At 65.3% G+C, this 56,321-nt stretch carries 65 protein-coding genes (1 of these 65 running past the window's edge); 46 read left to right on the top strand and 19 right to left on the bottom strand.

Annotated elements, in window-relative coordinates:
• The 32 genes from ABQE89_RS14670 to ABQE89_RS14515 all read left to right on the top strand — a co-directional run.
• On the top strand, positions 1-3 hold the 3' portion of the coding sequence (locus tag ABQE89_RS14670) for a terminase large subunit (RefSeq protein WP_448417734.1). It extends 1,782 nt beyond the left edge of the window; 3 of the gene's 1,785 nt are visible here — the last part of the coding sequence; its start codon lies beyond the left edge, outside the window; it ends in the stop codon at positions 1-3.
• Positions 4-9: 6 nt separating this feature from the next.
• Positions 10-222 carry a hypothetical protein gene (locus tag ABQE89_RS14665; protein WP_448417732.1) on the top strand — a complete coding sequence of 71 codons (213 nt, stop codon included), beginning with the start codon at positions 10-12 and terminating at the stop codon, positions 220-222.
• A gap of 11 nt (positions 223-233) precedes the next feature.
• The gene (locus tag ABQE89_RS14660; protein WP_448417730.1) at positions 234-1,517 is read left to right on the top strand and encodes a phage portal protein; all 1,284 of its coding nucleotides are present in this window, start codon (positions 234-236) and stop codon (positions 1,515-1,517) included.
• Positions 1,517-2,281, top strand: a complete 765-nt coding sequence (locus ABQE89_RS14655) for an HK97 family phage prohead protease (protein WP_448417728.1) — start codon at positions 1,517-1,519, stop codon at positions 2,279-2,281. The genes ABQE89_RS14660 and ABQE89_RS14655 overlap by 1 nt, the downstream gene beginning before the upstream one ends.
• A 21-nt stretch (positions 2,282-2,302) precedes the next feature.
• On the top strand, positions 2,303-3,628 hold the full coding sequence (locus tag ABQE89_RS14650; protein WP_448417726.1) for a phage major capsid protein: 1,326 nt from the start codon (positions 2,303-2,305) through the stop codon (positions 3,626-3,628).
• A gap of 76 nt (positions 3,629-3,704) precedes the next feature.
• Positions 3,705-3,911, top strand: a complete 207-nt coding sequence (locus ABQE89_RS14645; RefSeq protein WP_448417724.1) for a hypothetical protein — start codon at positions 3,705-3,707, stop codon at positions 3,909-3,911.
• A gap of 3 nt (positions 3,912-3,914) precedes the next feature.
• Entirely contained in the window at positions 3,915-4,457 is a 543-nt protein-coding gene (locus tag ABQE89_RS14640) for a hypothetical protein (protein ID WP_448417722.1), read from the top strand.
• Positions 4,454-4,627 (top strand): hypothetical protein, encoded by a 174-nt coding sequence (locus ABQE89_RS14635; protein ID WP_448417720.1) that lies wholly within the window; start codon positions 4,454-4,456, stop codon positions 4,625-4,627. Before ABQE89_RS14640 ends, ABQE89_RS14635 begins: the two co-directional genes overlap by 4 nt.
• Positions 4,620-4,970, top strand: a complete 351-nt coding sequence (locus ABQE89_RS14630) for a hypothetical protein (protein ID WP_448417718.1) — start codon at positions 4,620-4,622, stop codon at positions 4,968-4,970. Before ABQE89_RS14635 ends, ABQE89_RS14630 begins: the two co-directional genes overlap by 8 nt.
• Positions 4,970-5,227 (top strand): hypothetical protein, encoded by a 258-nt coding sequence (locus ABQE89_RS14625; RefSeq protein ID WP_448417716.1) that lies wholly within the window; start codon positions 4,970-4,972, stop codon positions 5,225-5,227. Before ABQE89_RS14630 ends, ABQE89_RS14625 begins: the two co-directional genes overlap by 1 nt.
• Positions 5,224-5,625: a hypothetical protein gene (locus tag ABQE89_RS14620; protein ID WP_448417714.1), complete on the top strand. Its 402-nt coding sequence runs from the start codon at positions 5,224-5,226 to the stop codon at positions 5,623-5,625. The genes ABQE89_RS14625 and ABQE89_RS14620 overlap by 4 nt, the downstream gene beginning before the upstream one ends.
• A 22-nt stretch (positions 5,626-5,647) precedes the next feature.
• Entirely contained in the window at positions 5,648-6,169 is a 522-nt protein-coding gene (locus ABQE89_RS14615) for a hypothetical protein (RefSeq protein ID WP_448417712.1), read from the top strand.
• Entirely contained in the window at positions 6,166-6,402 is a 237-nt protein-coding gene (locus ABQE89_RS14610) for a hypothetical protein (RefSeq protein WP_448417710.1), read from the top strand. The genes ABQE89_RS14615 and ABQE89_RS14610 overlap by 4 nt, the downstream gene beginning before the upstream one ends.
• The gene (locus ABQE89_RS14605) at positions 6,392-7,144 is read left to right on the top strand and encodes a hypothetical protein (protein WP_448417708.1); all 753 of its coding nucleotides are present in this window, start codon (positions 6,392-6,394) and stop codon (positions 7,142-7,144) included. The genes ABQE89_RS14610 and ABQE89_RS14605 overlap by 11 nt, the downstream gene beginning before the upstream one ends.
• Positions 7,137-7,436 carry a hypothetical protein gene (locus ABQE89_RS14600; protein WP_448417706.1) on the top strand — a complete coding sequence of 100 codons (300 nt, stop codon included), beginning with the start codon at positions 7,137-7,139 and terminating at the stop codon, positions 7,434-7,436. Before ABQE89_RS14605 ends, ABQE89_RS14600 begins: the two co-directional genes overlap by 8 nt.
• 9 nt (positions 7,437-7,445) lie before the next feature.
• Complete coding sequence (locus ABQE89_RS14595) at positions 7,446-10,691, top strand: VldE C-terminal domain-containing protein (protein ID WP_448417704.1); 3,246 nt, start codon at positions 7,446-7,448, stop codon at positions 10,689-10,691.
• Positions 10,688-11,722 (top strand): hypothetical protein, encoded by a 1,035-nt coding sequence (locus ABQE89_RS14590; protein WP_448417702.1) that lies wholly within the window; start codon positions 10,688-10,690, stop codon positions 11,720-11,722. Before ABQE89_RS14595 ends, ABQE89_RS14590 begins: the two co-directional genes overlap by 4 nt.
• Before the next feature lie 58 nt (positions 11,723-11,780).
• Positions 11,781-13,466 carry a Gp37-like protein gene (locus ABQE89_RS14585; RefSeq protein WP_448417700.1) on the top strand — a complete coding sequence of 562 codons (1,686 nt, stop codon included), beginning with the start codon at positions 11,781-11,783 and terminating at the stop codon, positions 13,464-13,466.
• Positions 13,467-13,477: 11 nt separating this feature from the next.
• A complete protein-coding gene (locus ABQE89_RS14580; RefSeq protein ID WP_448417698.1) occupies positions 13,478-13,954 on the top strand; it encodes a phage gene 29 protein family protein in 477 nt (158 codons plus the stop codon).
• 4 nt (positions 13,955-13,958) lie between these two features.
• Positions 13,959-15,074, top strand: coding sequence for a phage tail protein (locus ABQE89_RS14575; RefSeq protein ID WP_448417696.1), 1,116 nt, complete (start codon positions 13,959-13,961; stop codon positions 15,072-15,074).
• Positions 15,074-16,204 carry a DUF7257 domain-containing protein gene (locus ABQE89_RS14570; protein ID WP_448417694.1) on the top strand — a complete coding sequence of 377 codons (1,131 nt, stop codon included), beginning with the start codon at positions 15,074-15,076 and terminating at the stop codon, positions 16,202-16,204. Before ABQE89_RS14575 ends, ABQE89_RS14570 begins: the two co-directional genes overlap by 1 nt.
• 11 nt (positions 16,205-16,215) lie before the next feature.
• Complete coding sequence (locus ABQE89_RS14565; RefSeq protein WP_448417692.1) at positions 16,216-16,482, top strand: hypothetical protein; 267 nt, start codon at positions 16,216-16,218, stop codon at positions 16,480-16,482.
• A complete protein-coding gene (locus tag ABQE89_RS14560) occupies positions 16,479-18,482 on the top strand; it encodes a hypothetical protein (RefSeq protein ID WP_448417690.1) in 2,004 nt (667 codons plus the stop codon). The genes ABQE89_RS14565 and ABQE89_RS14560 overlap by 4 nt, the downstream gene beginning before the upstream one ends.
• Positions 18,479-19,894, top strand: a complete 1,416-nt coding sequence (locus ABQE89_RS14555) for a hypothetical protein (RefSeq protein ID WP_448417688.1) — start codon at positions 18,479-18,481, stop codon at positions 19,892-19,894. Before ABQE89_RS14560 ends, ABQE89_RS14555 begins: the two co-directional genes overlap by 4 nt.
• A complete protein-coding gene (locus ABQE89_RS14550; RefSeq protein WP_448417686.1) occupies positions 19,894-20,034 on the top strand; it encodes a hypothetical protein in 141 nt (46 codons plus the stop codon). Before ABQE89_RS14555 ends, ABQE89_RS14550 begins: the two co-directional genes overlap by 1 nt.
• A complete protein-coding gene (locus tag ABQE89_RS14545) occupies positions 20,031-20,933 on the top strand; it encodes a peptidoglycan-binding domain-containing protein (RefSeq protein ID WP_448417684.1) in 903 nt (300 codons plus the stop codon). The genes ABQE89_RS14550 and ABQE89_RS14545 overlap by 4 nt, the downstream gene beginning before the upstream one ends.
• Positions 20,930-22,117, top strand: coding sequence for a peptidoglycan-binding domain-containing protein (locus tag ABQE89_RS14540; RefSeq protein WP_448417682.1), 1,188 nt, complete (start codon positions 20,930-20,932; stop codon positions 22,115-22,117). Before ABQE89_RS14545 ends, ABQE89_RS14540 begins: the two co-directional genes overlap by 4 nt.
• Positions 22,118-22,137: 20 nt before the next feature.
• Positions 22,138-22,347, top strand: coding sequence for a phage holin (locus ABQE89_RS14535; protein ID WP_448417680.1), 210 nt, complete (start codon positions 22,138-22,140; stop codon positions 22,345-22,347).
• Between the two features lie 3 nt (positions 22,348-22,350).
• The gene (locus tag ABQE89_RS14530; RefSeq protein ID WP_448417678.1) at positions 22,351-22,581 is read left to right on the top strand and encodes a hypothetical protein; all 231 of its coding nucleotides are present in this window, start codon (positions 22,351-22,353) and stop codon (positions 22,579-22,581) included.
• On the top strand, positions 22,574-23,062 hold the full coding sequence (locus ABQE89_RS14525) for a hypothetical protein (RefSeq protein WP_448417676.1): 489 nt from the start codon (positions 22,574-22,576) through the stop codon (positions 23,060-23,062). The genes ABQE89_RS14530 and ABQE89_RS14525 overlap by 8 nt, the downstream gene beginning before the upstream one ends.
• 73 nt (positions 23,063-23,135) lie before the next feature.
• A complete protein-coding gene (locus tag ABQE89_RS14520; RefSeq protein ID WP_448417674.1) occupies positions 23,136-23,288 on the top strand; it encodes a hypothetical protein in 153 nt (50 codons plus the stop codon).
• A 50-nt stretch (positions 23,289-23,338) separates the two neighbouring features.
• Positions 23,339-23,590 carry a DUF7427 family protein gene (locus ABQE89_RS14515; protein ID WP_448417672.1) on the top strand — a complete coding sequence of 84 codons (252 nt, stop codon included), beginning with the start codon at positions 23,339-23,341 and terminating at the stop codon, positions 23,588-23,590.
• Here the strand turns inward: ABQE89_RS14515 and ABQE89_RS14510 are convergent.
• The 6 genes from ABQE89_RS14510 to ABQE89_RS14485 all read right to left on the bottom strand — a co-directional run bounded on the left by ABQE89_RS14510 (position 23,569) and on the right by ABQE89_RS14485 (position 28,023).
• Positions 23,569-23,664, bottom strand: coding sequence for an LPXTG cell wall anchor domain-containing protein (locus ABQE89_RS14510; protein WP_448417670.1), 96 nt, complete (start codon positions 23,662-23,664; stop codon positions 23,569-23,571). The genes ABQE89_RS14515 and ABQE89_RS14510 overlap by 22 nt on opposite strands.
• Before the next feature lie 96 nt (positions 23,665-23,760).
• On the bottom strand, positions 23,761-24,111 hold the full coding sequence (locus ABQE89_RS14505) for a hypothetical protein (RefSeq protein WP_448417668.1): 351 nt from the start codon (positions 24,109-24,111) through the stop codon (positions 23,761-23,763).
• 24 nt (positions 24,112-24,135) lie between these two features.
• Positions 24,136-25,053 carry a tyrosine-type recombinase/integrase gene (locus ABQE89_RS14500; protein ID WP_448417666.1) on the bottom strand — a complete coding sequence of 306 codons (918 nt, stop codon included), beginning with the start codon at positions 25,051-25,053 and terminating at the stop codon, positions 24,136-24,138.
• Between the two features lie 173 nt (positions 25,054-25,226).
• Positions 25,227-26,198 (bottom strand): class 1b ribonucleoside-diphosphate reductase subunit beta, encoded by a 972-nt coding sequence (nrdF, locus tag ABQE89_RS14495; protein ID WP_448418014.1) that lies wholly within the window; start codon positions 26,196-26,198, stop codon positions 25,227-25,229.
• A 201-nt stretch (positions 26,199-26,399) separates the two neighbouring features.
• Positions 26,400-26,885, bottom strand: a complete 486-nt coding sequence (locus tag ABQE89_RS14490) for a hypothetical protein (RefSeq protein ID WP_448417664.1) — start codon at positions 26,883-26,885, stop codon at positions 26,400-26,402.
• Between the two features lie 145 nt (positions 26,886-27,030).
• Positions 27,031-28,023 carry an oxygenase MpaB family protein gene (locus ABQE89_RS14485; RefSeq protein ID WP_448417662.1) on the bottom strand — a complete coding sequence of 331 codons (993 nt, stop codon included), beginning with the start codon at positions 28,021-28,023 and terminating at the stop codon, positions 27,031-27,033.
• A 57-nt stretch (positions 28,024-28,080) separates the two neighbouring features.
• Between ABQE89_RS14485 and ABQE89_RS14480 the strand changes: the two genes are divergently transcribed.
• Positions 28,081-28,665 (top strand): TetR/AcrR family transcriptional regulator, encoded by a 585-nt coding sequence (locus ABQE89_RS14480; RefSeq protein ID WP_448417660.1) that lies wholly within the window; start codon positions 28,081-28,083, stop codon positions 28,663-28,665.
• A gap of 3 nt (positions 28,666-28,668) precedes the next feature.
• On the opposite strand, the gene ABQE89_RS14475 is transcribed toward ABQE89_RS14480, so the two are convergent.
• Positions 28,669-29,094, bottom strand: coding sequence for a hypothetical protein (locus tag ABQE89_RS14475; RefSeq protein ID WP_448417658.1), 426 nt, complete (start codon positions 29,092-29,094; stop codon positions 28,669-28,671).
• Between the two features lie 219 nt (positions 29,095-29,313).
• Here ABQE89_RS14475 and ABQE89_RS14470 point away from each other — a divergent pair, with 219 nt between their 5' ends.
• The 4 genes from ABQE89_RS14470 (at position 29,314) to phoU (ending at position 34,469) form a co-directional block, all read left to right on the top strand.
• The gene (locus tag ABQE89_RS14470; RefSeq protein ID WP_448417656.1) at positions 29,314-30,306 is read left to right on the top strand and encodes an acyl-ACP desaturase; all 993 of its coding nucleotides are present in this window, start codon (positions 29,314-29,316) and stop codon (positions 30,304-30,306) included.
• Between the two features lie 14 nt (positions 30,307-30,320).
• Positions 30,321-31,454 (top strand): tRNA dihydrouridine synthase DusB, encoded by a 1,134-nt coding sequence (gene dusB / locus ABQE89_RS14465; protein ID WP_448418012.1) that lies wholly within the window; start codon positions 30,321-30,323, stop codon positions 31,452-31,454.
• A 208-nt stretch (positions 31,455-31,662) separates the two neighbouring features.
• A complete protein-coding gene (locus ABQE89_RS14460) occupies positions 31,663-33,708 on the top strand; it encodes an LCP family protein (RefSeq protein ID WP_448418010.1) in 2,046 nt (681 codons plus the stop codon).
• 92 nt (positions 33,709-33,800) lie between these two features.
• Positions 33,801-34,469 (top strand): phosphate signaling complex protein PhoU, encoded by a 669-nt coding sequence (phoU, locus tag ABQE89_RS14455; protein WP_448417654.1) that lies wholly within the window; start codon positions 33,801-33,803, stop codon positions 34,467-34,469.
• A gap of 99 nt (positions 34,470-34,568) precedes the next feature.
• On the opposite strand, the gene pstB is transcribed toward phoU, so the two are convergent.
• The 6 genes from pstB to ABQE89_RS14425 form a co-directional block, all read right to left on the bottom strand.
• Positions 34,569-35,345: a phosphate ABC transporter ATP-binding protein PstB gene (gene pstB, locus ABQE89_RS14450; RefSeq protein WP_448417652.1), complete on the bottom strand. Its 777-nt coding sequence runs from the start codon at positions 35,343-35,345 to the stop codon at positions 34,569-34,571.
• Positions 35,346-35,356: 11 nt separating this feature from the next.
• Entirely contained in the window at positions 35,357-36,271 is a 915-nt protein-coding gene (gene pstA, locus ABQE89_RS14445) for a phosphate ABC transporter permease PstA (protein WP_448417650.1), read from the bottom strand.
• Entirely contained in the window at positions 36,268-37,326 is a 1,059-nt protein-coding gene (pstC, locus tag ABQE89_RS14440) for a phosphate ABC transporter permease subunit PstC (RefSeq protein ID WP_448417648.1), read from the bottom strand. The genes pstA and pstC overlap by 4 nt, the downstream gene beginning before the upstream one ends.
• Positions 37,327-37,359: 33 nt before the next feature.
• A complete protein-coding gene (gene pstS, locus ABQE89_RS14435) occupies positions 37,360-38,490 on the bottom strand; it encodes a phosphate ABC transporter substrate-binding protein PstS (RefSeq protein WP_448417646.1) in 1,131 nt (376 codons plus the stop codon).
• Positions 38,491-38,604: 114 nt separating this feature from the next.
• Positions 38,605-39,486, bottom strand: a complete 882-nt coding sequence (gene mshD, locus ABQE89_RS14430) for a mycothiol synthase (RefSeq protein ID WP_448417644.1) — start codon at positions 39,484-39,486, stop codon at positions 38,605-38,607.
• Positions 39,483-40,262: a winged helix-turn-helix transcriptional regulator gene (locus tag ABQE89_RS14425; protein WP_448417642.1), complete on the bottom strand. Its 780-nt coding sequence runs from the start codon at positions 40,260-40,262 to the stop codon at positions 39,483-39,485. The genes mshD and ABQE89_RS14425 overlap by 4 nt, the downstream gene beginning before the upstream one ends.
• 143 nt (positions 40,263-40,405) lie before the next feature.
• Between ABQE89_RS14425 and lmeA the strand changes: the two genes are divergently transcribed.
• From lmeA to ABQE89_RS14380, 9 genes are all read left to right on the top strand, one after another.
• Entirely contained in the window at positions 40,406-41,203 is a 798-nt protein-coding gene (lmeA, locus tag ABQE89_RS14420) for a mannan chain length control protein LmeA (protein ID WP_448417640.1), read from the top strand.
• Positions 41,200-41,622: a thioredoxin family protein gene (locus tag ABQE89_RS14415; protein WP_448417638.1), complete on the top strand. Its 423-nt coding sequence runs from the start codon at positions 41,200-41,202 to the stop codon at positions 41,620-41,622. Before lmeA ends, ABQE89_RS14415 begins: the two co-directional genes overlap by 4 nt.
• A gap of 5 nt (positions 41,623-41,627) precedes the next feature.
• Positions 41,628-41,744, top strand: a complete 117-nt coding sequence (locus ABQE89_RS14410) for an Ms5788A family Cys-rich leader peptide (RefSeq protein WP_448417636.1) — start codon at positions 41,628-41,630, stop codon at positions 41,742-41,744.
• A gap of 97 nt (positions 41,745-41,841) precedes the next feature.
• The gene (locus ABQE89_RS14405; RefSeq protein WP_448417634.1) at positions 41,842-42,324 is read left to right on the top strand and encodes a DUF4395 domain-containing protein; all 483 of its coding nucleotides are present in this window, start codon (positions 41,842-41,844) and stop codon (positions 42,322-42,324) included.
• Between the two features lie 36 nt (positions 42,325-42,360).
• Positions 42,361-43,194, top strand: a complete 834-nt coding sequence (locus ABQE89_RS14400) for a sulfurtransferase (protein WP_448417632.1) — start codon at positions 42,361-42,363, stop codon at positions 43,192-43,194.
• Between the two features lies 1 nt (position 43,195).
• Positions 43,196-43,498 (top strand): DUF1416 domain-containing protein, encoded by a 303-nt coding sequence (locus ABQE89_RS14395; protein WP_448417630.1) that lies wholly within the window; start codon positions 43,196-43,198, stop codon positions 43,496-43,498.
• A 196-nt stretch (positions 43,499-43,694) separates the two neighbouring features.
• Positions 43,695-44,324 carry a heme-binding beta-barrel domain-containing protein gene (locus tag ABQE89_RS14390; RefSeq protein ID WP_448417628.1) on the top strand — a complete coding sequence of 210 codons (630 nt, stop codon included), beginning with the start codon at positions 43,695-43,697 and terminating at the stop codon, positions 44,322-44,324.
• Positions 44,324-44,584, top strand: a complete 261-nt coding sequence (locus ABQE89_RS14385) for a hypothetical protein (RefSeq protein WP_448417626.1) — start codon at positions 44,324-44,326, stop codon at positions 44,582-44,584. Before ABQE89_RS14390 ends, ABQE89_RS14385 begins: the two co-directional genes overlap by 1 nt.
• 426 nt (positions 44,585-45,010) lie before the next feature.
• Entirely contained in the window at positions 45,011-45,517 is a 507-nt protein-coding gene (locus ABQE89_RS14380; RefSeq protein ID WP_448417624.1) for a nuclear transport factor 2 family protein, read from the top strand.
• A gap of 369 nt (positions 45,518-45,886) precedes the next feature.
• Here ABQE89_RS14380 and ABQE89_RS14375 read toward each other — a convergent pair whose 3' ends face one another.
• The 6 genes from ABQE89_RS14375 to ABQE89_RS14350 form a co-directional block, all read right to left on the bottom strand.
• Positions 45,887-46,741 carry an acyl-CoA thioesterase gene (locus ABQE89_RS14375; protein ID WP_448417622.1) on the bottom strand — a complete coding sequence of 285 codons (855 nt, stop codon included), beginning with the start codon at positions 46,739-46,741 and terminating at the stop codon, positions 45,887-45,889.
• 69 nt (positions 46,742-46,810) lie between these two features.
• The gene (locus ABQE89_RS14370; RefSeq protein ID WP_448417620.1) at positions 46,811-47,770 is read right to left on the bottom strand and encodes an acyl-CoA dehydrogenase family protein; all 960 of its coding nucleotides are present in this window, start codon (positions 47,768-47,770) and stop codon (positions 46,811-46,813) included.
• Complete coding sequence (locus ABQE89_RS14365) at positions 47,767-48,918, bottom strand: acyl-CoA dehydrogenase family protein (protein ID WP_448417618.1); 1,152 nt, start codon at positions 48,916-48,918, stop codon at positions 47,767-47,769. Before ABQE89_RS14365 ends, ABQE89_RS14370 begins: the two co-directional genes overlap by 4 nt.
• A 738-nt stretch (positions 48,919-49,656) precedes the next feature.
• Complete coding sequence (locus ABQE89_RS14360) at positions 49,657-50,757, bottom strand: Rieske 2Fe-2S domain-containing protein (protein ID WP_448417616.1); 1,101 nt, start codon at positions 50,755-50,757, stop codon at positions 49,657-49,659.
• A 162-nt stretch (positions 50,758-50,919) separates the two neighbouring features.
• The gene (locus ABQE89_RS14355) at positions 50,920-52,467 is read right to left on the bottom strand and encodes an aldehyde dehydrogenase family protein (protein ID WP_448417614.1); all 1,548 of its coding nucleotides are present in this window, start codon (positions 52,465-52,467) and stop codon (positions 50,920-50,922) included.
• 1,710 nt (positions 52,468-54,177) lie between these two features.
• Positions 54,178-55,854 (bottom strand): AMP-binding protein, encoded by a 1,677-nt coding sequence (locus ABQE89_RS14350; protein WP_448417612.1) that lies wholly within the window; start codon positions 55,852-55,854, stop codon positions 54,178-54,180.
• Positions 55,855-56,321: the final 467 nt, after the last annotated feature.

The raw sequence follows: 56,321 nt of genomic DNA, 5'->3' as shown, positions 1-56,321 counted from the left end.
TGAGGTGCGTTGCGTAAGCATCCGGGCCTGAACCGCAAGGTGCTGGTGTCGCTGCAATCTGGCAACGCGGTATCTGGCGTTCTGGTGAAGACACCGGGACCGCTGATGATCCTGCAGGGTTGCATGATCCATGAGCCCGATACGGAGCACCCGGCGCCGGCCGATGGTGAGGTCGTCATCGACCAGGCCAACGTCGACTACATCCAGATCGTGGGCGGCTGACAGTGGCTTTCGTGCAGTCGGCCGGCTCGGTGCGGAGTCTGTCGCGGCCGTCGTATCGGACGCCGCAGCGGATCTTTTTGTCGTCGACGTATGCGGCCGACTATCTGACGATCTGGCAGAAGCAGAGCTCGGTGCGGACTGTGGTGTCGTTCCTGGCACGCAATATCGCCCAGCTGGCGCTGCCGCTGTACAAACGCAAGGGCGACACCGATCGTGAACGGCTGCAGGACCATCCGCTCGCGGTGATGCTGCGTCGGCCGAACCCGTGGACTACCCGGTATCGAATGATCAACGGTCTGATTCATGACCTGGCGATCTACGACAACGCGTACTGGATGAAGATGAAGGTCGACGGGTCGACGTCGGGTCTGGTGCGGTTGCCGCCGTCGCTGGTGATGCCGGGGGGCGACAACTGGCTGACGCCTGACTATTTCGAGTTCAGCGGCAGCAAGGGCAGAAAGGAACTTCCCGCCGATCAGGTGGTGTATTTCCGCGGCTACTCAGGCATCGAGGATGCCGGGATCTCGCCGCTGGAGGCGCTGCGGCAGACGCTGCGTGAGGAGTGGACCGGCTCTGAGATGCGTGAGCAGATCATGCGTAACGGGGCGCGGGTTTCCGGCTACATCAAGCGGCCGCCGAAGTCGGAGTCGGGCGATTGGTCGAAGGAAGCCAGGACTCGGTTCAAGGATTCGTGGCAGGCGCAGTACGGCGAGGGCGGGGCCCAGGCGGGCGGCACGCCGATCCTCGAGGACGGCATGGAATTTCAGCCGGCGTCGCAGACGGCGAAGGAATTGCAGTATGTCGAGGGCCGGAAGCTGACGCGCGAGGAGGTGGCGGCGGCGTATTTCATTCCGCCGCCGATGGTCGGAATTTTGGACCATGCGACCTTCTCGAACATCACGGAGCAGCGGAAGATGCTCTACACGGATGCGTTGGGTCCGTGGTTGGCGATGATTCAGGAAGAGGTTGCGCTGCAGCTGATTCCTGATTTCGAGTCGAAACCGGACGAGTTCTACGCCGAATTCAATCTGCGCGAGAAGTTGTCCGGAGACTTCGTGTCGAGGCAGGACGCGATCACCAAGGCGGTGGGTGGGCCGACGCTCACGGTGAACGAGGCGCGCGCGATGGACAACCGGCCGCCGATCGAGGGCGGCAATGAGCTGATTCGGCCGCTGAATGTCACCCAGAACGGTGATCAAGACCCGATCCCTGCCGACGACGAGAACGGCGGCGGCATGGAGCGCACCACTACCGAATCTGCAGGAGACGAAGACGAGGACGAGCAGGAGGACTGATGCTCACCAAGAACGCGACCATCACGGTTAAAGCAGGGCCCGACGACGGACTGAAGGAAGGCCAGTTCGTCGCCTACGCCTCGGTGTTCGGAAACAAGGACTCGTACGGAGACGTGGTGATGCCCGGCGCGTTCGCCAAGACGCTCGCTGAGTGGCAGAAGTCGGGCGACGTGATCCCGCTGCTGTTCGGGCACAACATGTCTGATCCGGACTACAACCTCGGCGGTGTCGTCGAGGCCGAAGAGGACAACGTCGGGCTGAAGATCACCGGGGAATTCGACCTGGACAATCCGAAGTCGGTGCAGAGCTACCGCCTGCTCAAGGGCCGCCGTATCCGCCAGATGTCTTTCGCCTACGACGAGATCGATTCGGGCCCGGCGGTCCATGACGGCGAGCAGGTCTGGGAGCTGCGTGAGCTGAAGCTGTACGAGGTGTCGATCGTCACGGTCGGCGCCAACCAGGAGACCGAAATCCTCGCTGTGAAGCAGGTTCCCGCGGTAGCCGAGCGCGCCATGCGGGATCTCAAGGCTGGTCGCGTGCTGTCGGCCAAGAACGAGGGTGAACTACGGGAGGCGCATGAGGCCATTGGCCGCGTCCTCTCGGCTCTCGACAGCACATCTGACGAGGAGAAGGCCAGCGGTGATGGTCCGTCTCGCCAAGCGCCGGAGGCATCCGACGCTCGTGAGGCCAGCCAGGCGCCGTCCGTCGATACCTCGGCACTGGAACTGCTCGAGCAGGAAATCGAACTTGCTCCGAGCGCGTAACTCTCACGAAGGAGAAACACCATGCCGATGACGGCAACCAAGCTGGCCGACCTTCAGAAGGCCGCGCTTGTTCACACCCAGAAGGCCCGCGAGATCATCGAGGCCAACGCGGACAAGGATCCGCACGACTGGTCCGAGGATGACCGCAAGGACTACGACGAGGCGCTGGCCAAGGGCCGCGAGAAGCTCGAGGAGATCAAGACCGCCAAGGCGGATCTGGAGATCCTCGACAGCGCCAAGTCGTTGGCCGATGAGATCGGTCAGCCGGCCAAGGATGACCTCGACGCCCAGGGCCAGCAGCCCATCCGTCAGCGGGTGAAGTCGCTTGGCCTGCAGGTGGTCGAGTCGCCTGAGTTCAAGTCGATGCTGCAGCCGTTCACTCACAACGGTGAGATCAGCATCCCGAAGGGCACCCACATCACCTCGGCGCCCATCGGCATCAAGGGCCTGTTCGTGGGTGGCACCGACACCAGCGCCGGCGCGTTCGTCGTCAACGAACAGACCGGCATCGTCGAGATGCTCGGCCGCAAGGAACTGACGGTGCGCGACCTGATCTCGGTACGGCGTACCGGATCTGACACTGTCGAGTACGTCGAGCAGACCTCGCACACCAACGCCGCGGCGGTGGTTGCGGAGGCGACGAGCTCGGCGGCGCCGACTGCGCCCGCAGAGGGCGGCGGCGCGCTCCTCCTCGACGAGGACGGTGGCTACAAGCCCGAGGGCGCGTGGACGTTCGTGCGTCGCACCGCGGTCGTGAAGACGATCGCGGAGTGGGTGCCGGCCACCAAGCGGGCTCTGGCCGACGTGGCTCAGCTCGAGGGGCTCATCAATGATGAGCTGCGGGCCGACATCGCGGAGGCTGAAGAGGGCCAGGTCCTTGCCGGTGACGGCACCGGTGAGAACTTCACCGGCATCCTGAACTGGTCGGGCATCCAGACGCAGACGTTCGCGACTGACGTCTTCCAGACCGCGCGTAAGGCAATCACCAAGGCCCGCACGGTGGGCCGGGTGAATCCGAACGCGATCCTGGTGTCTCCGGCGACCGCCGAACTGATCGACCTGGCGCAGGACGCGAACGACCGCTACTACTTCGGCGGCCCGCAGGCCATCGGCCCGCGCACGCTGTGGGGTCGGCCGGTCGTGGAGTCGGAGACGATGCCTGACACTCACATCCTCGTCGGCGACTTCGCCAAGGCGGTGTTGTGGGATCGGGAGCAGACCACGGTGACGATGACCGACAGCCATGCGGACTTCTTCACCCGCAACCTGGTCGCGATCCTGGCCGAGGAACGGTGCGCATTCGCTGTGACTCGTCCCAAGGCCTTCGTCAAGGCCGCGCTGTCCTAACGGGATGGCTCTGATCAGTTCGGGCTCGGCCGGGGCAACCCCCCGGCCGAGCCCGGCTTCACGGGAAGGGAAGACGATGGGTCTCAAGGAGTACGACGTGGTCGACCCGCACACCGGGCGTGAGACCACGCTGCAGCTGTCCGACGAGGACGCGCAACGCATGGGTCTGACCGGCAAGGACGCCGAGGCGCAGTCGAAGGCGAAGACGCCGGCGAACAAGTCCCGCACCGCGGCGACGAAACGGGCAGAAGCCGAGTCGCAGGCGTTCGGAGCCAAGAAGTAGCCGATGCCTGAACTTGAAGCCACAGACGTTGAGCAGTACACCGGCGGCCGTCTCGACCGGGACGACAACGAGACCGCCGCGTTACTCGCGCGCGGCGTCGCTGCTGCTCGGCGCTTCTGTGGCTGGCACGTCACCCCCCAGAGAGTCGGTGACGTGCAAACTCTCGACGGGCGCGGAGGGCCGCTGCTGATCCTGCCGACCCTCGCGCTCGCCGAACTCACCGAGGTGACCGAAGACGGCACAGCCGTCGATGTGACCGACCTGCACGTGTCGGCGCGCGGTTTGGTGAGCAAGAAGTCCGGCGCTCACTGGTCGTGCAACCTCGGCGCGATCACGGTCAAGATGACCCACGGCTTCGACGCGGCACCTGACTTTCAGGCCGCGGTGCTGTCGTGGATCGACCGGATGTCGTTGGCGCCGACCGGCGGCCGCGCGCGGGTGATCGGCCCGTTCCAATACTCCGACGAGGCGATGGCGGCCGGGACGACGTTCTCGGCGTCGGAGCGGGCCCTGCTCGACCTGTATCGGCTGGAGCCGAGGCCGTGACCGAGCATGAGCACTTCTGGACGTTGGACAGCATCAATCCGGCTGAGCCGGCCGCGGGCGGTGTGTCGCGGATGGTGAAGCTGGTCTGCGCATGCGGCGCGACGATGGACAAGCTGACGTTGCGCAGCGACGCGGAGATCGCCGCCGAGCTGGAGGCGCAGCGTGGCTGAGACGGTGACGATCACCCCGGCCGGCGGCCGCGACAGCGACGGCGATCCGGTCGCTGACGGTGCTCCGTTCGATGTGCGGGCGTGGGAGGTGGCGCCGGGCAACACGATGGAACGGTACGGCATCGGCGGTGATCTCGATGTTGTGGACTTCACGGTGTTCCTACCGTTGCGGATCCGCGACACCGACGCTGGCGGCTATGTGAGCACCGTGTCGAAGCTGACCGAGGAATTCTGGATCACGGTGCGCGAACGGCAGTGCCGCGGCCGCGCCCAGGAGTGGGAGTCGGGTGGCCGCGGTGGCGTGGTCGTGTTGGCGCACTCCGCGACGGGGAAGGCGGCCTGATGGCCAGGAAAGCTGGGTTCCGGTTGAACCGCAAGACGATCGCGAAGATCCTGCACAACGATCCCGGTGTACGCCGCGCGGTCGACGCGGCCGCGGAGAAGGTGCTCGCGAAGACGGGCGACGAGGAAGCGTTCCTGACCGAGCCGTACCACACCGACCGCTACGTGCGCGGTGTCATGGTTCCGGCCGATAAGCAGGCCAAGAACGGCACCGGGACGCGGGCGGCGGCCCAGGCGGGGCTTCGCCGAGGGCGATGAGCGTCCCCGACTACGCCAAGGCGATCAAGAACGCTGTGGCGGCGGATTGGGCTGTCTCGCATGAGACGTGGACGGCGACCCTCGAGGTCGACGACGACTACCAGCCGACACCGGGGAACCCGACGCTGCTGGTCGCTGATGACACCGGGCCCGCGATGTTCGGGGGCGCGTGGATGGCGAAGGTGTCGCCGCGCCGCCCGGTGCTGCGACTGACCGCCTTCGCGGCCGGCCGCAGCGAAGCGATCGACGTAGTCACCGCGGGTGCACAGTTCGTCGTCACACACAAGCCCGGCGTCAGCCGGGTCGAAGACTTCCCGGCCCCCCTCGTGACGAGGGACCGGGAAACCGGCGCTTATCTGGCGTCGATCACGATGCCGGTCATCGTGAGAACCCTGTAGGAATCGAACAAGGAGAACACCAATGGCCGGTGATCCGACCAAGATTCGCATTTGGGAGCAGGGCGATGTGTTCGTCTTTGATCCCGACGTGGCGTTCGTCGAGGCGACGCACATTCCGGCGACGATCGATGATCCGCTGCATGAGGCGTGGCTGCCCAGCGGGCTGATGCTCGGTGATCCCGGCGTGGAATTCCCGCGCGACATCGAGAAGACCGAGATCAACGCGTGGCAGCTCAAGCGGGTCCGGACGAAGTACAAGAACGGCAAGGTCGACGCCAACTTCTCCCTGATGGAGGACAACGACGTCACCCGCGACCTGATCGACCCGGAGGGCGTGCCCGGTGCCAAGAAGCGGTACCTGGCGTTCGTGTTCGTCGACTCCGACACTGGTCATGTCGAGCGCCGGTTCACCAACCTGAAGTCCGACGTGTGGGTCACCAACGACAACCATCCCGAAGATCCCGACGCACGGCCGTGCGAGTGCAGCCTGTATCCGGACTCCAGCGGGAAGATCTTCACGATCCAGGAAGGCATCCCGGCATGAGCAAGCGCGTCACGGTCGAATACACCAAGGACGTGGATGCCTATCCGCGTCACAAGGACGACACCGACAAGGTGGTGGTGTCGAAGGGCACGCGCCGCCAGGTCGATCCGCGGTCGGCGAAGAAACTCGTCGACAGCGGGCGGGCCAAGGTGGTCGGCGCGGCCGACGAGCGTGCTGACGCTCGGGAGGCGATGAAGGCCACCGAGCAGCCCGCCGGCGGCGGTGCCGGTTAACCCGGCCGAAGCTGAGGCAAGCGGTCAGAAGTCCATTCCCGTCGAGTACGGCGGGCAGCTGTGGTCGATCCCGCTGGACGTGGACTTCTGGCCGCTTGACCAGATCCTCAACTGCGTGATCGTGGTGAAGGATCAGTTCAGGCCGAACGACCTCGCTGTGCTGCCCGCGCTGCGGACGCTGCTCGGCGATCAGTGGGGCGCGTTCACCCGAGTGGCGCCCAAGAGGCGGCATCTGGTGGCGGCGTCACAGACATTCGCCGCCGCGGTGGGGTTCCCGCGCCGCGAGTGGCATCCGCTCGACATCGTGTTCGGCGCGATCCCGCCGCTGCTGTTCGACCTGAAGAACTGGCAGGACGCGGTCGAAGCCACCCTCGGCGATCTGGGGGTGGACTACCGGGACCGGTGGCGGTTCGACGAGAACGGTCAGCGCCGGTTGACGTTGCGCCAGATCCACGTTCGCCTCACGTACGCGCCGTTTGACTGTGCGCTGCGGGTGGCGAAGAACAACGGACGGCCACCGTTTTCCGGTACGGAGCTGCTGCTGATGGACGTGTGGGAGCGGCTGGCCGGCCAGGCGCATCCGTCGCGGCCGTTGCCGCCGGCCGAACGTGATAAGCGGGCGAAGAGCAAGAAGAAGTACGAGGAGTACCGGGAGCGGCAGAAGCGCCGCCAATCCAGTCGGGACGACGCAGTTGCCACTGCGCGAGCCAATGCCCATCGAGAGAGAAGAGCCCATGCCTAAACCCAAGTCCAAGCCTGACGCCGACGCCGACGATTCCCCGGAGGACCAGGTTGAATTTGTCAAGATCCCGTTCAAGGGCGTCACATTCGTCATTCCCCGCAGCCGCGACGACTGGTCGATCGAGGCGTTGGCCTGGCTGTCGGAGGGGAAGAACAACCTGTTCGTGAAGTACACGCTGGAGATCGCGCGGCCGGGCCAGTGGGAGGCCCTGGTGGCGCTGTGCCCGCGGCGGCGGGACTTCGGCAAGTTCTACGCGGCGTTCGCCAAGGCCACTCAGGATTGCGTCGACTAGGGCTGATCCATGGCTGGTGAAGAGCTCGGCGAGTATTACACCATTCCGGTCATCCTTTCGATGGCCGGTGTGGAGAAGCAGGCGAACAACCTGACCACCAAGGCGCTCGGGAACGCGGGCGCCAAGGGCGGCAAGGAGTTCACCGCCGGGTTCATCGACGCTGCGCGCAAGTCGGAGTCTCAGGTCAAGCGGCTGTCGCAGAACTACGAGAAGCTCTACGACAAGGCCGCTGACGCCGCGGACAAGCTGAAGGTCGCTCAGACCGGTGTGCAGGAGCTCACCGAGAAGGGCATCACCTCGGGTCAGCGGTATGAGCGGGCGGTGGCGGCGCAGAATAAGGCGCAGCGTGATCACACCCGCGCGCTGAAGGTGTCCGAGGACGCGCTGAAGGACTACGAGAAGGCCGCCAAGGGCGCCGCGAAGGCGGGCGACAAGATCGCAGATTCGGCGTCGTCGGGGCTGCGCGGTGTATCTGGGCAGGCCGTTGACGCGGGCGAGGACGCGGCCGGCGGGTTCTATCAGGGCTTCGCGGGCGCGACTGTGCTGACCCGGTTGGGTTCCGCCGGCGGCCCGGTCGGTCTGGCACTGGCTGGTCTGGGCGCGGTTGGTGTCGGCGTGGGCAAGATACTCGGCGACAACATCGCGATCGGTATGCAGCAGGTCGCGACGCTGGATCTGTTCCAGGCCCGCCTCGGCGTCGACGAGCCGTCGATGGCGCGGTACGGCAAGGCCGCCGCCGACGCCTACACCAACGCGTTCGGCGAGTCGATCGAGGGCAACCTGACCACGCTGCAATTCGCGGTGCAGGGCGGCATCATCGACGCGGACGCGACCGAGCGCGAAGCGGCGCGCGTCATCGAGCAGATCGAGACGATCCGCGCTGTCTCCGAGGCTGATGCGCGTGAGATCACGCGGGCCATGAATCAGCTGGTGCGTACGGGCCTGGCCGATAGCACCACCGAGGCCGCCGACATTCTGGTCACCGGTTTCCAACAGGGCCTCGACGTCTCAGACGACTTCCTCGACTCAATCACTGAATACTCCACGCAGTTCCGCGAGCTCGGCCTGTCCGCGACGGACGTCCTCGGCTTGCTCAAGCAGGGCCTGGAGGGTGGCGCGCGTGACACTGACAAGGTCGCTGATGCGCTGAAGGAGTTCGCGATCCGCGCCCAGGACGGCAGCGAGACCACCGCGAACGCGTTCAAGTCGTTGGGGCTCGATGCGAAGAAGACGATGGCGACCTTCGCCGAGGGCGGGGCGCCGGCGCGCGAGGCGTTCGATGAGGTTCTCGACCGCGTCCGCGAGATCCCCGACGCCTACGACCGCGGCTTGGTCGCCGCGGCTCTGTTCGGCACGCAGTGGGAAGATCTGCAGGACGCGTTCAACAACTTCGACCTCGACCGCGCGAAAGACACGATCGGCGATTTCACCGGGTCGTCTGATAAGGCGATGGAAACTGCCGCCGATAACGCCGCCACGGAGTGGGAGAAGGCCGGCCGACATATCGAGGACGTGTTCCGCGATCTGAGAATGAAGATAGCGGACTGGTTTTCGTGGGTTCCGGGGTATTTCAACAGCTTGTTCGAACCGTCTGGAATCTTGAGTGACGATCCGCCGCCGATCAATGATCCGGCGACGACGGGCCCGGTGATTCTGCCGCCGACGACCGGGCCGTCCGGCCCGCCGACTTCTGTGCCGGAGTTGGCGCCCGGCCTGTCGATTCCCGGTGTGACGATCGACGGTCAGGATGCGCCGTTCACGATCGGCGGGCCGTCTGGCGGTGTCGGTGGTGTCGGGCCAGGTGGTCGTCCGACGCCGGGTAGCAACAAACTGTCGGACCTTCTTTTGCCGCCGCTGAACACTGGCTCGGGCGGTTCCGGTGGGAGTTCCGCCGTTGCTCCGCGGAAGGTGGGCAGCGACTCGGGTCTTCTACCTCAGACGGTCTCTGTGAAGGACAGTATCTCGACCGCGTTCGCCGACATCAACGACATCGGCGGTTTCCGTCAGGATCCCGGCTTCCCGAATGAGCATCCGTCCGGCAAGGCGATCGATGTGATGATCCCGAATTGGAGCACGCCGCAGGGCAAGGCGTACGGCGACAAGATCGCTGCTTACGCGCTGCAACAGTCCGGCGTCGACTACGTGCTGTGGCAACAGCGGCAGTGGAACAGGGACGGATCGTCCTCGCCGATGCCTAATCGCGGTGATCCGACGCAGAATCACATGGATCACGTCCATGTTCATGTCGAGCCGGGCAGCGGGTCAGGTCAACATCCGCAGGGCTCGAAGCCCGTCGTGAAAACTGACGGAACTACCACGCTTCCTCTGAGCATGGGCCGCGGCCCGGTCAGCCCGGATGTGCACAACGCGTTCGGTACCGGCTACGAACCCGGCATCGGCACACCCGGATACAACGAATACGGCGAGCCCGGCTACTACGAGACCGACCCGCGCCGCATCCGCCAGGCCGAGCGCAGCGCCGAAGACTCACAACGCCGCATCGGCGAAGCCGACGAAGCCATCAGCGACATCGAAGCCCAGATCGCCGAGGCCCAGGCCGAACGTGACCGCATCGCCGGCATGTCCGAAGTCGAACGCACCATGAACAAGGTCAGCGTGGAGAAGGCCGACGCCGACCTCGAGCGGCTCCGCGACCAGAGGGACAAGGCGGTGCTGGCCGCCGAACGCGCCCGCGAAGATGCGCAATGGGCACAAGAAGACCTCGCCGAAACCCGCAAAGGCACTTTCTCCCCCGCCCGCGAAGCCCGCAAAGACAAGCGCAAGGAACGCGACCGCGACTCACGCCTGGGCGAGCTCGGCAAGATCGGCGGCAGCTTCCTGAAAGAAACCCTCGGCATCGGCGACTGGCTGCCCGACCTCGCCGAACTGTGGCCGGTGCAGGCCTTCGACGCGATCATGTCGGCCGGCGTCCCGATGCTCGAAGCCTTCGCCAACGGTGAATGGAAACCCGGCGGCCTTCTCGGCAACGCGATGGGTATCCCACCCGAGCAGCAGGGCGTGCAGGACGGCACCGCCACGTCGAACGCCCCGTTCGGCATGCCCAACATCGCGGCCCCGCCGATGCCGCCGCCCGGCGTGCACGAAGGCAGCGGAACACCCGGCCCGCCGCCTGGCACGAACATCACCATCGACCAGTCCGTGCACGGCAACGTCGGCTCCAGCCCCGAAGAGCTGTTCAAGAACCGCGACGAAGGCCTCTCCCGCGCCATCCCCAGAATCCCGGTCGGCTCATGACCAATCCACTGATCACCCGCTGGCGCGACCTGCGCAACCTCGACGCCAACCGCTGCGCCTCCGGCATCAACATCAAATGGATCGGCGCCGACGACCGCGTCTGGCACATCGCAGGGTTCAACGCCGGCGCCGAAGGAGCCATCATCACCGGCCCGGTCCGCGGCATGGTTCACGTCCCGTTCAAAGGTGTCTGGCACGAACCCGCCTACGGGCCACCGCGCTTCGAGCGCACCGTCGACGAGCGCAAAGAGATCGCGTTCCCCATCACCCTGATATCCGACCACGAGTACGGCTGGTTCAACACCGAGGCCTGCTGGTGGGACGGCATGCGCAAAGACGCGTTCGGCTGGTTCTGCGTGTTCAGTCGGTGGGGCGGCGAGTACTACATCCCGATGCAGCTGCTGGACTCCATCGACGATGAGCTCGAGGTCGATCCCACCGCCGGCGACAACAACGCCCAGGAGTGGTGGGTCAAGATCGCCGCCGATGGTGAGCCGCGGTGGCGGCGGCCGGATATGCGGCCGCCGGAGTGGGTGGTCAAGGCGACCGATCCGGTCACCACCATCAAGCGCGACGACAACACGTTCGCGCCGAACATCCCTGTCCGCGTCGGCAAGCTGCGCGTCGCGAACCAGGGCACAGAGCCGTCGTGGCCGATCTTCCACGTGTCCGCGCCGGGCCGCTGCTGGCTGCCTGACGGCGCGTCCGGGCGGATGATCCGCGTTCCGCAACTGTTTCCCGGCGAGCACGTCCTGATCGACACCAACCCGGCGCACCGCATCGCGATCAGCGCGAAGGATCCGGTCGACAACTGGGTGCTCAACATCATCTCCAACATCGAACTGTTGGAGTGGCTGGGCATCGACCTCGGCCAGGAACGCACCGAGACCGTGCTGGAGCGGTTCGCCGGGCAGGGCTTCAACTACCCGATCGCGCCGGGCACCACCGCGACGCTGCCGGTGTTCCACAGCACCATCGGCGCGCGGGTCAGTGTGCGGTTGCCGCAGCGGTTCGAAAGGGCCATCAGCTAGCCATGCGCGTCATCGTTACCCGCCGCGGCCACGGCGGGCGATACCGGCTGGGCGGATCATGCTGACCGCCAGCGAGTTCGCCGCCATCGAACAGCAGCTGATGGAGCGCCGCTACGGCTACCTGACGAAGAAGGTGCCGCAGCCGCTGATCCGGTTGTGGGACAAAGAGCACAAGCTGATCGCGCGGATCACGATCCCCGAATCGTGGGACTGCGAGGAGATCGCCCACGACGACGGCTCGGCGCACATCGAACTGGTCGGCAAGGACAACGACTGGCTCCGCGAGATCATCTGCTTCAAGACGCGGCCGGCTGAAGACCTGCACATCACGATCGACCCCGATCCAGAGCGGCCGCACGACTACAAGAACCGGTGGGGCGGCAAGGTCGAGACGATCGAGGACGACGAGGTTAAGGGCCGTCCGACCGTCACGAAGCTCAATTGTGTAAGCAACAGAAGGCATTTCCAGCACATCTACCTGGCTGCGACGCCGCTGCTGCCCCATGCTGTGCAGCCGATCAAGATGTTCCTCTGGGGCGGCCCCTGCGTGACTGCGTGCGCCACGGCGACGATGATCAACCTGGCGCGGATCTACACCCTCAACGGGTGGTGGCCGATCCCGCGGAACATCTTCGCGCCGCAGACCTGGCTGGAGAATCTGGTTCCGCTGAACTGGCCGGTGCAGGTGATGCCGGTCAACCCGGTGTTCGACCAGTCCCGCTGGGTCACGTTCGGCGCCCGGTGGAAAGACGCGAAGACCGTGCTGACGCCGGTGATGAAGGACGCCGGGGTCATCTTGAAGGCCTACACCTGGCTGCCGGGTGATCCGGCCCCGTACACCATGTTCGGGCCGGAGCTGGCTGAGGTGCTCAAGCCGACGCGGGCGTGCGTCATTCTGTCGTTCGAGGATGAGTCCGGTGTGGGCGGCCCGACCGGCACCGCGTGGGATGGTCTGCTGAACCTGTTCGCCGCGACGGCCGACGATCTGATCACTGAGTCGCTGATCGCGGTCGACGGTGACGGTGACGGCGAGACCGATCCGTTCATCCGCAAGATCCTCGGTGTTGCGCCGAAGCGGCCCCCGTTCGTGTACCGCGATGTCGGTTACGGCGGCGCGGAGTCGCGGAAGATGGTGATCCACAAGAGCAAAGCGATCACCATCATCACTGGCGGCAAGAGCCCTCAATGGGTGAACCAGGCGATCACCTTCGCGATCAGATACGGGATCAGCCAGCTCGCCCAGGTCGTCCTCGGCGTCGAAGCGCCCGGCGTCGAGGGCCTCGACAACCTCTACCAGGGTCAGCTCGACGACACGCTGCTCGCGTTCATGTCGTTTGTCGACCCGCGAAGATCCAGAGACGTTGGCCCGTACGCCTTTAACGAGTACTTCGAAACCGGGTCTGGGTCCGCGTTCACGATCAACAGTGTCCAGACCATCCGTGAGGGCTGGTGGAAAACCAGGCCGTACACGTCGTTCAAATTCGACGTGGGTGACGGGTCACCGTTCGACTTTGGGCGTGAGATTCGGCTGGGGTCAAGGGTTTCCGCCGAGCGGAAGGGCATTTTCTACACCGACCAGATCATGGCCTACAAGCGGTCCGGTGACCGCCGTAAGTCGGGTCGGCCGGTGTTGTCGTTCGGTGATGACTCGCGAGAAGAGGATCCGGTGGCGCGTGGTTTCGCCGCGATCGGGAACGTCGCGAACTTCGCAGCCCTGCTAGCCGGAAGTGGAGACATGTTCTGATGCCGTATGGAATGACCGCCCCCACGATCAACCCGAACACCTTCCCCTACCTCAAGAAATTCACCACCGAGGAACGCGAAGACCTGTTCGAACGCATCGACCAGTTCCGCCACGCCATGACCGACATGGTCGGCCCCTCCGGCGTCGTCATGTACATCGACGCCGGAACCATCGCGAACATCGCGTTCCACCTCGCCATGGCCGGCGGCCGCATCGTCGACGACGAACACGCCTACATCTGGGCCGACGTCCAAGAGGACCAGGACGGCATCTTCGAAGGCTTCATCGACTGGAAGCTCAAGAAGGAACACGAACCCCCCGCGCCGAAACCGGCCGAGGGCAACCACGAAGACGTCGAACGCAAAGCCGCGCTGGCCCGCGAGCAGATCCGCAAACAGCTCGCCCCCGAAGTCGAACAAGAACTGATCAAGCAACTGCGCATCGAGTTCGAGCGCGACACCACCGACCCTGACCCCTCGGAGGAATGAAGCGATGTCCACTCCTGTGCTGCTGGGCGAACCCTTCAAGATCGGCGACCGCGATGTGCGGCTGGGCTTCTGGGGCATGCCCCGCAACCCCGACGACCCGCGCCGCGTCAACGGCACCTTCACCCTCATTGACGGCGAAGGTGACGTCGTCCTCGACGTGTTCATCGGCCCGAAAGGCGACCCTGGCGAACCGATGCCGCCGTGGCGGATCGAATGGGACTCCACCGTCGACAACATCGGCGACCTGCCCGCGGTGGAAACGCTCGATGAGAGCGACAACGGCCGCGCCTGGGTGATCGGCACAACCCTGTACGTGTACGTGCACGACCTCGGCGCGTACCGCACGCTGGAGGCCGGCATCCAGGGCCCGCGCGGGCTGACACCGAACATCTCGATGAGCGCCGAGCTCGTCGAGGCCGCCGACCCCGACAACCCGTACGGCGAAGCCGAGGTCGTCGAGTCAGGCACCAGCGATAGCCCACACTTCCACCTACTCGTGCCCGGTCTGCGCGGTCCGGAAGGGCCGTCGACGAACATCCGCGGCGCACCCGACTACGACGACACCGACCCGCCGCTGGACGGCCAGGGCGTCGTGTGGGACGAAACGCTGGAGAAGTTCCGGCCCGGCGACCTCTCACCGTTCGCGGCGAAGATGTACACGATCCCGCACGCCAACTTCATCGACTACTCCGGAACCGCCGGCCGCCAACTAATCGCGTCGCTAGACATCGAAGCCCAGGACGTCGCCTGGTACCCGGACGTGATGGGCCACGTCAGGATTCAGCGGAACTTCCTGTCGTCGGCTCAGGTCGAGGTCGAGATCCGCATCGGTGACACCGGTGTCGGCACCGGTGAGACCGCGCCGCTGTGCGGGCTCGGCCCATACGATCCGTCGTGGGCGCTGCTGGACTCGTTCAACATCGCCCACATCAAGCCGCACTTCTCCGATGTGGGTAACCCGGTGCGCGCGATCGCCCCCGACTCGGCCGATGGTCGAGTGCCGGCCGGGCAGGCGAAGACGATCTACGTGTTCCTGCACAAGCTCGGCGGCACCGGCACGTACACGTTCGCCGCGAATGAAGCCAACCAGTTGCGAGTGAATCTGCTGCCGGTGTCCTGATGCCCAGAGCCCATGATCGTCGCCGCCAGTCGGTCAGTGACCATGACCCGCTGCGGAACCTGCTGGACTTCGAAAGCGTCCACGACACCGCCAATAAATCCGGCAACCCGATACGGATGGCCCTCGAGGGAATCCTGGGGCTCCTCGGCTTGGGAGGTATCCGCGACTTCCTGCAGAGCGTGATCGCCGGAACGCTCGACGTGGTGTCGGTGTGGGACAACGTCGCTGAGTCGCTGCTGAAGCCGCTGGGCAAGTTCGCCGAGCTGATCGACGGTGTGCTGCCCGACATTCAGGCGCCGAAGATCATCACCGACATCGCCGACATGATCATCGACGCGGGCAGCGAGCTCCCGATCATCGGGCCCGGTATCGGCCTGCTCGGAGACGTCTGGAACGCGATCTTCGGTGTGCGCGCGGTCGGCAACAACGCGCAGGACACCGGCGATGTGGCGCTGTCCGAGGTGGCGTTAGTGAAGGCCGCGCTGGAAGGCGTCATCACCGGCGGCCAGGTGTTCGTCGAGAAGTTCGACGGCGCCGACTCCACCACCCTGCCCGGATACACGCAGGTGTCGTTCGGCGGATCGGGCGGCACGTACGGCCGCAAGGGCGGTTACGGGCACTGGTATCCCGGCGGCGGCTTGGACCAGACGATCCTGTCGATACACACCACCGACGTGCTGAACACGTCGACGCAGCGGTGCGCGATCAAGCTGAAGAAGGTCGTCGGCACCAGCGACCGCTCGATCTGGCTGGTTACCCGCACGAACCTCGCCGGAACTGAGTTGTGTTTCGCGCAACTCCTCAACAGCACAACGCAATACGGGGTGCTGATGGGCGGCGTGTTGACGGTGATGGGCAGCGTCGGCACCGGTTCCGACGACAACGGTGAGCTGTGGGAGCTCGAGGTGGGCCAGCCTGGTGTCGCGCCCGGCACCAACGATTGGCTGTGGGTGGTCAAACGCAACGGCTTCCCGGTGATCACCACGGTCAACGTTCCGGCCGGCGGCGCCGCCACAACGCTTCTGGACAGCAGCCACCGCGGGCGCGGGTTCGGCGCGTCCTGCGACGGGGTGTTCGGCCTGCAGTCGATCCCCTCGGACATCGAAGTCATCACCTGGGCAGACATCTAAGGAGACTGGCAGTGGCATCACTGGAAGTGACCGACTACCCGCTGACCGATTACGACGCGATGTGTTACGCGTTCCGCCAGCTCAACCTGCAGGGCTGGCTGGGCAAGATCAGCTACGGCACCCGAGTCGGCTCGAACACACCTGAGTACTACATGACGGTTGAGAAGGCCGGCAACAGCAGCACCCTGTATATCGGCGACGTGTTGAAGTCGATCGGCGGCGGTGTGCTGATGACTGAGCAGCAGTTCAACGAGGCGTTTAACGGTGGTGCGCTGTGAACCCGAAGTACTGGATCCCGTACCTGCGGTGGGACGCGTTCATCGCGGACCGGCCCGAAGAACTCGGCGGCGACGCAGATGTGCTGCCCGAGAAGAAGGGCATCCACGGCGGCGTCACCATCACCGCCCGCCTGTCGAAGGGCGATGTGCGCGCGATCCGCGCGCTGACCGAACCCGAGAATCAGTTGTTCGCGCTCGGCGCGCAGGAGACACGGCTCGATGATGGTCAGCTGAAACTCACCGCGAACCAACAGCAATTCGGGCTCCTCGCGAAATCAGCCGTGCTGGATCTGCCTGACGATGTGCATCTGATCTACGAGTTCCGGCCGCATGATGTGACCTACAACGGTAAGCGGCAAGATCTTCCGACGATCACGGTGAAGGCACCCGAGCTCGGCGAAGAAGTTGTGGATCCGTGGCCGGAAGTGAATCTGGCCGAGATGGAGTGGCTGGATCAGTCGACGGCGTTCGCGGGTGGGTACATCATCCGCCAGGTGCCCGACGAGGTGCAGCGCGTCGGCGACACCATCGTGTTCTTCGCCAACAGTGAGGCACTGGAGGGTTCGGTCGACATCTCTGATCTGGAGGTCGGCAGCGGCAGCGCGTCGTGGGACACGCTGACGGGTAAGCCGCCGGTGATTGCGGCTGGCGCTACTGAGGCTGACGCCCGCGCGGCGATCGGCGCTGTTGATTCTGCTGCGGTGCAGGCGGCCGTCGACGCGTTGGTCGCGGGTGCGCCTGGCGCGCTGGACACCCTGGCCGAGCTCGCCGCGGCGCTCGATGACGACGCCAGCTTCGCCGCCACCATCACTACCGCGCTCGCAGGCAAGACACCGACGAGCCGCGCGATCAACACCGGCGGTTCGCTGACCGGTGGCGGCGATCTGACTACGGACCGCACGCTGCAGCTGGACGGCGACTCGGGAACTCCCGGTAACAGCCGCTACTACGGCACCAACGCCTCCGGCGTGAAGGGCTACCACGTGCTGCCCGCCGGCGGTGGCGGCGGCGTAGAAGCTGTGGTGCCAGGCACCAACATCGATGTCGACGCGACAGATCCGGCGAACCCGATCGTGCACGTCGAAAACCTCACGCACGACGACATCACCGATTTCGATACCGCGGCGGGGGCACTGATCTCTGCGGCGATCGCGGCGCTGATCAACAGCGCGCCGGGAACTCTCGACACGCTCGACGAGATCGCCGCCGCCCTGGCTGACGATCCGAACTTCGCGGCCACGATGACCACCGCACTGGCCGGAAAGCAGCCGATCCACGCGATCCTGTCCGCGTTGGCCGGGCTGACGTTGGCCAACAACAAGCTGATCTACGCCACCGGGACGAACACATTCACCACCACGGACCTGACCGCGTTCGCGCGCACGCTGCTCGACGACGCGGACGCGGCCGCGGCCCGCACAACCCTCGGTCTGGTCATCGGCACCCATGTGCAGGCGTTCAACGCCAACCTCGCCGCCATCTCCGGCCTGACTGACCCTGGTGCTGACCAGATCTTGTTCTGGGACGACTCCGCCGGCACGGTGAAGTGGCTGACGGTCGGCACCAACCTGTCGATCACCGACGAAACTCTCAACGCCTCCGGCGGTGGAGGCGGCGGCACCGTCCAGGTGCCCGTTGTCTACCAGTGCGACAACACGTTCAACACCCGCCTGGGCTCCAGCTACGGCGACGACGCCATGGGCCGCGTCGTCGCCGAGGACTTCACCCTCACCGAGGTGGTCTACTACGGCGCTACCGCGGATGCGTCCGGTAACACCGTCCTCGAGCTCCACGACGACGGCGTCGAGATCACCGGCACCGCCAAGACGATCAGCGCCGCCAACCAGTGGGCCTACGACGCCGACACCCGCGTCACCGGCCTCAGCGTCGCTGTTGCCGCCGGCTCTCGGCTGAAGTGCTACGTCGACAGCGTCGGCACCACACCCGGCATGGGGGCGGGCGCGCTCGCGATCGGCTACGTCGAAAGAGAAGCGTCGTGACGCTGCTGATGCAGCGGCCGCGGTTCTCGTTCCGGCACAGCTTCGCCGCGGGCCCCGTCGTGTCGAACATCAACACCCTCACCGCGCTGTCCGGGCACAAGTTCGACCTGAGCTTCGCCACCTCGGCCGGCAACGAACTACGCACCGCCGCAATGGCGGACGGCACCGTGGGGATGACGATCCAAGGCTCCACCAACAGCGCCTACGGTCACGGCCTGGCGTACCTCGGCCAAGACATCTGTTTCCTGCGGTGGCGGAAGAAGTTCCTCAACAACGGATCGACGCACAATGAGGTCGGCGCGCTGATTCCGTGGCGAATCAACCGCACCGCCACCGATGGTGTGAACGCGGCCACCGCCCAGTCGCCGGTGCACACACTGCACTTCTACAACCGGCTGCAGCCCCAGACCTACAACCGCGGCTCGGCGGCGAGCCCCTGGACCACCAACGGTGAGCAGCACGGCGACCTGGGCACCGGGTACCGCGACTACGAGTACGCCATCGACAAACCGAATAGCGCGGTGGTGGCGCGGATGCCGCACGGCAAGGTCCGCGAGTACACCGACACTTTGGTGGATGACTGGCTGCTGACGTGGTTGGACGCCGAGCTCGGCAACGGCAGCGCCGCATCTACTGACGGCGACATGATGGTGTTCGAGGTGGAAGCCGAGACGATGCTCGGCATCACCGAAAACCCGTTGGCGCGCGCGTACATTAACCGGCTGCTCGCGGTGACCGGCCGCGGCCCGCTGCTGCCGCTGGACAATCCGCTGTTCGTCGGCGCGTTCGGTGTGCAGGGCACCACGATCAGCGCCGACGTGCTCAACCGCATCCCCTTCAAGGCCGGTGACCTGATCGTCATGCACGCCTACCGCGGTGTGGGCGCGACCGCGGTACCGATCCCCGCCAGTTCGGGGTGGAGCGAGTGGCCTGGCGGCGAGCTCGTCACGACGGGCAACATCAACGGCTCGCGGGTGGTCTACAAGTACGCCGACGTGTCCTCCACGATCCACGGCGGCGCAGGCAATGTGACGATCGGCGACTGGTCCACCGGCAACGGGGTGACTCATCTGCAGGTGCAGGTGTGGCGCAACGCCGCCCCCGGCGCGGCGAGCGCGAACTTCGGCAGCAACAGCAACGCGATCACCTTCCCCGCGTTCTCTTTCGACTCCGCGAGCACGTCGCGGATGGGCTTGTTCTACGGCAGCCGCGGCGGCTCCAACGGCGACCCGCCGGTGTCGGCGACCGGGTTCAAGCTGGTCGACTGCATCGACAACAGCTCAAGCAGCACCCAGGATGTGTGCTCCTACATCAGCGACGACACGATGACCGGCTTCTCCGAACTGGTCCTCAACCCCGGTGGTGGCACGTCGGGTTACAACGCGCTCGCCCTGCAGATCAAGGCCGCGTGATGGACACCCGCCGCTGCATGGTGTGCGGGCAGCCGGCCTGCGACCACCTGGCGATCCGCTACCCGCTGCGCGCCGCGATGCGCCACTACCTCATCGGCAAGGCCCGCGTGCTCTTCACGCGGGAGGGAAGGAAACCATGACCGTCCTACGCGCTAACGTCAACTACGCCCTGCAGATCGCCCGCGACCGAGACCGCAAACCCTATGGCTACGGCGGCGTTTGGGTACGCAACAACGTCAACCGCACCACCGACTGCTCCGGCATCGTCACCCACATGCTCGACGCCCTCATCAACGGGCAGAACATGACGTGGTCACGGCACGGTCTGTCCACCGAGGCATACCGCTACGTCGGCGGGCCCGGCTCACGCGGACCGTTCGGCGCGATCCGCGTCGCCCGCCCCGGCGACATCCCCGCAGACGCCGCCCTACGCATCGGCCTGCAGCACGGCCCCGGCGGCGGCGCCAACTCCCACATGGCGTGCACGCTCGAAGGCATCGCGATCGAATCGTCCGGCTCCTACGGGCAGCGCGTCGGCGGCCCAGCCCGCGGCTACAACCACCCGCTGTTCCACGACTGGTTCTACTTACCCGGCCCCATCGTCGGCACCGGCTCGACCACCCCGCCCCCAGCCCACGCGCCGGGGGCGGTCTATTTGGGCCGCAACTACGAGAGCACCGGGCCGCGCGTGAAGGCGCTGCAGGAGCGCCTCAACCGCGACTACCCCGCCTACTCCGAACTCGACGAAGACGGCGAATTCGGTCTGCTCACCGAAGGGGTGGTGCGCGAGTTCCAGCGCCGCTCCGGTCTCCAGGTCGACGGCATCGCCGGCCCAGCCACCCTGGCCGCACTCGGCCTGTCATTCCAACCACAGGAGGTACCTGCCATGACCGCACCGAAACCCGTTGGCCCCGCCGATGATCAGCTGACGCTGCGCTGGAACATGCTCGGCGGCCAGACCCTCGTCGAAGCCGTCGCCGAGATCCGAGACAAAGTGCTCGGCACCGAGGACAGGCCGAAGACCGGCGTCAAACCATGACCGCGCGGCTGCCGCTACGGCTCGGCTCCTCCGACGCCAAAGGCGACGACGTCACCCACTGGCAGAAGTGGGCCGTCAAATACGCTGAGTCCTACGCGTTCCTCCTCGGACCCATCGACGGCTACTACGGCCACAGCGACGCCGCCTTCACCCGCGAAATGCAACGCCGCCTCGGCCTCGTCCAAGACGGCATCTTCGGGCCCGTCACCGCCGGCCGCGTCGGATACGCCGGCGCCAAACCCGCCCCCGCGCGCCGGCCGATCTGGTTCTACTCCTGCCCCGGCTCCGGCGCCGACTACTGGCTCGGCCCCAGCCACGACCTCGGCCAGATGGTGGCCGGCAAGGGATTCAACGGGCCCGACCGCGAATCACTGAACATCAACCACCAGCCCGTCTCGTTCGTCAAGGGCGGCTACCTCGGCCTGATGGGCGGTGACCCACAGTTCTCCTACATCGACGTGATCACCGACCAGGCCAAGAGCATCGAATGGCTGCTCGACAACAACCCCGACGTCCAGGCCGCCATGACCGCCCGCCGCGGCGACGCCCGCGCGAAGGTCGACGTCGAGCTGTGGTTCTCCGGCTACTCCCAATCCGCGGACGGCCTCCTCGAGGCAATCAACCACCTGTTCGGCGACGGCAGGAAGTTCGCGCTGATCCGCGACCGCATCAACGGGCTCATCCTGTTCGGCAACCCCGCCACCCCCGTCACCGGCATCGCCCGAAAAACCTTCCCCGACTGGCTCAACCGCGCCACCCACAACATCAACACCCCCGACGACTTCTACGCCGTGGCCCGCGACAAGATCCGGCCCCTGTTCTACGAGTGGTTCATCCGCGCCGAAACCGAGATCCCGTTCGTCGTCTACTCCGCGCAGATCATCATCCCCGCCATCGCGCGCCTACTTCCCGGTGTCGGCGCGCTGATGACCGCCCCACTGTCGCTACTGCTCTCGGTGATCCCCGGCGGGCAGGCCGCAGCCAGCCAGCCACCCAACCCCGAACTGATCGCGCTGCTGTCCGCGCAAGGCCTGCTCACATCGGCGCCCGACCTGATGGCGATCGTCGCCGCACTACCAGGGCTGCAGTCCCACGGCGCCTACCACTGGCCGCCGCACCCGTTCTTCGGTAACCGCACCGGCCCCCAGGTCGGCTACGACATCATCGCCGGATTCCGGCGCTGACCCGAAAGGAAGTCACCGCGATGCTGCAGAAAATCACCAGCCCGAAAGCCCGGCTCTACCTCTACACCGTGGCCACCGCCGGCCTGGCCGTCCTCGTCGGCTACGGCATCGTCGAGGCCGACAAGGTGCCGCTGTGGCTCGGATTCCTGGCCGCGCTCGGCGCGCTCGGCAACGGCACCGCGGCCGTCGCCGTCCACCAACAGCGCCGCACCGGCACCCTCCCCGAGTGACTGATGGCCGACGATAACTCCCGTTGGCTGAAGTGGACGAAAAACGGCCGCCTCGCCACCCTCGTCTGGGGCGCCACCTTCCTCGTCTGGATCTCCTTCAAAGTAGCCAAGATTCCACTGGAAGGCCTCGACACGGTGTTCATCATCATGTCCGGCGCCTGGGTGACCAACCTCGGCATATCCACCGTCAAACCGGGTGAACAACCCTCTGGCAAGAGGGCCGACGATGCTTAACTGGTTCATAGACCTGTTCACACTCGACCACCTCGGCTACTTCCTGCTCGGGGTCGCATCCGCCGCCGTATGGCACTACCTCAAGGCGCAGATCCAACGCCGAATCCTGGTGATCAAGTGGCAGTACATCGCCGTGCCATTCGCCCTCGCGATCGTGCTCTACACCGCCGTGCAGAACCAGCAGAACGCCGACTGCGTCCGCGAATTCAACCACGTACTCCGCGAACGCGCCTCGGTCACCACCCAGAACGATCAGATCTCCATCGAACAACGCGAACTGATCTACACCTGGATCCACGCGCTGATCTTCCCGCCGCCCGACATCGCCGCGCTGCACGACAACCACCCACTGCGACGCGACTACGCGTTGCGGCTGACGATCGCCACCGACATGAAATTCGCCGAGCTGATCGAGAAGCAGCGAGAGTATGAGCGCGTCCGCGCAGCGAACCCGCTGCCGCCGCCCACTTGCGGCTTGTAGCCTGCTCGCCGCGGCGGGCCTGATCCTCAGCGTCCCGCTCGCCCCGCCGCCCGACATCAAGGAATGCTCACAGGTGGCCTACCGCCAGGAGCACCTCGCCGAATGCAACCTGCCGCCCGAGCTCCGCGGCCGAGGCGGCGGCATCGGCGGCGTCAACGACGGCGGCGCCAGCAGAGGCCTGCTCGGCGACCTCCTCGGCGCGATCGGCCTCGGCGGCATCCTCTGACGGGCGAGTCAAAGCCCCACCCCCACAGGCCTCTACGCGATACTTGCAGAGTGAAGGTCACCGTACGGCTCCGCAAAGGCGACTGGGCCTGGATCGCGCTGGCCGGCGGCATCGCCCTCTACGAACACCGCGTCGAAGACGACAACGATCTCCTCTCCCGCCGCGCCGCCGCCTACCGCAAACGCATGCCGCTGACCACGACCGCCGTCGTCCTCGTCACCGCGGCCCACCTCCTCGAGCTGCTACGCCCCGAACGGGATCCGTACGCGCGGCTGGTGCGCTACGTGCGGCGTCGCCGGTAGAACAGCCACCCTCCGAGCACCAGGGCGACGATCACCGCGAACGGGACGACGATCTCTTTTTCCTTGTCGGCCATACGTGTGTGTACCCACCTCTTCACCTAGACGCCTGCCCGGCGATGTCGATGCGCCGAATGGGCCGGCGACCCAACGCCGGGCAGGCCCCCACCCCGTCACTGACCAGACGAGACATCCTGATCGAACATCATCCACAGCCACGCGCCAGGCGGCGTCTTCCACATCGCGTGACCCTCATCGTCATAGGTCACCTCCAGCGGCACCCGCCCATCCGGGCCACGCAGCGGACTCACCTCGGCATACCCCGTATACGTGGTGTCGGTCTCACGCACCAGATGCACCGACAGGATCTGCGGCCCGTACGGTTTGAGCCGCTTATCCTGATGAACGAAGCCCTGCAAATCGGTCTTGACCCACTGCGCAATCTCGTCCGTGCTCAACCGATCCGAGCACCCGGCACCGGCCAGCACGATCACCGCGGCGATCGCCGCCCACACCCACCGCATACCCCCGCAGCGTAGTGCCCTCCATCACGCCACGCCGCGATATGGATCTAACCGCTCGACCGCCCTGTGCCGCCGAACATCCGGCACTTTCGTATAAATCGCCGTCGTGTTCAGCTGCTTATGCCGCAACAACTCCTGCACCGTGCGCAGATCCGCCCCGTCCTCCAACGACGTCGTACCGAACCAATGCCGCAGACTATGCGGCGTACCCCGCGCACCCGCACGACGCATCGCCTGCCCGATGATGTCCGACACACTCTTCGGATGCACATGATCACCAGGCCGCCGCGAATTCGCCGGAAACCACCACCCTCGCCGCGGCATCGTCGTCGCAGCCGCCACCAACAACGGATGCAGCGGCAACCAATGCTTCGACCCGCCCTTCCCACTGACATAGATGCGCGGCCCCGTCACATCGATGTCCTCGCCGCGCACCCGCGCGATCTCCGACACCCGCAACCCGGCCAACGCCGCCAGCATCACCATCACCCGCGTCCGATGATGCATCCGCGTCGTCAGCAGCCGCACGAGATCATCATCAGACACCGGGCGCGGCACCCGATCCGGATATCGCGGCGACGCCAACTTGATCATCGGATTATCGGCGCGGTACTCCATGACGTTCAGCCAGCAGTAGAACGCCCGCAGATAGGAGTGGTAGGTGGCGGTCGTCGACGCAGACCACTCGGTGTGCTTCCCCAGCCATCGCACCAGATCGATCGGCTGAGCAGTGTGCGCCGGGACGCCGGTTTCCTCGGCGAACTGGGCGACGACGCGCATCCTCTCGCTCGCGGTGATCGGTGACAGATTCCCGGCGAGCTGCCAGAGCATCCACTCCTCCAGCAACGGATCGGCCATAACGTGGCACATCCCCTCGATGTTGATCATCTGTGATCGAACCCCCCATCGGGCAATGCCAACATGATTTTGACGCCCGCGCATGTACTTTCGTTCGCAACAACGGGATTCGGGCGGAACCGCCAGCAACTTCCGTAAGTTCGCCCTTTAGCTTTTTCCGCTTGTTAGGCGACTCTGTCCGCAGGTTCACCCGCAATGTCCGGTCTGATAATCCGCAGGTCCCAGGTTCGAGTCCTGGTGGGGGCACCACGCTTGAATCAGAAGTTCCAGTCCTCGTCCTCGGTGCCCTCGGTGCGGCCCATGACATACGAGCTTCCCGAGCCCGAGAAGAAGTCGTGGGTCTCGTTGGCGTCCGGCGCCATCGCCGTCAGGATCACCGGGTTGAACTCGGTGTCGTCGGCCGGGAACAGTGGGTCGTAGCCGAGGTTGGCCAGTGCCTTGTTGGCGTTGTAGCGCATGTAGGCCTTGACGTCCTCGGTGAGCCCCATCGGGTCGTAGAGGTCCTGGGCGTACTCGATCTCGTTTTCGTAGAGATCCATCAACAGCGAGTACGTGTAGTCCTTGAGGTCCTCGCGCCGATCCTGCGGTTCCTGTTCGGCACCGCGCTGGAACTTGTAACCGATGTAGTACCCGTGCACGGCCTCGTCGCGGATGATCAACCGGATGATGTCGGCGGTGTTGGTCAGCTTGGCCCGGGAAGCCCAGTACAGCGGCAGGTAGAACCCGGAGTAGAACAGGAAACTCTCGAGCATCACCGAGACGATCTTCTTCTTGAGCGGATCGTCGCCGCGGTAGTAGCTGACCAGAATCTCGGCCTTGCGCTGCAGGTGCGGATTCTCCTCGGACCAGCGGAACGCCTCGTCGATCTCCTTGGTCGAGCACAGGGTCGAGAAGATCGAACTGTAGCTCTTGGCGTGCACCGCCTCCATGAAGATGAAGTTGCCCAGCACCGCCTCCTCGTGCGGGGTGCGCGCGTCCTCGAGCATCTCCACGTCGCCGACGGTGCCCTGGATGGTGTCCAGCAGGGTCAGGCCGGTGAAGACCCGGACCAGGACCTGCTGCTCGACCGGGCTCAGCGTGTTCCAGGACTGGACGTCGTTGGACAGCGGCACCTTCTCGGGCAGCCAGAAGTTCGAGGTGACGCGGTTCCAGACCGTCAGGTCGACCTCATCTTCGATGTTGTTCCAGTTGATTGCGCGAACGCGATCGATGATCTTGTATTCCTCGATGGTCAAGACTGTCGCCTGCCTTTCCGTGTTCAGCGCCTAGCCGCAGGTTACCGGACCGGGGCCGCCAAACACGGTTGCGGCACGGCGCGAAACCAATTCTGCAGCAGGCGGTTTCGCACCGTGCCGGATGCGCCGCGGGTCGGGCGCAGCGATGAGCTCGGCGCGGCCGCTGGTGACCGCGCGCTCACGACGAGCGACCGGCTAGGCCGGGTCGAACTCGCACAACCCGGTGCGGGCGCAGAACCGCTTGCACCACCCCAACCGCTCCTCGGTGGACTGGCACCACTTCGGGTTCTTGTTGAGGTTGGTGGCGTTCTTGATGTCGGACTTGCCCTGCCGGCCCTGCGGGGTCATCACCGAGTTTCCGGGCTGGCCGGGCTGGGCGACCTTCTCGTTGCAGTTGAGGTTCACCAGGATCTTGCGTCCGGTGCTGCCGGTCAGGGCGCTCTTCGACGACGACCTGTTCCAGCTCGTCACGATGCACTTGGGGGTGGGCAGCTGATTACCGCTGACCGTGGCGATCACCGGGTTGGCATTCCAGTTCTTGGAGATGGTCGAGGAGGCCTGTTCGTAGGTCTTGCCGATCAGCGGGTCCGCCGCGGCGTTCCCGGCGCCGATCATCGCTCCGGCTGCCGCCGCGGCGGCAATCGCGACGAGGCCGATCACCCTGGCGATGAGATTCTTCACGAGTTCGCGACCTCCATGTCTACGCACTACTAAGCAGGCCTTCCGCGAAGGAAGCACTTTGCCATCGGATGGTACGCCCCGCCGGGCGATGTTACGTACGTTACAGGATTGTTGCCCGCGCCCATCGGGCCGGAAATCGGCGCGGTCAGACCATCGGGCAATAGTGTCTGCCGTCGCCGCGGTGCTCGACCGGCGGCAGATTGCGCGCGGGCGTGTGCACCAGTGGGGCATCGGCGGGAAGCCGCCCTGTCGCGCGGTCCAGCGCCGAGCGTTTCCGTGGGTGCATCAACACCCGCTCGGGCAGCAGCCTGGTCGCCAGGTACACCAGGTTGCAGAACCGACGGTGCAGCCACGCCTGGCGCGGCGACCAGGTGAAGCCCATCAGCTCGCGCACCGGCGGGTCGTAGAGACCCACGGTCGCGAACAGCAGGAACCGCTGCATCACCTTCAGGTTGCGCCGCCACGCCCAGTCCGGCACCCACTGCAGCGACGGATGCTTGGGCATCGTGGACAGGTCGAGAACCTCTCGGGCCGCCCAGTTGTTCTCTAATACGTTGCGGCACATGTGGTCCCAGTACTCCTGGAACTCCTCCCAGGTCTTCGGCACGGGCCGCATGCTCATGCCGTACATCTCATACCAGGTGATGTGCTCGTCGAACATCTGACGCTTCTGGTCCTCGGTGAGCCCGCCGGCGAAGTGCTCGGCGGCCAGCAGCGTGGACTTGAAGAACGTGGCGTGCGCCCAGTAGAAGACCTCGGGATTCAGCGCGCTGTAGCGCCGGCCCTGCGCGTCGACACCCTTGATGCCGATGTGGTAGTCGCGCACCTCGGCGCCGGTCTGGGGAGCGCGGTCGCCGTCGAACACCACCCCGCCGATCGGGTACACCGACCGAAACAGCCGCGGCATGCGCTCCATGAAGAAGATCGAGTGCTGCTCGACCGCCGCGCCCAGCTGCGGATGCATGTTCTGCATCGAACCCGCCCACGGGCCCTGCAGCATCCCCGTCCACTGGCCGAAGTACTTCCAGGTCAGCGAGTCGGGCCCGAGGGGCTCCGGCAGGGCCTCGTAGCCGCCGGACGACACCGGGCACCCCGGTTGGGCTTCGGACGTATGTTGAGTCACTGGTGAGCTTCCCATCGGGTCAGAACCGTCTATTCTGACTACAAGCGTTGTCAAGTGGAGCTTAGGAGGGTTGTGGCTTCGGGTCAACGACGTGGCCGCTGGTCCGGTGTGCCCCTGCAGGACCGGCAGGTGTTGCGCCGCGACCAACTCATCGCGGCGGGCGTCGGGCTTCTCGGAAGGCCGACGGGACCGGCGCTGACGGTGCGCGCGGTGTGCCGCGCGGCCGGACTGACCGAGCGCTATTTCTACGAAAGCTTCACCGACCGCGACGAATTCGTGCGTGCGGTCTACGACGACGTGTGCACGCGGGCGATGTCGACGCTGAGCACCGTGACCACCCCACGAGACGCGGTGGAGCGGTTCGTGGCGCTGATGGTCGACGACCCGACCCGCGGCCGGGTGCTGCTGTTGGCCCCGGAGAAGGAGCCGGTGCTGACCCGTTCGGGCGCCGAGTGGATGCCCAGCTTCATCGAACTGCTCCAGCACAAGCTCACCCGCATCACCGACCCGGCCGTGGCCGCCATGGTGGCCACCGGGCTGATCGGCGCGCTGACCGCCTTGTTCACCGCCTACCTCGACGGTCGGCTGGCAGCCACCCGCGATCAGTTCATCGACTACTGCGTCGACATGCTGCTGAGCCGGGTGTCGAGTTACTGACCGCTATTCGTCCGGGGTGACCGGCGCGGCCAATTCTTGTTCTTCGGCGGTGGCCGCCTCTTGTTCGGCCTCCGACCTGGCCTGGCGCCCCAGCGGGCTGGCCACCGACGCCCCCGGATTGGTGGCCGTCGCATAGCCGCCCGCGCAGTTCAGCGCCAGCATCACCTCACTGTCGTCGGAGGCGTCGATGCGCAGGAACGACGCGTCCCAGGCGTTGGTCACCAGGCACTCGTCCTCGTCGAGGGTGCCGCCGACGCGGGAGGCGACGCGGGCGTTGCCGCCGCCGTCCTCGATGGCCGCCACCGCTTCCGAGTACGGTTCGCCGACGACGTCGGGTGCCGCCGCGGCGACACCCGCTGCGGACAGCGCGGCGAACGCCGCTGCCGCCCCGACCGAGGTACCGGCGATCACCCGGATGATCTTGTTCACGAAGGACCGTCCTTTACGCTCACTAGCTGGGCTTTTAGCCTGAATAGTGGCAGCCTAAAACGGGTAGACGGACCCTGCCACTCGAGCGGGTTAACGCTGCGTGACAACTTGATGTCACCGGGATACACAGATATATTGACTGCAACCCGCAGGTACAGATATCGATCTCCGCCCGCTGGAGGACGACCGCCGTCCGGATGCCCAGGAGGACCAAGGACCATGCACGAGAACCTGACCGACCTCCATCTGCTGAAAGAACTCGAGCCGGTGGTGGAGGCGAACCTCAATCGGCATCTGTCGATGCGCAAGGACTGGAACCCGCACGACTACATCCCGTGGTCCGACGGTAAGAACTACTACGCGCTCGGCGGCAAGGACTGGGATCCCGAGGAGTCCAAGCTCTCCGAGGTCGCCCAGGTGGCGATGGTGCAGAACCTGCTGACCGAGGACAACCTGCCCTCCTACCACCGCGAGATCGCGATGAACTTCAGCATGGACGGCGCCTGGGGCCAGTGGGTTAACCGTTGGACGGCCGAGGAGAACCGGCACGGCATCGCGTTGCGCGACTATCTCGTCGTCACCCGCGCCATCGACCCCGTCCAACTCGAGCAGCTGCGCCTCGAGCAGGTCACCCGCGGATTCTCGCCCGGCCAGAACCAGCAGGGTGACCTGTTCGCCGAGAGCCTGTTCGACTCGGTGATCTACGTGACGTTCCAGGAGCTGGCCACCCGGGTCTCGCACCGCAACACCGGCAAGGCGTGCAACGAGACCGTCGCCGACCAGCTGCTCGCGCGGGTGTCGGCCGACGAGAACCTGCACATGATCTTCTACCGCGACGTGTCGGAGGCCGGCTTCGAGATCGCCCCCGATCAGGCGATGCACTCGCTGCACCGGGTGCTGCGCAACTTCAAGATGCCCGGCTTCACGGTGCCCGAGTTCCGGCGCAAGGCCGTGATCATCGCCGTCGGCGGCGTCTATGACCCGCGCATCCACCTCGACGACGTGGTGATGCCGGTGCTCAAGAAGTGGCGCATCTTCGAACGCGAAGACTTCACCGGCGAGGCCGCCCGCATGCGTGACGACCTCGGCAAGCTGGTCGAGGAGCTCGAGGAGGCATGCGAGAAGTTCGAGATCTCCAAGCAACGCCGCCTCGAGCGCGAGGCGCGCAAGGCCGAGAAGGTGCTCGCCTCATCAGCGGCCTCAGCCTCCTAACCGAACGGGTCGCGCTGCGCATCGGCCCCATCGGGCTGCGCAGTCCGGTCGTGCTGGCCCCGATGGCCGGTGTGACCAACGTCGCATTCCGCACGCTGTGCCGCGAACTGGAACTGGCCCGGGCCGGCACGGTCAGCGGCCTGTACGTGTGCGAGATGGTCACCGCGCGCGCACTGGTCGAGCGCCACCCGGCGACCATGCACATGGTGACCTTTGCGCCCGACGAATCCCCGCGGTCGCTGCAGCTGTACTCGGTGGACCCGGACAACACGTTCGCCGCGGCGCGGATGATCGCCGACGAGGGGCTCGCCGACCACATCGACATGAACTTCGGCTGCCCGGTGCCCAAGGTGACCCGGCGCGGCGGCGGCGCCGCCCTGCCGTACAAGCGGCGGCTGTTCGGCCAGATCGTGGCCGCCGCGGTCAAGGCCACCGAGGGCACCGACATCCCGGTGACGGTGAAGTTCCGCATCGGCATCGACGACGACCATCACACCCACCTCGATGCGGGACGGATCGCCGCCGAGGAGGGTGCGGCCGCGGTGGCGCTGCACGCCCGCACGGCCGCCCAGCGCTACTCCGGACAAGCCGACTGGGAGCAGATCGCGCAGCTCAAGCAGCATGTCCGCGGCATCCCGGTGCTGGGCAACGGCGACATCTTCGAGGCCGACGACGCCGTGGCGATGATGGCGGCCACCGGTTGTGACGGGGTGGTGATCGGCCGCGGATGTCTGGGCCGGCCGTGGCTGTTCGCCGAGCTGTCGGCGGCGTTCACCGGCACCACCCCTGCCACGCCCCCCACGCTCGGCGAGGTCGCAGCGATCATCCTGCGGCACGGACAGCTGCTCGCCGACCACTTCGGCGAGGACAAGGGCATGCGTGACATGCGCAAACACGTCGCCTGGTACCTGCACGGCTTCCCCGCCGGCGCCGAGTTACGCCGGGCGTTGGCGCTGGTCAAGACGCTCGACGAGCTGACCGCGCTGCTGGAGCAACTCGACCCGGCGGTGCCGTTCCCGGCCGCCGCGACGGGCCCGAGGGGGCGGCAGGGCTCGGCGGCGGCGGTGTCCTTACCGGAGGGCTGGCTGAGCGACCCCGACGACTGCACGGTGCCCGCGGGCGCCGAGGTCATGCACTCGGGCGGCTAGTGCGACGCGGCGGTTGTCGCGAAGTCGTACCGATACCGAGACGACTCCGACATCACATCTCTCAGGATGCCTCAGTACGATATGAAGCCTGTCTGTAAATGGCTCCGTTGTGGAGTCACGCGGTGCGCCGTGAAATGCGGCAACGCACTGCGCACGTCAATGCGCACTGGCGCGCATGGCTGCTGAAGAGTCGGAGGCCGGAAAAAGCATGAGTGACGGCGAGAACGCGCCTGGCCCGCGCGGCCAGGGCGACTCGTCATCTCCGCATGGTTCCGGCGACGCCAACCAATGGCTTACCCGAAGCGCACGCCCCTCACCAGCCGCCGCGCCGTGGGAACGTGCGCCGCGATCCAATCGTGACGACACCGAGAATCCCAGGCCGGCAGGCAGCCACACCGACGGCGTCACGGTCGCCGACCTGATCGCCAAGCTCAGCGGTGACCACGCCGTCCCGCCCAAGCTTCGGCGGCGCCGGCCCGAGGCCGATCCGCCGCCCGCGGTGACACAGATCATCGAGGCGGTGCCCGCTCAGACCGGTCCCGATCCGGACGACGCCGACACCGAGGTGTTCCCCGCTGCGGTAGCCGTCGCCTCGGAGCTGCCCGATCTGAACCGTCGCCGATCCGCCGACCGGACGCCGCCCACCCGGGTCGGCGCGCCGCGGGCACCCGCCGACCGGCGCCCGCCCCGCGGTGGCCACCGCAAGACCAGGGCGGCGGGCCGGGTCGCCGCAGCGCTGCTGGCGGTGCTGGCCCTGGCGATGACCGGCGGGGCGTGGCAGTGGCAGTCGGCCAAGAACAACATGCTCAACCGGATCTCCGCGCTGGACCCGGACTCGCGCGACATCGTCGACCCCAACGCCCAGTTCGGTGACGAGAACTTTTTGATCGTCGGGGTGGACAGCCGGTTCGGCGAGAACCAACAGATCGGCGCGGGCACCACCGAGGACGCCGCGGGCTCGCGATCCGACACGGTGATGCTGGTGAACATCCCGGCCAGTCGGGAACGTGTTGTGGCCGTGTCGTTTCCGCGTGACCTCGAAATCGAGCCGATGCTGTGCGAGCCGTGGGATCCGGTGACCGGTGAATACGGCCCGATCTATGACGAGCAGTCCCAGAGCTACGGGCCCGACGAGGTCTACACGGAGTACAAGCTGAACTCGGCGTACTCCGTCGGCGGCCCCAAGTGCCTGGTGAAGGTCATCCAGAAACTGTCCGGCCTGTCGGTGAACCGTTTCATGGCAGTCGATTTCGCCGGGTTCTCCAAGATGGTCGATGCGCTCGGCGGCGTCGAGGTGTGCACCACCGAACCGCTGGTGGACTATGAACTGGGCACCGTGCTGTCCCGCGCGGGCAGGCAGGTCGTCGACGGCCACACCGCGCTGAATTACGTGCGGGCCCGGCAGGTCACCACCGAGGTCAACGGCGACTACGGCCGCATCAAGCGCCAGCAGCTGTTCTTGTCGTCGCTGTTGCGCTCGATGATCTCCAAGGAAGTGTTCTTCTCGCTGTCGAAGCTGAACAACGTCGTCAACATGTTCATCGAGGACAGCTACGTCGACAACATGAACACCAAGGACCTTGTCACGCTGGGCCAGTCGGTGCAGGGCATCGCGGCGGGCCGGATCACCTTCCTGACCGTGCCGACCACCGGCTACATGGACGAATGGGGCAACGAGCAGTTGCGGGTGGACGACAACCGCGCCCTGTTCGACGCGATCATCAACGACCTGCCGCTGCCCGAGGAGAAGAACGCCGACAACACCCCGGTGCCCGGTACTCCCGAGTCCTCGGTGAGCGAGGCGCCGGCCCACGACTCCGCGCCGTCGGCCGAACTGGTCAACGCGGTCACCACCAACCCGCAGGACATCACCGTGCAGGTGTCGAACTCGACCGGCCAGTCCGGCCTCGGCGCCTCCACCGCGAACCAACTGCAGACCCACGGCTTCAACGTCACCACTCCCGACGACTACCCGGGCCCGCTGGACCACACGACCGTGTTCTTCTCGCCCGGTAACGAGGAGGCCGCCGCAACCGTCGCGTCGGCGTTCGCCAACCCCACCGTCGAGCGGATCACCGGGATGGGCGATGTCGTGCAGGTCGTGCTCGGTACCGACTTCTACTCGGTCAGCCCGCCGTCGCCGAGCGGCTCTCCCGTCCAGGTGCACGTGGTGCGCGGTAGCCGCAGCGTCACCACCGCGGACCTGCCCGAGGACCTGACCGTGGTCAACGCGGCCGACACCGCCTGCGAATGACGCCGGCGCATTGACGTCCAGGCAAGCAGGCATTCACCTCTCGTTCACCGCGACGTCGTGAGTTCCACCCGCTTCCTACGTAGGCTGTGCACATGAGGACGGCGTACCACGAGCAACTGGACCAGCTGACGGAGCTACTCGGCGAGATGTGCGGGCTGGCGGGTGCGGCCATGGAACGCGCCACCCAGGCCCTGCTGCAGGCCGATCTCGCGATGGCCGAACAGGTGATCAGCGACCACCAGCAGATCGCGACGATGAGCGCAGAGGCTGAAGAATCCGCGTTCGTGCTGCTGGCGCTGCAGGCGCCGGTGGCCGGGGATCTGCGCGCGATCGTCAGCTCGATCCAGATCGCGGCCGACGTCGACCGGATGGGCGCCCTGGCGTTGCATGTCGCCAAGATCGCGCGCCGTCGCCACCCCCAGCACGCGCTGCCCGAGGAGGTCAACGGCTACTTCGCCGAGATGGGCAGGCTGGCAGTCGAATTGGGCAACAGCGCCCAGGAGGTGCTGCTGACCCGCGATCCGGAGAAGGCCGCGAGGATCGGCGAAGAAGACGACGCGATGGACGATCTGCATCGGCATCTGTTCACCGTGCTGATGGACAAGGAATGGAAGCACGGCGTGGCGGCCGCGGTCGACGTGACGCTGCTCGGCAGGTTCTACGAACGCTTCGCCGACCACGCCGTCGAGGTGGCCCGCCGGGTCATCTTCCAGGTCACCGGCAAGCTGCCCGAAGAGGAAGACCTGCGCGCCCCCAGCTAGCACCACCCCCCGCGCGAACGTTGATTACCGCGCGAGAATCTGGGGATTTCTCGCGCGGTAATCAACGTTCGCGCGGCAGTTCGGCGACAGTGAACGGGGTCAGCCGAAGCGGCCCGATATGTAGTCTTCGGTGGCCTTCTGGCTGGGGTTGGAGAAGATCTTCTCGGTGTCGTCGATCTCGATCAGCCGGCCCGGCTTCCCGGTGGCCTCGAGGTTGAAGAACGCGGTCTGATCGCTGACCCGGGCGGCCTGCTGCATGTTGTGCGTGACGATCACGATCGTGAAGTCCTGCTTGAGGTTCGAGATCAGATCCTCGATGGCCAGAGTGGAGATCGGATCCAGCGCGGAGCACGGTTCGTCCATCAACAGCACATCGGGCTGCACGGCGATCGCGCGCGCGATGCACAGCCGCTGCTGCTGACCACCCGAGAGGCCACCGCCCGGCTTGTCGAGCCGGTCCTTGACCTCCGTCCACAGGTTGGCCCCCCGCAGCGAACGCTCGGCGACCTCGTCGAGCGTCTTCTTGTTGCGCATCCCCTGCAACTTCAGTCCCGCCACCACGTTGTCGCGAATCGACATGGTGGGAAAGGGATTCGGTCGTTGGAACACCATGCCGATGGTCTTGCGCACGCCGACCGGGTCCACGCCCGGGGCGTAGATGTTCTCACCGTCGAGCAGCACCGAGCCCTCGACGCGGGCGCCCGGGATGACCTCGTGCATGCGGTTGAGGGTTCTCAGCACCGTCGACTTGCCACAGCCGGACGGGCCGATGAAGGCCGTCACCGCGCGCGGCGGTACGGACAGTTCGACGTCGGCGACGGCGTGGAATGCGCCGTAGTAGATGTTGACGCCCTTGAGGTCCAAGCGCTTGGCCACGGTCGGTTCTCCTAAACCTTCTTGGGGGCGAACAGCTTCGCAAGGAAGCGCGCCCCGACGTTGAGAATCGCGATCAGCAGGATGAGCGTCAGCGCCGCCCCCCAGAGTCGGTCGGTGGGCACCGGATTGGCGCCCGCCCCCGCCGAGGTCTGGTCGTACATCATGCCGGGCAAGGAGCCCATGAACCCGTGCAGCATGTCGAAGTTGATGGCCTGCGCGTAGCCGACCAGGATCAACAGCGGCGCCGTCTCGCCCATCACGCGCGCCAGCGCCAGCATGATACCGGTGACGATGCCCGACAGTGCCGTCGGAATGACAATGCGCGCAATGGTTTTCCACTTCGGCACCCCAAGGGCGTAGCTGGCCTCACGCAGATCCATCGGCACGATGCGCAGCATCTCCTCGGTGGCGCGCACGATGACCGGGATCATCAACAGCACCAACGACAGCGACACCGCCAGCCCCGACCGCTCGAAGCCCAGCGTGGCGACCCACAGCGCGTAGATGAACAGGGCGGCCACGATCGACGGCACGCCGGTGAGGATGTCGACCATGAACGTGGTCACCTTGCCCAGCCGGGTGCCCCCGCCGTACTCCACCAGATAGATCGCGACGAACACCCCGATCGGAATCGAGATCACCGCACAGACCAGGCCCTGCAGCAGCGTGCCCACGATCGCGTGGTAGACACCGCCACCCGGTTGAAACGCCGTCATACCGGCCTGCGAGTACCAGAACCAGTCCGGCGAGGCGATCATCTTGGCGCCCTTGGTGATCACGGAGTATAACACCCACAGCAGCGGCACCAGGGCCACCAGCACCGACAGCGTCACCAGCACCGTGGCGAGGTGGTTGGTGAGCTTGCGGCGCAGGCTGACGCCCTGGAAGGTGGTGGCCTTGACCGGCCGGTCCAGCGTCGTGGTCATTTCGCGCCCTTCCCGGCGACCGCGGCCCGCGCCAGCGAGTTCACCACGAACGTCAGGATGAACAGCACCAGGCCGGCCGAGATGTAGGCGCCCGCCTTGAATTGATCGTTGAATTCCGAAGCGGCAGAGGCGATCAGGCTGGCGAAGGTGTAGCCGCCGTCGAACAGCGACCACCCGAACGCCTGCTGGGTGCCGCGCAGGATGATCAACAGGGCGATCGTCTCGCCCAGCGCGCGACCGAGCCCGAGCATGGCGCCGCTGATGTAACCGGACATGCCGAACGGCAGGACGGTGGTGCGGACGACCTCCCAGCGGGTGGCGCCCAGCGCCAGCGCCGCCTCGATCTGCCCGCGGGGCGTCTGCACGAACACCTCGCGGGTGACCGCGGTGATGATCGGCAGGATCATCACGCCCAGCACGATGCCCGCGGTGAAGATCGTGCCGCCGCCGACCACCGATGCGCTGCCCGTCTCGAACAAGAACAGCCAGCCCAGGTTCGTGTTCAGCCACTGCGCGAACGGCGCGATCACCGGCGCCAGCACATACAGGCCCCATACGCCGTAGATGATCGACGGCACCGCGGCCAGCAGGTCCACCATGTAGGCCAGCGGACCGGCGACCCGCCGTGGCGCGTACTGGGTCAAGAAGATCGCGATACCCAACGCCACCGGCATCGCCAGCACCAGCGCGAACACCGACACGAACACCGTGACCTGCAGCAGGTCGAGGATGCCGAAGCGCATCGCGGAGGTGTCGGTGGTGACCCAGTTGCCGCCGTAGAGGAAGAAGTTCTCCTCGTTGCGGGCCAGCGCGGGAATCGCCCGCCACAGCAGGAAGAACCCGATCGCGGCGATCAGCGCGATGATGAGGACGCCCGAGCCCTCCGCGAGTCCGCGGAAGATCCGGTCCCCCCAGCGCACCTTGGCGTTCTTCGAGGGATCGGTGGACAGCGGGTCGGGCTCCCCGAACGGCTGGGCCATCGCCGCACCCGAACCGGCATCGGCGGGATTCGGCGTTGTCACATCGGCCCTATCGCTCACGCTTTTGGTGTCCATCCTTACCGCTTCCGCGCCGCTTCGCAGGCTCGGTTACTGAATTGCGTCGACGGCGGTCAGCAACCGCTCCTTGAAGCGGTCGGGCAGCGGGACGTACCCGGCGGCGGGCAGGCCGGCCTGGCCCTCCTCGGAAGCGGCCGCAGCCAGAAACGACTTCACCGCGGCCGAGGTGGGCTGGTCGTAGCCCGCCGAGCAGACGATCTCATACGTCGCCAGCACCAGCGGATAGGCCCCCGGCTCCTTGGCGCCATAGAGCGAGTTCAGGTCCAGCACAAGGTCATTGCCCTCGCCGGTGAACTGGGCCGCGTCGATCGCCTTTCCCGCGGACTCGTCGGTCAGCTCGACCGCACCCACGCCGCTGTCGATCTGCGCGAACGGCACCCCGGCCTGCTCGGCGAAGCCCTTCTCCACGTACCCGATGGCGCCGGGGGTGGCCTGCACGGCCTGCACCACACCGGCCGATTTCTGCGCACCCTCGCCGATGCCGCCCTGGAACTCCGAACCCGCACCCCTGGTCCAACTCTGAGGGGCCGCGGCGGCCAGATACTTCTGGAAGTTGTCGGTGGTGCCCGAAGAGTCCGACCGGTAGATCGGGGTGATGTCGGCCTCGGGCAGCGCGGCGCCCTCGTTGAGCGCGGCGATCGCCGGATCGTTCCACCTGGTGATCTGGCCGGAGAAAATCTTGGCGAGCAGGTCGCCGCTGAGCACCAGCGAGTCGACCCCGTCGAGGTTGTAGGCCATCGCCACGGGCCCGAAGACCAGCGGCAGGTGCCATGCCGGGTTGCCGTCGCAGCGTGCCGCGGCCGGCTGCACCTGCTCCTCGGACAGCGGTGAGTCCGATCCCGCGAAGTCGACCTGACCGGCGATGAACTGCTGACGGCCCGCGCCCGAGCCGGTCGGGTTGTAGGACATGTTCTTGCCCTGGCACTGCCGGCCCCACGCCTGGTTGAACACCGCGACGGCATTCTGCTGCGCGGTCGAGCCCTCGCCGGTGATCTGGTTCTTGCCGTCACATTCGGCCGCGGCGGCCCCGTCACCACCGGTGTTGGGAATCGGCACGTTGTCGCTGCCGCAACCCGACAGCGCCAGCGCCGCGACGGCCGACGCGGCCACGATCGTCGTCAGCGGCCCGCCCACGCCCCTGCCCATGCAGTTGAGCTTCACTTATCCCACTTTCGTTCGATGCCTGAAGACGTCCTGAACCCTCCGGCAACGTATGCGGCCGTGGTGGACTGCTCGCGGATGACAGGTGAACGGGCGGTGAACAGGTGGGCTAATTCACTGTGCGGCCGCGTAGGCCGCGTCGACCGAGAAGATCTCGAAGCCCAGCTTCTGATAGGTCTTGACCGCCGCGGAGTTGTCCGCCTCGACGTAGAGCATCACCGTGGGCTGGGGACTCGCCGACAGCCGCGAGGCCAGGTGATGCAGGCCGACGAGGGTGAGCACCCCGCCGAGGCCGCGGCCCTGCGCGGCGGGATCGACGCCGACGACGTAGACCTCACCGAGGTCACCGGAGTGGATCTTGGTCCAGTGAAATCCCAGCAACTTGTCGGTGGTGGCGTCGACGGCCAGAAACAGGCCTTCGGGGTCGAACCACGCTTCGCCGCGGCGCTCGGCGATGTCGTTGTCGGTCAGCCCGCCCTGCTCGGGGTGCCACGCAAACGCGGCGTTGTTGACCCGCAACAGTTCGGCGTCGTCGTCAGGGCCCGCGTAGGTCCTGATCCGCACGCCGTCGGGGACCGCCACGGACGGCAGGTCGGAAAGCGGCCGCCGCATCTGCAGCAGTTCCCGGACGACGACCAGGCCCAGCGACGCCGCGGTGGCGCGGGCGGACTCGAGGTTGCCGTGCGCCCAGATTCGGGTGCCCGCGCCGCCCTCGGCCAGTCCGGCACGGGCCAACGCCGCGCCGACCCCGGTGCGCCGGGAGCGCGGATGCACCACGAGTTCGGCCATCGCCGGTTCGGGCGTCAGGTTGAGGTAGCCGACCAGCGTGCCGTCCTCGACCGCGAGCAGGTGGCGGGTGCGGTCGTGCGCCAACTCCCGCAGCACCTGCTCACCGACGGGCGCCACGCCGTCGGCGGCGGTGGCCGCGTCGATCAGCTCACGAATCGCGCCCTGGTCGTCGGCGGACAGCCGGGTGCGCCACTGCAGCGACGTCACTGGCTACGCAGCGGGTCAGCCAGCGAGTCGGGTACCGCGTCGGGCATGGATTCATGCGGCGCGTCGTCGTCGACGTCGTCGGCCAGCTCGGACGGGGACGGTCGGCCGCGGGCGGGGCGAACCGCCTTGTAGCCGACGTTGCGCACGGTGCCGATCAGCGACTCGTACTCCGGCCCGAGTTTGGCGCGCAGGCGCCGCACGTGCACGTCGACGGTGCGGGTGCCGCCGAAGAAGTCGTAGCCCCAGACCTCCTGCAGCAGCTGGGCGCGGGTGAACACCCGGCCGGCATGCTGGGCCAGGTACTTCAGCAGCTCGAATTCCTTGTAGGTGAGGTCCAGCGGACGTCCGCGCAGCCGAGCGGTGTAGGTCCCCTCGTCGATGACGAGCTCACCGAGGCTGATCTTGCCGACGTTCTCCTGGTTGGCCGCACCGCCGCGGCGGCCGACCAGCAGCCGCAGCCGGGCGTCGATCTCGGCGGGCCCGGTACCCGGCAGCAGGATCTCGTCGAGGCCCCATTCGACGCTGACCGCGACCAGCCCGCCCTCGTTGACCACGGCGACCACCGGCACCGAGGTGCCCGTGGCGCCCAGCAGCCGAGACAGGCCCCTGGCCGCGGCGAGGTCGGTGCGGGCGTCGACGATCGCGACGTCGGCGTTACCCGCCTCCAGCAGTGAGGACACCTCGGTCGGGGCCGTGCGCACCGTGTGGCCGAGCAGAGCCAACGACGGCAGCACGTTCTCCGGGTGCGGATCGGCGGTCAGTAGCAGTAGATCCAACTGGCCCTCCAACAGCCAAGGGACCTCGCCTGGACAACGATGTCGGTCGGTGACTTCCCAGATTCATGCCTGACACACGGCCGTCATCCGGCCGATAGCCATCTAACGATAGCGTGCCGCAGCCCGTGGGACAGAATGTGCGGATGCGCAAGCTGCTGATCGGCGTGCTGGCGACGGTGGTCGCCGTGGTCGTCGGCGCGATCGGCGCCGATTTCGGCGCCGCCATCTACGCCGAATATCGCCTGGCCAAAAGCGTGCGCACGGCCGCCGACCTGCAGCACGACCCGTCGGTGGCCATCCTCGGGTTTCCGTTCAGCATCCAGGCCGCCGACCGCCACTACGACGAGATCGAGATCAGGGCCAGTGGCGTCGATCACCCGGTGGTCGGGAAAGTGGCCCTGGAGACCACCCTGCACGAAATCGACCTCGCCGAGGCGTCTTGGCTGGTCGGTCCGGACGCGAAGTTGCCGGTCGACAAGGCCGAGAGCCGGATCATCATCGATTCCACCCATGTCGGCCGGTTCATGGGGATCCCCGATCTGCTGGTCGAGGCGCCGACGCGGGAGAGCAACGACGCCACCGGGGGGACCACCGAATCGGGCATCTCGGGCAGCGAAGGCGTGGTGTTCACCGGAACTCCCGACAAGGCCGGCTACCACGAGAAGGTCAGCATCGCCGTCGACCTGTCCATCGAGGGACCCGAGCAGACCACGCTGGTGCTGACCGCCACGGGGGTACTGACCGGTCCGGGCACCGCCGACCAGTCGGTGCCCGAGGACAAGCAGGCCGCGGTGCTGGCGGCGTTCTCCGCGGAGCTGCCGGGCCAGAAGCTGCCGTTCGGGTTGGCGCCGACCGCCCAGGGGGCCCGGGGCTCCGACATCATCATCGAGGGCATCGCCGAGGGAGTAACCGTGGCCCTCGACGAGTTCAACCTGTCATGAGCTCGTCGTGGATGCCGGCCGTGGCCGTACTCGTCGGCGCGTTGGGGGTGGCCTTCGTGATCGGCAGGCTGCTGACGCTGCGCGCCGGGCTGCTCAAGGGCAGCGAGGCGGCGGCCGACGTGGACACCAGCGATCTGGGGTTGTCGAGGTCCGGGCCGACGATTCTGCACTTCTCGGCGCCGTGGTGCGGGCCCTGCGTGGCTGTGCGGCGGGTGGTCGAGCAGGTCTGCGACGAGTCGCCCGGAATCGCGCATGTCGAGATCGACATGGACGCCAATCCGGAAGCGGCCAGGCGGCTTTCGGTGCTGTCGCTGCCGACCACGATCATCTGTGACGCCGACGGACGGCCCCGATTCCGCACCCACGGGGTGCCCAAAGCCGCTGACCTGCGCTCGGCGCTGGCACCGCTGTTGGCCTGAGCGCGATGTCATTGGGTAAGCTGTGCGGCGTGTCCGCCCGCCTCGAGCCGATGCTCACCAAGCGCCGCGCAGTAGATCTGTGCCGCGTTGCGGGTTCTTGCTGTTGTTGCTGTAGCTGCTGAGTAGCCGCGCGTCTGTTCGCGCCGCGCTCGGGAGCGGACCCCTTGCGGTCCGGCATCCCCTTCAGTCCAGCCGAAACGACACAACAGGAGCACAAACATGCCGACCAATACCACCAACACCACTGCCGGCCAGCAGGTCGACCAGGTGGACGTGCGCGGTCCCCGGTTCACGGCCTGGGTCACCACCGGCGTACTGGCCGCCGTGCTGTTGGTGTCGACTCTCAGTCCGATCACCGCCGCGGTGGTGCTGGCCGCGCAGGCGGTGGTGTTCGGGATCGGCGCGTGGCGCGGACCGCGCAGCCATCCCTACGGCGTGCTGTTCGCCCGCCTGGTGGCGCCACGCCTCGGCCCGGTCACCGAGAAGGAACCTGTGCCCCCGCTGAGGTTCGCCCAGGCGGTCGGTCTGGTGTTCGCCGCGACCGGTGTGGTCGGCTTCGCCGTCGGCGTCGCGCTGCTGGGTCTTCTCGCGACGGCGTTCGCGCTCGTCGCCGCGTTCCTCAACGCGGCCTTCGGCGTCTGCCTCGGCTGCCAGATCTACCCGGTCGTGGCCCGGCTACGCCACAATCCGTTCCCCGCATGAATCGTCAAAACCCAAGTAAGTGAAAGGAACACGCGTATGGCACGCGCCGACGTCCTAGTCTCGACCGACTGGGCCGAGAGCAATCTCAACGCGCCGAACATCGTTTTCGTCGAGGTCGACGAGGACACCAGCGCATACGAGCACGGTCACATCGAAGGGGCCGTGCGGATCGACTGGAAGACCGATCTGCAGGATCCGGTGCGACGTGATTTCGTCGACGCCGAGCAGTTCTCCAAGCTGCTGTCCGAACGCGGTATCTCAAACGACGACACCGTGATCCTCTACGGCGGCAACAACAACTGGTTCGCGGCGTATGCGTACTGGTATTTCAAGCTGTACGGGCACGAGAACGTCAAGCTGCTCGACGGCGGCCGCAAGAAGTGGGAGCTCGACGGGCGCCCACTGGTCAAGGAGGTGCCGAACCGGCCCGCCACCACCTACACGGCCAGGCAGCCCGACAACAGCATCCGGGCGTTCCGCGACGAGGTGATCGAGGCCATCGGCACCAAGAACCTCGTCGACGTGCGTTCGCCCGACGAGTTCTCGGGCAAGATCCTCGCACCGGCGCACCTGCCGCAGGAACAAAGCCAGCGCCCGGGGCATATCCCCAGCGCGATCAACGTTCCGTGGAGCAAGGCCGCCAACGAGGACGGCACCTTCAAGTCCGATGAGGAGCTGGCCAAGATCTACGCCGAGGCCGGCCTGGACGGTCAGAAGGAGACCATCGCCTACTGCCGCATCGGTGAGCGTTCGTCGCATACCTGGTTCGTGCTGCAGGAGCTGCTGGGCCACGAGAACGTCAAGAATTACGACGGAAGTTGGACGGAATACGGCTCCCTGGTGGGGGCCCCGATCGAGTTGGGAAGTTGATATGTGCTCTGCACCTAAGCAAGGCCTGACGTTGCCCACCAACGTCGACCTCGAGAAGGAGACCGTGATCACCGGCCGCGTGGTCGATGGGTCCGGTCAGGCCGTCGGCGGCGCGTTCGTGCGTCTGCTGGACGCCTCCGACGAGTTCACCGCGGAGGTCGTCGCATCGGCCACCGGTGACTTCCGGTTCTTCGCCGCGCCCGGCACCTGGACGCTGCGGGCCCTGTCGCCCGCGGGCAACGGCGACGCCAGCGTGGCGCCGTCGGGTGCCGGCATCCACGAGGTCGACGTCAAGGTCGCCTGACCAGTTGAGCTCGAACGTGAGCTTGTGTTCGAAGATCGTCGAAAATCTCGCACGCAAGCTCACGTTCGGCGGTCAAGGCCTTTGCATCTAGACTCGACGCCGTGGTGTTGTTCTTCGAGGTGTTGTTGGTGGCCGCGGTGGTGGTCATCACCTGGTTTGCGCTGTACACGTTGTACCGGCTGATCACCGACGAGTCGTGACGTCCGGCGACGAAGCCGTCGCGGCCGCGGCCGAAAGGGCGAAAATCACTGCCGCGCGCAACATTCCGGTTTTCGCCGATCTGCCCGCGCCGTCCGACACCGCGAACCTGCGAGAGGGCGCGGACCTCAGCGACGCGCTGCTGGCGCTGCTACCGCTAGTGGGCGTCTGGCGCGGCGAGGGTGAGGGCAACGACCCGCAGGGTGACTACCGGTTCGGCCAGCAGATCGTGGTCTCCCACGACGGCGGCGACTACCTGATCTGGGAGTCACGCTCTTGGCGGCTGACCGACACCGGCGAGTACGAAGGGCCCGCGCTGCGGGAGTCGGGCTTCTGGCGGTTCGTCAACGACCCCGCCGACCCGTCCGAGGCGCAGGCCATCGAGGTGCTGCTGGCCCACTCGGCGGGCTACGTCGAGCTGTTCTACGGCTATCCGCGCAACCAGGCGTCGTGGGAACTGGCCACCGACGCCCTGGCGCGCAGCAAGTCGGGGAAGCTGGTCGGCGGCGCCAAGCGCCTCTACGGCATCGTCGAGGGCGGTGACCTGGCCTACGTCGAGGAACGCGTCGACGCCGACGGCGGGCTGGTTCCACATCTGTCGGCGCGGTTGTCGAGGTTCGCCGGCTAGTGCGCATCACCTGGTTGGCCGCGTGCCTGAGCGCGGCGGCAATTCTCGCGGGGTGTGGCTCCGAGCCACCGGCCCAGCAGCCCAGCCCGTCGGTCGCGCCCACCGAACACGGCTCGCTGGCGCACTGTCTGGGCGAGCACGGCGTTCCGGCGGCACCGGGCCCGGCGGTCGGACCGCCGCCCGGCGTGCCCGCGGAGACGTGGCAACAGGCCATGCAGGAGTGCTCGTCGCTGGCGCCCGGCCCCGCCGACCGGCCGTAGCTCAGACGTCAGCGAGGCGCGCCGGCCACCGCCCCTGTGCGCTTCGGAGCGAACAACAAGCTGTTCCCGACAATTGTTCTGCCCGGACTCGGATCGCTCGCTGGAGAGACGCCATTCTTCATGGATTTGTTGCCGCAGACGAAGATTTGAGACTCCGACGGGGTATTGGGGCGCCTACGACGAGAAGTCCTGGCGGTCGGTGATCATCCTGGAGGACATCGCACACCCGAAAGGGGCTCGGTTCATCGATCCGACCACTCCGCTGAGCCGCAGTCAGGTCGAGGACATCGTGGGCCCGAGGTCTGTCCGCAGGGCATATTAGCCAAATGATCGGTTGGAACTGCCGAAGGAAAGTTCGGGTCTCTGCCCCTGCCGCCAACTCGGATATGTTCGGCTGGCCACGCGTGCGCATACATTCTCATAGTTGTGAAGCCCGTCAGCATCCGTCACAACGGATCGAGCCTGCCGGATAAGATTTCAAATGATCGTTTTATTAGCCTGATAGTCTGGGATCTCAATGGTCAGGAAGGGAGAACTATGTCAGAGATGCTGTCGCAGGAAACCACGACAACCCGTGCGGTGATCGCTGCAGCCTATGAAGCCGCCCGCACATTAGACATGCCGGCCATCGTTAAGCTCTTGCATCCGGATGTGGTCCTGCATGAACCTGCCAGCCTGGCGAACGGTGGTGTTCATCGGGGCCTTGAGAACGTGTTGCAGGCGCTGACATACGTGTTCGAGACCTTCGATATGACCGGGCTTGAAGTCGAAGAATTGGTGGTAGACGGACCTCGGGCGGTGGGGCTGATCACGTTGCTGTTCCGCGGGCGTGACGGTGAGAGAAGCGCTGTGGCTGAAGTCTGGGAAGTGCGGGACGGGCAGATCGTTGAGATTCGTCCCTATTACTGGGACACCAAAGCGATCACTGGGTAGTCAACGTTGTCGCCCACACAGGGACGCCCCAGATGGGCTCTGGCCAGCAGGGTTCTATCGTTTTGGTGAACTCCGTCCTGCTGGCATTCGGCGGCAAGATATTTTGCTGGCGCAGTCGGTGGCGCAGATGCGGCTCAAACCCTGGGCACAGGTCGGTGGACTGCCCGCGGCCGCCCTGGAGCACGCGCGGACGGCGCAACGTCCATTATTCGCCCATGCTGAACGTCAGCAGTTGCTGCCAAGCGCTCTCGCCAGACGCGCCCCGCGGAGCCTGGGAAGCCGACCGGGGTCTCACAGCCGAGGTTTGACAAAGTCGGGACAGCTGCGAGGGGGGTGAGATCCATGGCTCGGGGGCCAGCGGTCCCATCGTCAGCCACGTTGCGTGTCGTCTTTGGTCCACGTGACGGCCTCCTGGATAACGGTGGCGATCGGGCGCTCGTCTTTGGCGCGCACCTCGCCGCGGACCAGGCCTCGGCCTCCGCTCTGCACAGGCGAGAGCGACTCGATCAGGAGCCAGTCATCGATCCTGGGGGTGCGGTGGAGCCACACGACGTGGTGGGTGGTTGCGTACCGCAACGCACGGTCGCTGGCATCGACGGCGTGTTCAAGGCAGAGAAGTTCAAAGAAGTAGATGTCGCTAACGAAGACGAGGCCCGCTTCATGAACTCCAATGTCGGCCGGCTGCGGTTCGGCCGTACGGAACCACAACTGACGGGTTAGAGATCCATTTACGCGTCGATCGCGGAACCTGATGTCGAAGTCTGTTGACGTGACCGCACGCGACTTGTGGGGCGTGCCGGTGGCTGGTAGCGCGTCAGGAGGTACTGGGGTTGGCCAGCGACCGTGCTCCCAGCCGTCTCGTGGCGTGTAGAAACTAACCGAGCCATCGGCGACGATGGCGTCGCCCTGTACTACGGTTACGCGTCGCAGGCCAGACGATGCCCCGTCGTGAACCGAGTCGACAACGTAGTCGACGGGACGTCCGCCATCGGCGGGCCGAAGGAATCGAGCGTCGACGTTGCTGGTGCGCAGAGTGGGTGAGGCGGTAGCGCGGGCGGATGTCAGCATCTGAGCCAAAAGAGTTCCGCCATACATACGGCCTCCCTTCGGGTCACAGCGCCTACTGCGCCATGTCACGCTGTCGATGCGGTCGACACCGAACAGGTTGGCGACGCCGACCTCCTGGTTCGATTTCGGCGCACCGTGAGACTTCACCACCGACACAACACCTTTCGACTCACGTGCGCGCTGCCCAATGCACGTGCATCGCGGACGGTCTGCTGACTGTGTGCACTATCCGTGTAAGGACAAATCTCGATGGAGCAAGCTCTCTGCGCCCACACCTGCGGCTTGCAGCTCCTCTTGGAGCTGCAGGGCACGCTTGTAGTACAGGTGAGGCGTCGCTTCTGCCGTAAACCCCATGCCGCCATGCACCTGTATGGCCGTCTGCCCAGCCTGGATGGCCGCCGGCGTTGCCACGACTGCGGCGGCGAAGGCTTGATCGGGTGCGGCGCGATAATTCTCTGCCCAGCACAGTGCTGCGGTAAGCACCTGACTGCGGGCCATCTCCAGGCTTGTATACGTGTCGGCCAGCAAGTGCTTGATTGCTTGGAAAGAGCCGATCGGGCGGCCAAATTGGCGGCGTTCGTTGGCGAACGTTACCGACGTTTGCAGGGCGCCGATACCCACGCCGACAAGGTGTGCCGACACTAGTGCGGCGAACTGCCATCGCCACCGGTCGACCTCTTCGACGTCGGCGACGCGGACACCCGTCGTCGTCGATGATGAGTCGCCCATCATCGCGCGAGGGGTTGTTGGATCGACGTGTGGCAGTGCTTCCCAACTTGAGGTTGCAGTATCGATAAGCACCGCGCCTTCATCGCCCACGATTACGCACTTGTCGGTGCGCCCGCCATAGCTGACACCGCGTGTCTGGTCGAACGTGCCGGACACTGTCGCCGAACCCTGGAGCGCTTCTGGTGATGCCTGCCCTAGCAGATCGGCCCATACCATCAGCGGTGTGGGTGCCAGAGCCGCACCGCAAACAATCGCTGCGAGAACTGCTTCCACTGCACTAAGTCCACTGCCGTGTGGTTCAGGGTGGCGTACGCCGATGACGCCGATATCGGCCAGCGCTCTCACGCTTTCGCTGTGGTCGCTGCTGCTCGTTTGCCACCGCCTAGCGTGCTCGTTGCAGACATCGGCGGTCACTGCGATGAGTTCGCGTTGGATATCGTCGACCTCAAGATTCATCGGGCACTCCTGGGAAGACCGAGCAGCCGTTCAGCGATGATGTCACGCTGGATCTGTGAAGTGCCGCCGGCTATTTCGAAGGCAAAGCTCCACAAACGTTGCCGCAGAGCTGTTTCAGCCCATCGGTGGTCCTTGCCTGATAAGGCGCGGATCGCGATCGGCGCCGCAAACGCTCCCAACCGGTTGGCCAGCGTGGAGAAACCGAGCTTGAATGTCGAGACTTCGTACCGTGGCGCCTCGCCGTGAGCCGAGGCTGACACGTTGCGGCGCAGCAACGCCCACGCCGAAGCCAGTTCTGCCCTGAGGTGCGCCAGTTCTGCCGCTTCGGCGGAACTGGCGCCGACGCGTTCTACAAGTTCGTCGGCGAGCCGGGTGGCTTTGACGAGATCGCCGGTGAATGCGAGTAATCGTTCCTGGGTCAGGGTGGTCATGGCGACTTGCCAACCGCCGCCTTCCTCGCCCACCCTGTTAGACACCGGGCAGCGCACATCGTCGAGAAATACCTCGCAGAAGTCGGCGCCGCCGTCGATGGTATGGATAGGACGCACATCGATCCCCGGGGAATCCATAGGTACCGCTAGCCATGAGAGCCCGTTGTGTCCCACAGAGTTTGGGTCGGTGCGGACGACCATCTCGCACCAGTCCGCCACGTGGGCGTTGGTGCTCCAGACCTTCTGGCCGCTGATCACGTACTCGTCTCCGTCGCGCTCGGCGCGGGTGTTGATTGCGGCGAGGTCCGAACCAGCTCCGGGCTCACTGAAACCTTGGCACCAGACTGATTCTCCGCGCAGTATCGGTGGGACCAGCCGGGCGCGGATCTCCTCCGGCGCCATGGCGATCAGAGTCGGTCCGGCGTGCATGAGGCCCACCAGGTTGACTCCCACACCGGGGGCGGCGGCGCGTCCGGTCTCCTCGAGGAAGATCAGCTGTTCGGCCGCGGTGCCACCTTGGCCACCGAACTCAGTTGGCCAATCCATTCCGGCGAATCCCGCGTCGAACAGCCGTCGTTGCCAGTCGAGGTCGTAGGCTCGCCGGCCCTGGTGATCGTCGTGGTCGGGTGCAGGAGGCAGCTGCGGGACGGTTTGACGGAGCCATGTTCGCAGCCGAGTTCGTAGCTCGCTTTGCTGATCGTCATCGCGCAGGCGCATGGCGCTACACCAGCGTCCCGAATGAGTGAGCGCGCACGTTTCCTTTCCGATACGTAACGAAAAGACGTGGCCCTGATGTCGGGCGTTGTGCTGCTCGGTCGATGTCGGCCATGGGTGTCGGTCCTGGGGAAGTGTCCACCAGTTGTGCTGTGTTGCCTTCAATCATCGGCTGGCCTACTTCTCGAGACTGATGACTCGTTCGGGCCGCGCTTAAACTCCACGCGTGGCCTGCTCGACAAGACGCAGTGATACCTCCTCGTGTGACACGAAGGCGTAGCCGAGGTCGTCGAGATCGAAAACGCCGCGGGCTCAGCGCGGCGCATCGTCGATGTCCGGCACACGCGGTGGGGTCGACACTTACTTTCATCACACTCCTAACTCCGCCGCACCCTGAGGAAGTTCACGGTGGGCACGAAACGTGGCATGGGCCCTTCCCTTTTGCCGACGGTGCGCTGCGATTGGCGCCCATACCCGGCACAGTCGGCGACCAGGTCGCCACAACACGGCGGCCGCCGCAGTAGCGCGGGTGTGACGGTCTCGTCATTGTTTACCGCCTTGACTTGCTCCATCTTGGGCCGTTTCACAATCACAGTGGAATTCAAGTGGAGGTTGCTCGAGTGCTCAAAAACGTTGCCCTGGAAGCTTTTCAGAATATGTTGCAAAGCCCGCCACCTGGGCCGCGGATTGTCCGTCGTGGTGCAGTCTGAAGCTAGTGGGGTCATCCAAACGGCTACCGGGTTAGCTGTCATCGTTCGTGGAGTAGACGGGGTTGGGGTAGAACTGATCGAAGTGCCGCCGAATGAAGGCGTATCGGGTCTGTTCCTCAGTCCCGGTGAAGATCGGCTTGACGATGTATTTTTGGTTCTGCCAGATGTGGAAGTCGTTGCGGATCTGCCAGTGCTGCGCCGCCATCATTTTTCCGCTTCGACCTTGGGGGATATCGCCGTCGTCGCCGGGCTCCCGCGTCCCGGTAACGGTGCTAAAGAAGATCGTGTTGTTGTCGTCGACGGGTGTAAGCGCGGGCAGATGGATGCACACGAGGTCACCAATCCGGAACCGGGCAACTCCGAGTGAGGCGCCCCAAAAGAAGTTGTCGACATAGCCCAAAACGGGGCCGTTCGGCGTCAGCCAAGTCTTCTCCTTGCCGCCGCCGAACATGAGCCGCATGACATTCTCGGCGTAATGGCCGTCGACGTTGTAGTCGGAGAACTCGGCGTCGAGGTAGGAGCCGTGAACGTACTTGAAATGGTGGGGATCAGCGCTGTTCTCGAACGGGAATTGTGGTTTCGCCAGGTACGGGCCGTCAACCGTGGTGTTGATCGGATAGTAATTGGACTTGTCGCCGAAGTACGGTAGTCCCGGCCATTCATAGGTTGGATCACCCTGGGCATGGTCGTACCACATGACAATGATGCCGTCGACCTCGCGGACATGCCGCTTGCGGATCGTAGCCTTGGTCGGCTGTCCTGGGCGATAGGGGATCTCGACGTTGTTGCCTTCGGTGTCCCATAGCCATCCGTGGAATGGGCAGGCGACATTCTCACCACAGACTCCTCCGCCGAACTCCGCCGGGGACGGCCTGCCGAGGTGGGCGCCCATGTGTGGGCAATGGGCATCGAGAACCGACAGCACACCGGACTCCGTGCGGAAGACCACGAGATCGTCGTTGAACCACTTCGCGGGCTTGACCTCGCCGGGCTTAATTTCGCTGGAGTAGCCGATCACATACCAGCCGGTAGCGAAGTCGGTGTAGGGCCATCCGTCCATGTGCGCAGGTCCGATGCCGAGACCCATCTCCAATCCGCTGCGGCCTTCGGTCCGCCTGTCGAACGTGGTCATGCCTTGTCCTTCCGTCCCAAACTGGATGCGTTGGTGTCGATAATTTTGAGCCGAGGCAATCCTCATACATACTGTCAACCTAACGGCTGAGACACAGAGATTGCCAGGTATCAATACCTTAATTGTACTGCGGCGTAGAAGTCAACCGCTCGTTTGATAAACTCACCGTGGTTGGAGGCCTAGCCGACGGCGCCAGTCCCGCATGCCCAGAAGCCGGATCGCGCCGCTGATCAAGCGCCCCTTGACAGCGGTGTGAGGGAACCACTGTGGCTCCTTGGTCCCGATCGACACGCGGTCGGCGACGAATGCCTGTGTCTTGCAATATTTCTGCACGGACTGACCGCCACCGAACCGCGCTCCCAATCCGGATTCTTTCCAGCCGCCGAAGGGCAGCGGTGACTGAAACAGGGTTGCCAAGACGCTATTGACCGACACCCCACCGGTCTCGAGTCGCTTCGCCACTCGGACCGCTCGTTTGGCGTCAGCGGTGAACACGCTTCCCGACAGCCCATAGGTCGAGTCATTGGCCAAGCGGATCGCCTCGTCTTCGGAACTGACCCGCATCACCGGAAGGATGGGGCCGAAAGTTTCTTCGGTCATGCACGTCATCGAGTGGTCGACGTCGACGAGGACGGTGGGCAGATAGAAGTTTCCGGGTGGACGTCGTTGGCCGCCGCTGAGAAGCCGCGCGCCCTTAGCAACGGCGTCTTTGATGTGTCGATCGACGATGTCGACTTGCGCGGAAGTCACCAGAGCGCCGACATCATTGGTAAACGAGCGGTCGGTTTCAACACCGACCCTGAGGGCAGCCGCCTCGGCGGCGAGTTTCGTCACGAACTCGTCATAAATCGTGTCGTGCACATAGACTCGCTCGACCGAGATGCAGGCTTGACCGCAGTTATAGAAGCCGCCCCACAACGCTGCTGCCACCGCTCGGTCAACGGATGCGTCATCGAGGACGACCATCGCATCCTTGCCGCCCAGTTCCAGGCTGCAGGGAATGAGCCGCTCGGCCGCGCGGATCGCGATCGCGCGACCAGTGCGGGTAGAACCAGTGAACTGCACCATGTCAACGAGGTCGACAACGGCCGCTCCCGTCGTACCTGCGCCGATCGCACACGCCAACACAGGCGGTGCACCGATTTCTTCCCGCCATCCGCGAACTACTTCGGCCCATGTCAATGGCGTGACTTCGGAGGGCTTTGACAGCACAGCGGCTCCTGCAGCCAGTGCAAAGGGCACATCGAGCATGGGCATACCCAGGGGCGCGTTCCACGGAGTGATGATCCCGACGAGCTGGTGTGGCCGATAGTGCACACGCAGCTTCTTGGTGATGTTGGCCGGCCCGTAGGTCGCTACCTTTTCGTCGGCCAGCCACTTGTCAACGTGCTTGGCGATGTAATTGATGATTTCGACACCAATGGAGGTCTCGATGGCCGCATCGCCCCACGACTTGCCACTTTCAGCCTGGTCAAGATCGAGCAATCGAGCTTCGTTGTCCATGATCCAGTCGAGCCAATCCCGAAGATGGCGGACCCGGCCTCGCGCGCCGATGGCTTCCCACTCCGGTTGGGCGGCTCGCAGCTCGTCGGCCAGCACAGCGACCTGTTCGGCCGTATGCACGGCCACAGCGCCGACGACCTGACCGTCTGCGGGATTGCGCACCTCCAGTCGCTGTCCGGCATCTAGAGAATTGGTTGTCGCAGTCATGACACCTCCACGCGGGTCTGCCTCAGACCTCTCTGAGGGAGTACGGGCTATCGATCCCTAGGCTATACCCATTCTCAATCGATCGACCGATATTAATTTGGTTGGATTGTGAACTGCGCGAGAGGGTCTGCCTGCACTGTTGCACCAATCCTTGGTCGGCGCTGGCCAAGCACGCGGCGATACTGTCAACTGATCGACCGAGATACTGGGCCTTACACCGACGGCGTGCGGCGCCGACACCGCCGAGGGTTTGATTCGCGAACCCATCGAGAGTTACGCGCTATCCCCGGCGCCACATCGCGCACGAGGCATGTCCACAGGTTCGAGAACCTGACGACCCACTGAGGCGTTGCCTTTCAGCGGCGACGGCACCTGTCACAGCACCCACTTGTTCGGCCCGTACAGTTGATGGTGCCGGGCACCAGAGCCTACGGCCACGCATAGAAGGATCCGGCCGGAGATGGCTGAGGTCGGCAATGTGCGTTTCGCGGCGCGTAGAAGCCCTGGGGCATCAGGATCTTCCTATTGGAAGTTGCGCCGCCGTGACCGTCGAGGTGCCATGCAGTCAATGCTGAACGAAACCGTTGGTCCACAACCCCTTATCGGGCGGACGATAATCGACCTCCAGATAGGGGCAGCTGCTCCCATTGCAAGATCACAGCTTCGGCAGGCGTCGGACGTCGTTGGGTACGGCCACATCCACGGACTCGCCGAGGGTGCAACAGCCCTCCGGAGCAGGGCGGGTCTGCACTCGTCGACTAACACGTCGTGTCGGCGACTGCTTGCCCAGCACCGGCCCGAGCATCAACCGATCGGCTGAATTAGATCGTCTTTATCAATCCGCGATTGTACGGAATTGATAGATCTGGCCGGTTATACTTACCTCAACTTGGACAATGGATGATTCAACCGAACGGTAGAGTATGAAGCAGGTAGCAGTCACGTGGGTACAAACCGCGGCGAACCGTCGGGCCGGAGTCCGATTCGCCCTACCTGCCTCGCCACCCCAGGCCATCGCGCTACCGATTCGTCGGACTGGCAGCGTATGCGCTGTTTCAAGACCTTTCAGTAGCCGAGCAACTGGTCGGCTTTCGAAACGAGCGGTCCTGCTATGAGTTCGACGGCGGAGGCAGCGCCAATTTGGCGCGTTGTGGCAACGCCGCAGGTCGGGGCCTATCGTTTCGTCAACTTGCAGGATCACACCGCTTGGCGCGTTATCGTTCACGGCCAAGGTGGATTCGAAGCCGCGATCGCAGGTCATGTCAGCTATCGGGGTGGTTGGTTCGTCCTGCCCTTGCCACCCGGACGTTATTGGTTGACCTGGGATGGCACTGTGTCGTTACTTGCTCCTCGTACAGGCGAGGCGCCGCGGACGGAGCCGCGATCGGCGGTTTTTGTTCTGCCGCTGCCTAATTCCGCGAGTATTGCACTCGTTGGTCATCGCAGCGGTTCGGTTGAATTGAGTTCGCAAGGGCTTCCGTAGCTTCATTGCGCAATACTGGACTGGTACCCGTTGGTCGCAAACCTGTTGTCGCGAAGCACTTTTAGTCGTCCCACCGAAAACGGCCCCATGTCGGCGAGGACAACACAAGGGCCCGCTGACTGCGGCATCGGCGTGAACGCAGCCGGCGGGGTGTGCGTGCTCGTGGGCTGTGGCATCGGTTCTCTTGGTGTGCCCCGCCGGTTCGGGGTGCCTGATGCTCTTTTGTCCTACGGTTGTCGATGCGATTGAGCGGCAATTTCGAGTGCCCACCGGTAATCGGGCTTGCCAGCGGGTCCGCGTTCGATGCGGTCGACAACGACGACGGCTTTGGGGAGCTTGTACCGGGCAATTCTTCGGCTGGCCGTATTGATGATGTCTTGCTCAATGTCGTGGTGATCTCCGCGCACGGCCACGATAGCCACGACCTCTGAGCCCCATCGTTGGCTGGGCCGGCCGCACACGACGGCATCAGTGACATCCGGATGGTCGCGAACTGCGTTTTCGACTTCTTCGACGAAGATCTTCTCGCCGCCGCTGTTGACGGTTGTCGAGTCGCGGCCCAACAGCTCGATCGATCCGGTCGCCGTCACGCGCGCGCGATCACCGGGCACGCTTAATCGAATGCCCTCGATCTCGGGGTAAGACGAGGCGGTCTTGGCTTCGTCGCCGAGGTATCCCAACGGGATTCGTCCGGCGGAGGCCAGCCAACCGGTGCCGTCGTGCCCGGGTTGGAGGAAGTGCGTGAAGTCCTGCGACACGACGCGCGTTCGAGAATCGGGGGTGAATTCGCTTTTTTGTTGCGGCGAGGACACTGAGACCATGGAGCTGCCCTGGATGCCGGTTTCTGAGGACCCGATTGTTTCCAACACTGTCAAGTTTGGTACTGCAGCAAGGATTCGTGCTCGAGTCTCCGGCCTCAATGCGGCACCGCCGCTTACGAGGTATCGCAACGATGCCACATCGCGGGGGCGACGCTCGATCTCGTCAGCCAGGGGGGCGGCAAATGCTTCCCCGACGATCGCCATCTGCGTTACGTCGTCACATGCAACGGTGTCCCACACGTCGGCAGCGTCGAATGTCTTCACATTGTCGGGTATGACGATCGTGCCGCCCCGGCCCAACGTCTGCATGGCGCCCCACTGCGAGGCGCCGTGGATCAGCGGTGCGCACAGCAGCGTGCGTCCGGGTGAGCGTCGTCGCGCTGTCTCGACGGCGTCCTCAACCGACCGCCACTCCTCGCCATTGCGCCGATCAATGAGCCCCATCGTGGTGACGGCAACATCGGCCTGTCTCCACAGGACACCCTTGGGCATCCCTGTGGTGCCTCCGGTGTAAAGAACGTAGAGGTCATCGGCGGATGGAGCGGCGAGCGCGATCGGCTTAGTTGCCGCCAAGGTGTCGTGGTAGTCGAGGGCCGTCGGTAGCAGATCGTGGCCCGAGTCGTCCGCGACCTGAAGCAGCAAGGGCCGCAGATCTGTCATCGCTAACGCCTCGCCCAAGGCGGGGGCGAATTGTGCGTGGTACTGCAGGATCTGGGGTCTGGCGTCGTTGAGCAGGTATGCCAACTCGTCGGCGACATAGCGATAGTTAATGTTGAAGGGCGCCACCCTCGCGCGGTAGGCGCCGATCATGCCTTCCAGGTATTCAGATCCGTTGTAGAGGTACTGGCCCATCAGAGACTGACCGACTTCGTGGCCCCGCAGCTCGCTACGTTCTCGGTAGCAGCCGAAGCCGCGCTCGGCCAGAAGCGATGCCAGTCGACGCGAGCGATCGACGAATTCGGCGAAGGTGATCGTGGCCCGTCGCTCAATGATGGCCGGGCGCTCAGATACCGCAGCACCGATCCTTTCGATCAATGTTGCGAGATTCAATTCAACCGGGTTTGCTACGTGCGCCAGTTGCATGCTTATGTGCCTTTCGCCGAACATTGGTGTGGGTCGCCGTGCTATCCACACCTGTTTCACTTCGTTTCGAACGTCAATGAGCTAGCTCCACGCCGAAGAACGGACTAGATGCCCGCCACCGGTCAACGCCTACCAATCGGTTGAATGATAGGCCGGTCGGGTTTGCGGCGTCACCGTGGCGTCGCATCGACCATGCGGCTCGACGTTTCTGGGCCGCATCTGACCTCCACGTTTCTACTTCCCAGATTTTTCCTAGCTGGCACCGTTACGCCTAAATCATATTCAACCGATCGTTTGATCGCAACCTGTTGCGACTCAAGTGGGGCGCTCAACAAGAAGGGGGACGGCGTTGACTGGCAACGCACCAATTACGGCGGACCTCCGTGTGGTTTCAACGTGGACGATCCACAGCTGTCATCACCGTCGATTCCTGGTCAAGTTCAGAGACGTGGTGTACGACGTCGACG

Source organism: Mycolicibacterium sp. XJ1819, assembly GCF_053483675.1.
The sequence above is the reverse complement of the archived record's forward strand: the minus strand, read 5'-3'. Positions and strand labels throughout refer to the sequence as shown.

Bases quoted from the DNA above. Each gene is read 5' to 3' on its own strand.
- ABQE89_RS14655 (WP_448417728.1), top strand. From the start codon at position 1,517: ATGCTCACCAAGAACGCGACCATCACGGTTAAAGCAGGGCCCGACGAC.
- ABQE89_RS14650 (WP_448417726.1), top strand. From the start codon at position 2,303: ATGCCGATGACGGCAACCAAGCTGGCCGACCTTCAGAAGGCCGCGCTT.
- ABQE89_RS14645 (WP_448417724.1), top strand. From the start codon at position 3,705: ATGGGTCTCAAGGAGTACGACGTGGTCGACCCGCACACCGGGCGTGAG.
- ABQE89_RS14640 (WP_448417722.1), top strand. From the start codon at position 3,915: ATGCCTGAACTTGAAGCCACAGACGTTGAGCAGTACACCGGCGGCCGT.
- ABQE89_RS14625 (WP_448417716.1), top strand. From the start codon at position 4,970: ATGGCCAGGAAAGCTGGGTTCCGGTTGAACCGCAAGACGATCGCGAAG.
- ABQE89_RS14620 (WP_448417714.1), top strand. From the start codon at position 5,224: ATGAGCGTCCCCGACTACGCCAAGGCGATCAAGAACGCTGTGGCGGCG.
- ABQE89_RS14615 (WP_448417712.1), top strand. From the start codon at position 5,648: ATGGCCGGTGATCCGACCAAGATTCGCATTTGGGAGCAGGGCGATGTG.
- ABQE89_RS14610 (WP_448417710.1), top strand. From the start codon at position 6,166: ATGAGCAAGCGCGTCACGGTCGAATACACCAAGGACGTGGATGCCTAT.
- ABQE89_RS14600 (WP_448417706.1), top strand. From the start codon at position 7,137: ATGCCTAAACCCAAGTCCAAGCCTGACGCCGACGCCGACGATTCCCCG.
- ABQE89_RS14595 (WP_448417704.1), top strand. From the start codon at position 7,446: ATGGCTGGTGAAGAGCTCGGCGAGTATTACACCATTCCGGTCATCCTT.
- ABQE89_RS14590 (WP_448417702.1), top strand. From the start codon at position 10,688: ATGACCAATCCACTGATCACCCGCTGGCGCGACCTGCGCAACCTCGAC.
- ABQE89_RS14585 (WP_448417700.1), top strand. From the start codon at position 11,781: ATGCTGACCGCCAGCGAGTTCGCCGCCATCGAACAGCAGCTGATGGAG.
- ABQE89_RS14580 (WP_448417698.1), top strand. From the start codon at position 13,478: ATGACCGCCCCCACGATCAACCCGAACACCTTCCCCTACCTCAAGAAA.
- ABQE89_RS14575 (WP_448417696.1), top strand. From the start codon at position 13,959: ATGTCCACTCCTGTGCTGCTGGGCGAACCCTTCAAGATCGGCGACCGC.
- ABQE89_RS14570 (WP_448417694.1), top strand. From the start codon at position 15,074: ATGCCCAGAGCCCATGATCGTCGCCGCCAGTCGGTCAGTGACCATGAC.
- ABQE89_RS14550 (WP_448417686.1), top strand. From the start codon at position 19,894: ATGGACACCCGCCGCTGCATGGTGTGCGGGCAGCCGGCCTGCGACCAC.
- ABQE89_RS14545 (WP_448417684.1), top strand. From the start codon at position 20,031: ATGACCGTCCTACGCGCTAACGTCAACTACGCCCTGCAGATCGCCCGC.
- ABQE89_RS14540 (WP_448417682.1), top strand. From the start codon at position 20,930: ATGACCGCGCGGCTGCCGCTACGGCTCGGCTCCTCCGACGCCAAAGGC.
- ABQE89_RS14535 (WP_448417680.1), top strand. From the start codon at position 22,138: ATGCTGCAGAAAATCACCAGCCCGAAAGCCCGGCTCTACCTCTACACC.
- ABQE89_RS14530 (WP_448417678.1), top strand. From the start codon at position 22,351: ATGGCCGACGATAACTCCCGTTGGCTGAAGTGGACGAAAAACGGCCGC.
- ABQE89_RS14525 (WP_448417676.1), top strand. From the start codon at position 22,574: ATGCTTAACTGGTTCATAGACCTGTTCACACTCGACCACCTCGGCTAC.
- ABQE89_RS14510 (WP_448417670.1), bottom strand. From the start codon at position 23,664: ATGGCCGACAAGGAAAAAGAGATCGTCGTCCCGTTCGCGGTGATCGTC.
- ABQE89_RS14505 (WP_448417668.1), bottom strand. From the start codon at position 24,111: ATGCGGTGGGTGTGGGCGGCGATCGCCGCGGTGATCGTGCTGGCCGGT.
- ABQE89_RS14500 (WP_448417666.1), bottom strand. From the start codon at position 25,053: ATGCGCGGGCGTCAAAATCATGTTGGCATTGCCCGATGGGGGGTTCGA.
- ABQE89_RS14485 (WP_448417662.1), bottom strand. From the start codon at position 28,023: ATGGGAAGCTCACCAGTGACTCAACATACGTCCGAAGCCCAACCGGGG.
- ABQE89_RS14470 (WP_448417656.1), top strand. From the start codon at position 29,314: ATGCACGAGAACCTGACCGACCTCCATCTGCTGAAAGAACTCGAGCCG.
- ABQE89_RS14460 (WP_448418010.1), top strand. From the start codon at position 31,663: ATGAGTGACGGCGAGAACGCGCCTGGCCCGCGCGGCCAGGGCGACTCG.
- phoU (WP_448417654.1), top strand. From the start codon at position 33,801: ATGAGGACGGCGTACCACGAGCAACTGGACCAGCTGACGGAGCTACTC.
- pstA (WP_448417650.1), bottom strand. From the start codon at position 36,271: ATGACCACGACGCTGGACCGGCCGGTCAAGGCCACCACCTTCCAGGGC.
- pstC (WP_448417648.1), bottom strand. From the start codon at position 37,326: ATGGACACCAAAAGCGTGAGCGATAGGGCCGATGTGACAACGCCGAAT.
- lmeA (WP_448417640.1), top strand. From the start codon at position 40,406: ATGCGCAAGCTGCTGATCGGCGTGCTGGCGACGGTGGTCGCCGTGGTC.
- ABQE89_RS14415 (WP_448417638.1), top strand. From the start codon at position 41,200: ATGAGCTCGTCGTGGATGCCGGCCGTGGCCGTACTCGTCGGCGCGTTG.
- ABQE89_RS14410 (WP_448417636.1), top strand. From the start codon at position 41,628: ATGTCATTGGGTAAGCTGTGCGGCGTGTCCGCCCGCCTCGAGCCGATG.
- ABQE89_RS14405 (WP_448417634.1), top strand. From the start codon at position 41,842: ATGCCGACCAATACCACCAACACCACTGCCGGCCAGCAGGTCGACCAG.
- ABQE89_RS14400 (WP_448417632.1), top strand. From the start codon at position 42,361: ATGGCACGCGCCGACGTCCTAGTCTCGACCGACTGGGCCGAGAGCAAT.
- ABQE89_RS14395 (WP_448417630.1), top strand. From the start codon at position 43,196: ATGTGCTCTGCACCTAAGCAAGGCCTGACGTTGCCCACCAACGTCGAC.
- ABQE89_RS14370 (WP_448417620.1), bottom strand. From the start codon at position 47,770: ATGAATCTTGAGGTCGACGATATCCAACGCGAACTCATCGCAGTGACC.
- ABQE89_RS14365 (WP_448417618.1), bottom strand. From the start codon at position 48,918: ATGCGCCTGCGCGATGACGATCAGCAAAGCGAGCTACGAACTCGGCTG.
- ABQE89_RS14360 (WP_448417616.1), bottom strand. From the start codon at position 50,757: ATGACCACGTTCGACAGGCGGACCGAAGGCCGCAGCGGATTGGAGATG.
- ABQE89_RS14355 (WP_448417614.1), bottom strand. From the start codon at position 52,467: ATGACTGCGACAACCAATTCTCTAGATGCCGGACAGCGACTGGAGGTG.
- ABQE89_RS14350 (WP_448417612.1), bottom strand. From the start codon at position 55,854: ATGCAACTGGCGCACGTAGCAAACCCGGTTGAATTGAATCTCGCAACA.